The sequence below is a fragment of the Arthrobacter pascens genome, assembly GCF_030816475.1.
Classification (GTDB): domain Bacteria; phylum Actinomycetota; class Actinomycetes; order Actinomycetales; family Micrococcaceae; genus Arthrobacter; species Arthrobacter pascens_B.
Genome location: NZ_JAUSXF010000001.1, coordinates 1140186 through 1196340 on the forward strand (window position 1 = coordinate 1140186; position 56155 = coordinate 1196340).

Below are 56155 nucleotides of genomic sequence, written 5' to 3' on the forward strand. Positions count from 1 at the left end.
TGGGGTTGCAGACCTACCTCACCGCCGGGCCCAAGGAAACACGCGCGTGGACCATCCACCAGGGCGACACCGCTCCGCAGGCCGCCGGTGTCATTCACACGGACTTCCAGCGCGGCTTCATCAAGGCCGAAGTGGTTTCCTTCAAGGACCTGATTGACGCGGGATCCATGGCCGAGGCCAAGTCCCGCGGCAAGGTGCGCATCGAGGGCAAGGAATACGTCATGGCAGACGGCGACGTGGTGGAGTTCCGCTTCAACGTGTAGAAGGGCCCGTTTTCCCTTAGAAACTGGGGGATCGCGCCCCGCCAGTCCGCAGGGAGTCCGCAGGAACCCCGAGAGCTTCCTTCGATCATGGCCTCGGCAGCGGACCTTGGTGCGGTCTTCGGCCGTCGGCCAAAGGTGCGAATAAGTGTTCAGGGTGGTGGTGGCCTTGGCATGGCCCAGTGCCCTTTGCACGGTCACAACATCGCACCCAGCAGCGATCAGGCCCGAGGCGAAAAAGTGACGCAGATCATGGAGCTGCACTTCGGAGAGCCCTGCATCCTGTACTGTCTTTCGCCACCAGTAGCCGGTGGTATTTTGATGCGGCAGCCCCCGGCGTTGCCAATGAAAAGCCACTGCTCCGCGCCGTGTATGTCGGGGGAGATCAGCTTGCCGGTGAATGAACCCGCGGCGAGGACACCGGCAATGACGGCCAGGCGCTCACCCGGAAGAGCCGTCGTGAAGGCGGCTTGGCCCGGGATATCACTGACCCTGTTTTGTCTCGGGGCGGGTAGGCGTTCAAGACCTTTGTGCTGGTTCAGAAGACTCCTGAGTAGCTCTGCACCGGTGCGCATCTCGTGACGGTCGTTCATGAACCCCTGTCGAGCTGGCCCAGAGAACATTCTCCCGGATGATCCCTGCCATGCCAGCCGCATTGGTGTAATGTCAGACGATTCTGTCCGGCCAATTTCCCGGTGAGAGCAAGTCAGGCGAGTCATAGGGATCTGGTTGGAGAGGCAACGGGCTCATGCGCCAAGAATATGCGGGAGGCTTCGCGACGGTCCTCGATACTAGAACAACGCCTTGGCCGCCACGCAATAAAACGGTGGATTCTGTGCGCTGCCCGTCCGCCCAAGCGGTGCGCTACATAAATTTCACCAGCAGGCAGGGCGAGGTGCAGCGAGGCCGGTTTCCCCATATTCTGGCCGGGTGGATACAAGCACCGTGAGCTCCCGCGAACAGGGCGAGAAGGTTGACCGGCAGTCACGCATTCTTGAGGCTGCGGTGGAGCTGTTGTCGCGCCACGGGATCTCGGGAGTGAACATGCGCGCAGTGGCCCGCGAGGCCGGCGTCGCACTTGGGCTGGTCAACTACTACTACGAGGACAAATCGAGCCTGATCCGCGCGGTGCTGCACAGCGTCGACGAACACGACCTCGCGCTGGTTGCCCCGGATCCGGCATTGCCTCCTGACGAGCAGCTCCAGAATGCCCTCCGGCGGGTTGCGCGCCCGGAACTTTTGACCACGCGGTACCTTTCCTTGCGCCTTCACCTGTGGGCGCTGGCAAGGGCTGATGAAGGCTTCGCTCTTATCAACGCGGCCGCGTTCGACCGGTACCTGGACGGACTCGCAGCCCTGATCGGGAATGCCAAACCGGAGCTGTCCGGCAAGGAATGCAAGGAGCGGGCGGCGGACATCGTCGTTGTACAGAACGGGATGTGGTTGACCGCGCTCCTTGGCGTGGACAAGGAGTCCATCCGGCGGAGCATCGTCCGAACCGAAAAGATCGCCTTCGCCGCCTAACGGATGGGATGGAACACCTCTTGCTCCTCCGTGGCCGCACGTGGCCGCATCTCGGAATGCCGCCCTTTGAGACGCCGTTCACTCCACGTCACATTCGTGCAGAAGCACGACATATGGAACGCTTCGATGCTTGTTTTCGCGCTCCACCGCTACCAGGATGTTTCGTCGCGATAAATATTTGAACGTTTGTCCAGTATCCCTATTGAACGCTTGTTCAACCTGCACTACTCTCCTTGGATATGACCTATGCCACACTAGGGGATACCGCGGATTCTCCGGCTAACACGGTCAGCCTTTCGCTTTCGGAAGAACGACGACCCGCCCTGGGCCACTGACCGGCACCGGGTAAAAGGAGAGTTTGCAGCATGACAAAAACCATTTACGACTACGTCATCGTCGGGGGCGGCAGCGCGGGTTCGGTGCTTGCCGACCGGCTGAGCGACGGAGGCAACAGCAGCGTCCTGGTTCTCGAGGCCGGACGTAGCGACTATCCCTGGGACCTGTTTATCCAGATGCCCGCCGCACTGACCTTCCCCAGCGGCAACCCGCTCTACGACTGGCGCTATGAGTCGGACCCGGAGCCTTACATGGGCGGACGGCGCGTGGCACACGCCCGCGGCAAGGTCCTGGGCGGCTCAAGCTCCATCAACGGCATGATCTTCCAGCGTGGTAACCCGCTCGACTACGAGCGCTGGGGCGCCGACGCCGGCATGGAAACCTGGGACTTCGCGCACTGCCTGCCGTACTTCAATCGGATGGAAAACGCGCTGGCCGCCGACCCGGACGATGAGCTCCGCGGGCATGACGGCCCGCTCGTGCTGGAGCGCGGCCCGGCCACCAACCCGCTGTTCCAGGCCTTCTTCTCCGCCGCCCAGGAGGCCGGCTACCCGCTGACGGACGACGTCAACGGCTACCGACAGGAGGGCTTCGCCCCGTTCGACCGCAACGTCCACAAGGGCCAGCGGCTCTCCGCGTCCCGTGCCTACCTGCGGCCCAACCGGGGCCGGAAGAACCTGAGTGTCCTGACCCGGGCCATGGTCACCAAGGTCAACTTCAAGGGCAACGTGGCCACCGGGGTCACCTACCGCCGCAACGGACAGACCCACCAGGTGAACGCGGGCGAAGTCATCCTGGCCGGTGGTTCCATCAACACCCCGCAACTGCTGCAGCTCAGCGGCATCGGCGACGCTGCACACCTGAACTCCCTCGGCATCAATTCGGTCGTGCAGCTGCCCGGCGTCGGCGAGAACCTCCAGGACCACCTCGAGGTCTACATCCAGCACGCCTGCACCCAGCCGGTCTCCATGCAGCCGAATCTGGACCTGTGGCGCTACCCGCTCATCGGCCTGCAATGGCTGCTGGGCCGGAAGGGCCCGGCTGCCACCAACCACTTCGAAGGCGGCGGCTTCGTCCGCTCCAACGAGGACGTTGCATACCCGAACCTGATGTTCCACTTCCTGCCGGTCGCGGTCCGCTACGACGGCCAGAAGGCGGATGCCAAGCACGGCTACCAGGTGCATATCGGCCCCATGTACTCCGATGCCCGCGGTACTCTCAAGATCAAGTCCACCGACCCAACCGTCCACCCGTCCATGGTTTTCAACTACCTCTCTACGGACCAGGACCGCCGGGAATGGGTGGAGGCCATCCACGTGGCCCGCGACATTCTCGGCCAGTCCGCCATGCTTCCCTTCAATGGTGGCGAACTTTCGCCCGGCCGGGCCGTACAGACCGACGCCGAAATCCTCAGCTGGGTCGCGCGCGACGCCGAGACGGCGCTGCACCCGTCCTGCACGGCGAAGATGGGCCCGGACTCAGACCCGATGGCCGTCGTCAACCCTCTGGACATGACCGTGCACGGCACCAGCGGCCTCCGCGTGGTGGACGCCTCCGCGATGCCGTATGTCACCAACGGCAACATCTACGCCCCGGTGATGATGCTCGCCGAAAAGGCCGTCGACCTGATCGCCGGCAAGACGCCGCTCGCGCCGCAGCACACAGAGTTCTACCGGCACGGCCTTAGTCCGCTGGAGCGTAACGGCGCCCCCCTTACGGTTGCAGCGGCCGGGAAGGTCTAGGCATGTTGGATATAAAGGACTCCCTGGACCGCGCACCACACCCCCTAGGAGAAACACTATGACCGCCACCGTGGAGCGGGTTCACCACGCCGGGAAACCGGAGAACACGATCAAGGGCCTCTACATCGACGGCACCTGGCAGCAGGCGTCCGACGGTGGAACCACCGTGGTGCGCTGCCCTGCGGACGGGCGCGAGGTTGCTATCGTCGCCTCGGCCGCGGTGGAGGACGCCGAGCAGGCGATCGCCAGCGCCCGGGCCTCGTTCGACGACGGCCCCTGGCGGCGGCTTTCCGACATTGAGCGGGGCGCGGTCATGCTCCGTGTCGCGGACCTGCTTGAGCGGGACAAGGCCGCCTACGCGCGGGCCGAGGCCCTCGACACCGGCAAACGCCTCGTCGAGGCCGAGTACGACATCGACGACATCGCCGCGTGCTTCCGCTACTACGGCAAGATCGCAGGCCTTGACGCCGGCAGGGTAATCGACACCGGCAGGCCGAACGCCATCAGCCGCGTGGTCTACGAACCCCTCGGCGTTTGCGCCCTCATCGCACCGTGGAACTATCCGCTCCTCCAGGCGGCATGGAAGGTGGCCCCGGCACTCACCGCGGGAAACTCGTTCGTGCTCAAGCCCAGCGAACTCACGCCGTCCACCTCCATCCTGCTTATGGAGACGCTCGCAGAGGCCGGCGTACCCGCCGGCGTCGCAAACCTCGTCACCGGAAGCGGATCGAAGGTGGGCGGAACGCTCAGCTCCGACCCGCGCGTCGACCTCGTCTCCCTGACCGGGAGCCTGGCGACGGGCCAGACTATCATGGCTGCCGCCGCGGAAACCGTGAAGCGCGTCGCCTTCGAGCTCGGCGGAAAGAACCCCAACGTCGTCTTCGCCGACGCCGATTGGGACGCGGCCGTCGACAATGCCCTGACGGCCGTCTTCCTCCACTCCGGTCAGGTCTGCTCGGCTGGCGCACGGCTGGTTGTTGAGGAGACCATCGCTGAACGTTTCGTGGCCGAGGTGGTGGAGCGGGCGCGGAAAATCCGAATGGGCGGACCGTTCGATCCCGGCGCCGAGACGGGACCACTCATCTCAGCCAAACACCGCGACCAGGTCCACGCCTACGTCCAGGCCGGAATCGCGGAGGGCGCGGAGCTGTTGTCCGGCGGCTACATCCCTGACGAAGGACCGCTGGCCGACGGCTTCTTCTACCCGCCCACCGTGCTCGGCAACTGCCGTTCCGGCATGAGCGTGCTTCGGGAGGAGTCGTTCGGTCCGGTGCTTACCGTAGAGACGTTCCGGACCGAGGCCGAGGCCGTGGTGATCGCGAACGACACCGAGTACGGACTGGCCGGAGCAGTCTGGACATCAGACGCGTCGAAAGCGCAAAGGGTTGCGGGCGCACTCCGGCACGGGACAGTCTGGATCAACGACTACCACCCGTACGTCCCGCAGGCGGAGTGGGGCGGCTTCGGTAAGTCCGGCATTGGCCGTGAGCTTGGCCGTGCAGGGCTCAACGAGTACCGCGAGGCAAAACACATCTGGCAGAACATCCAGCCCGCTCCCAGCGGCTGGTTCGGCCCGCTTTCTGAAGAAACAGGGGCAGGCGCAGCCCAGTAGACGAACAGCATTGGGGGAAGGCCGGGCGCCATACGGCGCGGTGCCCGGCCACGCGTTTCACCGCGACCAATGGCGGCCGCGGGTTATCACCGTCATGCTTTATCTGACCTAGGAGTTCAGATGTTGGAACCCAACAACAGTACTGATTCAAGCGGCATGGATGATTTCGGCTATGCCCAGACCCTGGACCGCAGCATTGGCAAGTTTGCCAGCTTCGCGGCCGGCGTCAGCTACATCTCCATCCTCACCGGTGTTTTTCAACTGTTCTACTTTGGTTTCTCAATGGCCGGGCCGGCCTACGCGTGGTCCTGGCCCATCGTCTTCGTCGGCCAGCTTATGGTGGCACTCTGCTTCGCTGAGCTTGCCGGCCGCTATCCCGTGGCCGGTTCCGTGTACAACTGGGCCAAGCGACTCACCTCCGGCACCTTCTCCTGGCTGGCCGGCTGGCTGCTGCTGATCTCCTCGATCATGGCTCTCGGAGCCGTTGCCCTGGCCCTGCAGATCACCCTGCCGCAACTCTCGTCCGGCTTCCAGATCATCGGCGACGGCACCGGCACCTACGATTTCGCCCTCAACGGGGTACTGCTCGCGAGCATCATGATCGGCATCTCCACGCTGATCAACGCCTTCGGCGTGAAGCTCATGACCAGGATCAACAGCATCGGCGTATTCGTCGAGCTGATCGCGGCCGTGCTGCTCATCCTGGCCCTTGGCTGGCATGTGGTCCGCGGACCAGAGGTCCTCTTCGGCACCGCCGGGTTGGGTGCGGAGCACCCGCTCGGCTTCTTCGGAGTGTTCCTGATCGGCGCCATGGCCTCCGGCTACGTGATGTACGGCTTCGACACGGCAAGCTCGCTTGGTGAGGAAACCAAGGACCCCAAGAAGACCGCACCGAAGGCCATCATCCGCGCGGTCACCGCTTCCTTCCTCCTAGGCGGCCTGATCCTGCTCTGCGGCCTCCTGGCGGCGCCGGACCTCACCGATCCGAAGCTAGGCTCTGCCGACGGCGGCCTGCAGTACCTGGTGCTCTCCGTCTTGGGCGGCCCCTTCGGCAAGGCCTTCCTGGTATGCATCGTGGTCGCTGTGGTGGTGTGCACCCTGGCAGTCCACGCCGCAGCCATCCGCATGATGTTTGCCATGGCCCGGGACAACAACCTCCCGTTCAGCAGCCAGCTCAGTAAGGTGGACCCCGTCCGCAGGACGCCCGCCGTTGCTGCTATCGTGATCGGCGTCCTGGCCGTGATCCCGCTGCTGGTGAACGTGATGCAGCCGGCCATCTTCACCATCCTGTCCAGCATCAGCATCGTCCTGATCTATCTGTCCTACCTGCTGGTCACAGTGCCGCTGCTCCGGAAACGGCTGCAGAGGAAGTGGCCGGCACCCGGTGACAACTCCGAAGCAGGATTCAGCATGGGCAAGTGGGGCCTGCCGGTGAACATCCTCGCGGTCCTGTGGGGCGGCGCCATGACCCTGAACCTGATCTGGCCCCGTCCTGAGATCTACAACTCCGTTCCGCCGTTCGAGTGGTACCTGCAGTGGGGCGGCGTCCTGTTCGTCGCTGCGGTCGCGGTCGGCGGGACCCTGCTGTACCGCCTGAAGATCAGGCACCAGACGGGCGTCCTGGCCGAGCACGCCGCGGCCGCAGCGTATCCGGCACCGGGCTCCGCAGGGACAGACGCTTCGACTGCGGGCCAATTCGTGGCGGTGTCTGTCCCGGCCTCCGCCACCCAGACCTCTGTGGACGCGCTGTAGTCAGAGCGAGGCATTGCTGCCCCGCACGGGCACCCCTTCGCCAATCCCGGCGAAGGGATGCCCGTGCGCGGCCTTTTCCTTTATGGCGTCAGGCCGCCTTGACCAGGGGAAGCTCGTCCCAGTGCGTCGTGTACCGGGGGAGCGCGTCCCGCGCTTCATAGTCCAGTCCCAACCGGTTTTGATCCCGCCATGGCCCAGCCCGATGGATCCCGTTCAAAGCGCCGACTTACCTCTTCCAGAAGTGGACCGATGTGGCGTTCTTCATGCCGGTCCTCGAACACCTCCAGTGGCGATTCGTTTCCCCTGGGCCGCAGGTCGGTGAGCATGAGCCCGGCCTTCGCATACTGCAGCCCGTCACGGATGTTCGGCAGCAGCGCGTGCGCCGCCTTGGTCAGCAGGAGCGGATCCGCCGTAGGCATGTTCGTCAAGACCCTGCTGGCCCGGAAGCAGGGACCCAAGGGCTGGCAGTTATCTGTACGCATCCTTCACCGCGACGTCCACGGAATCGGGCGGACCGGGTGCCGGAATGAAGGGCTGAGGCCGGCAACAGGACGCAACTAGGCGCCCTCGAGGTCGTCATGCGCTGACACGTCATCCTCACCGATGGGTCTCGCCCGTGGCTCGGTCGAGCCGGAGGCTAGGCCGCTGCGCTTCCGGAAGGATCACATGCGGCAAATCATCAGCCTCGCCCGCACACGGACGGCTGGCAACGGGAATGCATTCTTTGTCGGAGTTCTTACCGCTTACAGGAACCAACAGAACAAGACGTAAGGCGCGGCAGGAGTTCCGCCAGCTACTTTAAGACGTAGGACATGCCCAAGATTTCCCTCGACTTTGGGCTGGTCGGGCCTCCTGCCCGCAGCGATCAAAACGACCTGTTGCCGTGGGGCGCCTCAGCGTAGAGTTTAAGCGGTTCCGAGCATCCACCTCAGTACCGACTCAGCTCTCTAGATGGGTTCCATCATGCTTAAGACGCTGCTTTGCAAGTTGAACCTGGGGCACCACTGGTTGGCTGAGGCGGACCAGAATGGGACCTTTCGCCGGTACTGCACGAAGTGCGGAAAATTGGATCATCGTACAGCCACGTGGTCTGGACACCTTGCGGACCGGGACCGTCCACCGGAGCATGACAGCAGCAAATATTTCTGACGACGCTGACGCGCCGGGCCGTTGTTCTATCCCTCGGTCCGCGTATTTCAGGAATACGCTTCCGGGGCAAAGCGGGCCCGGGCACGGGCGCGGTGCGCCTGCTGACCGCAGGCCCACGTGCCCCGTAGACCGCCCCATCGAAGACCACCGGCTCATCGAGCCGTAATCAAACCAGGCCTGCTTCCCCGGACGGGCCAAGGACCTGCCTCACTGCGTATCGCCTAGGCCGGCGGTGGCCGGCCGTTAGTGGCCGGCCACCGCGAGCGGTCCGCCGTCGTGGCCGCCCCTTGACGCGGGCCAATAGCCTGAGGAGCATCTGAGTTACGAGGCGGGCCAGGGCCTTATGCACACACGCACGGTGCTTGAGAGGTTTTTCGAGATGCGGAAGAGCGGATTTTGTAGCGTTCGCCGCACCGTTGCGGTTTGCGTCGCCGCCCTCCTCGTGACTGTCACGGGCTGCTCCGCTGGACCTAATCCTGCGCCGTCCCCGTCCTCCTCCATGCACCAGTTGCGGACGGACCTGGAGAAGTTCAGCAACGACAGGATGGCAACCGGAGCCTCAGCAGTCCTCGTCCAGGCAAGACTGAACGGGGAGGTCTGGCTCAACGCCACGGGTGTCCGGGAACTTGAGGCAAGGGTGCCTGCAGAGCCCGGCGACTCATTCCACGTGGCCAGCCTTACTAAGTCCATGGTGGCAACCTCGGTCATGAAGCTGGTCGAACAGGGCAAGATCAAACTGGATAGCCTGATCAGTGATTACCTTCCGGAGGTCGAATCAGTCTTGCACCCGCCGGAACCCGTCACCATACGGATGTTGCTAGAGCACACCTCCGGAATGCCCAGCTTCGAGGAGGCGCTCATCAAGGCGGGCCCCCTGAAACAGGTTTTGACCACACCACTGACTGCCGAGCGACGCCTTGAGCTGGCCGGCACCCTGCCGTGGAACACCGACGATATTGGCGTCTTCAAGTACTCAAGCTCCAATTATGTGGTGCTCGGCCTCCTCATCGAGCGGGTAACAGGCCGCAGCCTTGGGGATGTCATGCGGGCGGACATCGCCGACCCCCTCGGCCTCCGCGGAACACTGCTGACGGGGACCGGCGACGTCCCGAAGAATATGGTCCATGGGTACGTCCTGATCGATGGCGAACGGGTCGACGCTACCTACGCGGGTGTCCAAAGCGGGTCGGCTTCCGGTGGCATGATCTCCACTGTGCAGGACGTCAGCGAGTTCTATGCTGCCTTGATGAATGGCAAGCTGGTGGGACCGGAACTGGTCAAAGAGATGCAAAGCCCCAACGCCTCGCAGTATGGGCTCGGGCTGGCTAAATGGTGGGACAGCTGCACTAGTAACTACTACTACGGACACCTGGGAGGTGCGCCGGGTTATGCGTCCATTGCTATGATCAGCGGCGACGGCGCGAGGCAGCTAACCGTCTTCGTTGCGCACACCGCGGAACCTCTTAGCGCTGATGTACCTCCACCCGACGACGGGCTGGTGGAATTCGCACAGCGGACACTGGACAGCACCTGCCAGAAATAGGAACGAGAGCCCGCGGCACAGTTCAGCCGAGCGAGTGCAGGAACGGTCCGGGCATTCCTACAGCCGCGCCTCCAGGAACATTGCAGTTCCCAAACTCAGCCCGGGGAAGGCATCACCACGAGTTCAGCCAAGCTGAACCCATAGATTTCCTTTGTCCGAGGAAACAGGAGAGCCGGCACACTGTGCCGGCTCTCCGCCCTTTAACGCTTGGGCGGGGAAACTTTCTTGGGACTTAGTTCCGGCCTGACACACAGGTAACGCAGGCGAATGTCTGAATGAGTGCCGGGACCATGGCGTAGCGAACTCGCTGTTGAAATCATGAAGCATCTGGGCGACGACGGGGCATCGCCAGTCGAGGCCCGCCTCGGCACCTGGGCGCTTCCTCGGTTAGGATTCACCAGTGCATCATGGTCAGCAAGCCCGGAAAACCTAAAAGCCAACAATCAAAATGCCGACGGCGCTCCCCATCGCTAGGGCATGATCTTGTACAGATCGATGACGGTCTGCTCGGGTTGGGATGCGAATCCGCCCTCGATACCCTGCTATCCGCGGAAGGAGGATCCCATCACGGAATTTCTCCCAACTCTCCTTCGAGTCATGGACGGCCATGACAGTCCAACCACCCCCGGAAGCGCCTGCCGCGTGGAAGATCTGCCCCTCGGGCAAGAGCCCTTCCCCTGGGTGTACGGCGGCAGTTGATGCCTCGTACTGGTCCTTTGTGCCTCCCGGGAAGAAGTGCACAACTCCGTAACCGCTGGCTTCCATGTCTGCTCCTTGGATGGTGGGGATGTGTTGAACATGCCAACCGATGGACCCCATCACTCGTGAAGTCAAGGCCTGAACACCAATCAGGGAAGCGGAGCTTGGAGGAGCCAGCTCATGGCCTCGTCCCGTGATGTGAAAAACCGTGTGGGACAGGGCAGGGACTGAAGACCAAGGGTAAAGTTTGCAACCACCCGATCGACAGGGCTTGAGCCAAGCAAGGCAATCCGTGAAGCGGCACACGGGACGGAGAAAACGGACCTGGCTTGGCGGGTCACACTCTCGGTGTCCTTCATATCGACCAGCATCGGGTATCGGGAGCCGGCGGCAATTTCATTTACGTTTGCCATCGCCCTTGAGCGTCTTCAACTTCCAGAACGATGCCAGGATTCCATACAACGTTGATAAAGCCGTCGGAACCAAGTTTTATGGTGCCCTTGCCGCCCTCGATCGTCAGTGGTTCCATCTCCAGCTCCCCCGAACAGCTTGTATCCGCCAATCCTAACTGCCCTCCTTGTAACGATGCCGGGTTTCAGCCTTTCCAGATAACAGTTCACGGCTCAAAATGATGGTGTGCTACTCGGGGTATGTGGGAGCACGCGGACGGATGCTCGATCCGGTCGCGGCACGAGGGCCGGGACCTCTTCTGGGGCTACCAATCGGTCGCGGTCAGCAGCGGCGACGGGCGCTACCAGGCCGCAATGACCGTCACCATGCCCCGCTGCCCACCCAGTTAGAGGACGAGTCCAGCCAGAACAAGCGTGAGCTCCTGAACGGCAAGATCGAGTCCACCCTCAACGAGACCCTGGACCGGCTGTGCGAGCCAGCCAACTGAGAAAGCACCTGTCGCCTCCGGTTGGTTAGCACACGGAGGAACGGGAGGGCCTGCACTGTGACCGGCTGGATGTTGGAGCATGTACCGACGTACTTGCAGAGTGGATGGCATCACCTGGCATTAAACAGTCCACTTCGGGACTGTCAGCCAACACTCACTGGTCTTCATTGCGTCGCGGGTGCCACTCCACCCAGAGGACCGGCCACCGAAGCACGGCACGGCCTTTGATGGCGTCAGCCGCTGGAGGGGCTGACAGAGTCCTTATCCGACGGGATGCCCGTGCGAGCAGTGATCCTGCCCCGGCTGGATCTCGTGCCCCTGAATGCAAGTCCTCTCCGGCGCAAGCGGCCGGTCGTGGTAGCTAAGGAAGATGCTGCTGTAGCCACGCTCTATGCCCTCGTCCTCTCGCCTCAGCCACTCCGCCAGATGCAGCCTGTGATGCTCCCCGGGCTTCTCCGGCTTTTTCGATTCATGCGTCCGATGCCTGAAACGTTTGTTCACCACGGCACTCGCGACCTTCAATAACGTCTCTGTTCGAATACAGAGAGGAAACGGTGCAACCATGATAAGAGCCCTACAACGCTACGGCAATCGGCCGCGCATTGACCCATAAGGACGCCCTCAAAGCTTCACGATTCACCAAACGTCATCGTGATTGACGCCCGAAACGTCGCCAACCTTTCGCTTCCAAAGCGGATGCCCACTCATGGCTCGGTCTGAGTCAGGAGGCCTCCTCCCTCACGCAACCCGTGCAGACGACTTCGGACACTCACTGCAGAAAATTCGGAAATTGATTGATCGACTTGTGCACCCGTTCCGCGAAAAGTGAGTCGGAGGAGGCTGCCCAACCAGTGAGACATCTCGTATCCCAAAGGTTACGAGACGTAGGCTAGCGCCAGATCTCTCGGGTTAGTTAGACCCGGGCGGTGAAAAGCTGCCTCAAATCTGGCGTTTCCTCAACACTGCTTCAGGGCGCTCCTGTCATTTCGGCGGATTGCATGAGTCGAAACTGATCTCCATACAACTCTTCATTGTCACGGGTTCTGTGCCGGAGGAGACTTGAGGCGACGGCATCCCGTCTCGGGCCGCCCGCGGGGCCACCCGGCTGCGGGGCCTCACAGTACCCTGTAGCGGCCTGGTGGATCGATGAGCTCCATGACACCCCTCGAAAAGGCCGCTCAGCGGTCGCGCCATCTCTTGCCCTTGGTGGCTATCGCACTGATTGGATGTCTCGGCGGGTGCGAGTATAAGCCCGACGACTTCTCCTTCCCGTCCGCCCGCTTTCCGACTACGGAGGCTGACACGATCGCACCGTTCCCGGAGAGCGGCGACATCGACGCCGGCACCTACCTCGTGACCGGCTACCCGGTGCCCTTCGAGATCACCGTCCCAGACGGCTGGGTGGCGTACGACGGTTCGGGCCTGGGCAAGGACGACCCGGATCTCCCGGATGAAGGGGATATCGCCGTGACTTTTTGGCCCGCCACCCATGTCCCGACGGACGCATGCGCCTGGAGCGGCGCGCTCGTCCAGGTCGATCCGACGGCTGAGGCGTTCGTCGATGCGATGACGGCGCAGGCGTCAACGGTAAGCACCCCTCCCGTCAAGGTCATGGTGGGCGACTACTCCGGCTTCGAGTTCGACCACGCCGTCGAGAGCAACGTCGACATCACCGACTGCGACGGCGGCAAGTTATGCATCAACTCGGATTCGGCGCAGGACTGCGACGGACGCGAGTACCGAAATGTGGGCGAGCGCGAAACCTACCGAGCGGTCGACCTGAACGGCGAACGCGCCGTGATCGTGCTGGGCCAATCCCACGAATCGATCAATCCGGAGCTGACGAGAGAGGCACGCGCCATCTTCGACTCGATCGTGTTCAGGTCCGACAAGTGACCAGCTGATGCGATAGGCGATCCCGCCCGCGGGCGCCGACTCCTTCTCTGCACCCACCTGGGTGTCCCATAGCCTCAGTGTCTCGAAACGCTAGGGTTTCGAGGCGCAGAGGATTCGAGACACCGAACCGGGCCAAGGCCAGATCTCGCTCACTATCGCAGACCTAAAGCGTCAGGACCAGCATCCGAGGGAAAACGATTGCCTCTGGTGCCAGATGAGGACGTAGATTCTTCCGGATCCAACTGCGCCACACCAGCCCCCACCTTGTTGCCTGGCGTTACTATGGCACTCCAAGGGGTTTATGCAGTCTCTTGTTGTGGAGGCTTCTTATCAGTTTCCCTCTGCCGCTTGGGAGTAGGCGAGCTGGAGAGTGGCCCCCTTGCAGCCGTCCTGGTTCAGTGTTGTGTCGAGCATAGCGATTTTGGGCCAGAGCGCTGGTGGGATTTCCAATGATTGGAGCGAGTTGTGTCCCGCTGGGATGGTCAGGGGATGGGGACCTGTGTAGTTGCTGATCGCGTAATCCGCGCGTGTGCAGGGCAGTTCCGCCGCTACCGCTGCCTCTGTCCTGCTGATGTCTGTGATGCTGACCGACAGTCCGTTTAGCGACAGGGTCTCATTGTTGGGGTTGTAGATGGAGAGGTTCAGCGGGACGGAGGAGCCGGGGGAGAGCGGCGCGCCCAGGTCCCCGGAAAAGGTCAAGGTCCGTCCGGAAGACTGGACATCGAGCTGAACCGCGACGCCGGCCGCTTGGTTGGTGCCCGCGGCCGTGGCAATCGTGAGTTCGGCTTTACCCTCCGGCGGGGAGTCCGCGGTGACCACCGTCAGCAGAACCGTTGCCGTTTTTCCCGGAGCAACCACCACTGAGGCCGGTGCAAAGGCTGCCGTTGTGTTGGCCGGAAGGCCCGAAACGGTTGGCGTTACAGTGTCACTGAAACCCTTGTTGGAGGTCAGGGACACCGGATAGCTGACCGAGTTGTTTTGGCCGGTCGTCCTTCTGGAGTGATTCACCTGGATGGTAACGTCCGTTGTTTTGTTGCTCAGGGTGCCTGCGAAGGTGGCGCCGGCTGAAACGGCCAGGACCAGGAGACCTGCGAGTATGGCGCCGGTCCGGTTTGAGGGCGTCCATGCTTTGTAAATCCCCGGTTTACGAAGCTGAAAGTAATCCACTTCAGCAGGCTCGTCTGGAGCATACTAGGGCGAAAAAAGATGAAACCATATCGGGATGCATTAAGGGCTCTACCGGCCTGATATGGACTCGGGGTCGATGTGTTCGAGAAGTCGTCCGGGCAATATGCCGGTGTCCCCGGTCCGGTCGAACTGGACGCAGTACACAGGCCGCGCCGTGTCCCCTGGAATGTTGGTGACTGTGCCGGTATCGCCTGCGATCGCCGCGACGTAGTCGGCCAGAGCCATTACTCGGTCCCCGGTGGTGTAAGCATTCATGTTTTTGACCTTCTCGGAAGCAGGGACGACTGACCGGAACGGACCAGATCGTCGGGGGTCTCGGCTATGTCCTTTCCTGTCTGAGGTCGACTCCTGTTCTGGCGCGTATGAAGGAGGTCCAGTCGGTATGCCTGATCCAGTTTTTGGTATCCATGAAATGCAGCGTCCAGGCCAGTACCCGGGGAAGAGTCGCTATGTCCTCGACGACGATGCTGTAGCTCATGCTGGCGGTGTCAGGATCACAGGCGCTGTGGTGGACCCGCCATTGAACTTTTTGCGGCTGCCCTGTTGTCTCCGGTGTGAGCCCGAGTCCGCCCATTGCAGGTGTGCCGGGATGGATCTCCCGCTCCTGCCGGGCCCGCTCAGCCAGATTAACGGCCGGCATGTCAACGGAAAGATAACCTTCCGAGCCGGCAATATCCTCGCCGCACTTGTCGCACTGCCATTGCACGATCTGACCATTTGTCATAGCAATTCCCCCTGAACAGCTGTGCATCACAGACTACCTTCAGAGACGAACAACGTCGACGGCCACGCCTGTGCCGCCAGTCTGATGGTGGCCATTGGGGTTATGGCTCGATGTCGATCAAATCGGTGGAGCGCTCCGCGGGTACCTGGTCGGTTCCGGCGCGGTAGCGGTAGGTGATGTTTTCGTCCTGGACGATGAAAGTTTCCACGCCGCTACGGTTCCAGTGCAGGACGAGCAGCCCGTAGCGCTCGGCCAGCTTGGCCAGCGTCGGGAATGTAGTGACGTCAATGAGGGGCCGGCCCTGGGCTGCGGGCATCGGGTGGACCCGTACGAGCAGTGCCGCGTAGCGGCGGCGGATGGCCGCTGCCTCGTCGGCAGGCACGTTGCGGCGGGCGAACATCACGATGATGACGCCGATGGCCAAGGCGGCCAGAAGCAGCACGGCCGATATGACGCGGGCTGTGACGGCACCGATGCCCACTCCGTTCCACGCGATCATCCGGGCAACCATGGTTGCCTGCTGCGTGGTCGTCGTGTTCGTAACGGTCAGGGTATCCGGCGCGCCGGTGAGGGCGAGTTGGAGTGGGGTGAGGTTGAGCTTGAGCGCGGGATCGAATTCGGTTCCGGTTGCTGATGTGACCTGTGGTGCCAAGGCGATGGTGAGCGGTCCGGCCGGAAGGCCGGTGACGGCCGATGCGGCCTGTGCCTTGGCTTCCAGCGTGGTCAGGTCCAGCCGCACGGTTCCCTCATAGTCGTCGGCCGTGAAGGTGACGGGTCCGGCAAGCGGGACGGTTGAGTGCCAGCCTCCGGGTGTGGACAGGTCCGCCCCCACCGTCACCGTCCCGGGCTCGCCGTGATAGGTGAAGTGAACATCGACGATGTTGGTGAGTTTGCGAAAGACCGGGTCCGGGGAATGTGCGGTGGTTCCGTCGTACGCCGGGGTTTGTCCAACAGCCGCGCTGTAGGAGAAGTCCATCCGGGTGCCGCTCTTGACCGGGGAGGTCGAGGGTACCTCGGTCGGCCCGGACCAGGCCAGTACACCGAGGGCCAGCCCCATCAATGCCAGGACGGCGCCGAGGGCGGCGGAAACCCGCAGTGAGGACGGAAGGACCTCCAGGACCTGGTGCCGGGAGGGGGATGTGCTGATGTGGCGGGACACTGCTGCTCTCCTTCGTTTGCGCCGGCGGCGCGTGTTTGCGGCGGCGCTGCCGCCAGCCAGCAGGGCGAACGCGACCATGGCGAGCCCGGCGGGGCTGCCCAGCCGTTGGAGCCAGGTGCCTCCCTCAGGGATCCTGGTGGCGAGCCGGCCTAGGAAGTCGTTGGTGGTGGGGTGGTCGACATCGGTGAAATTGTTGTTGTCGCCCTTGAAGCTGTAGCGGTCACCGTCAACGGCAATGATTCGGTGCATGACCACGGTGTTCATCTGCTCGCTGCGGTAGGCGACCACGTCACCGACGCGGTACTCCTCGTCCCGGTGCACTATGGCCAGATCACCTGCGTGGAAGCCTGGCTCCATGCTGATGCCATGGGTAATGACATACGAGGCACCGCCGCCCACGGAGGCAGGCAGCAGCCACGCGACGGCCGCGAGGACAACAACGGCCAGCAGAATCGGTACTACCCGCATGGTCCCCCCACCGTATGGTGCGGGGCCGGCACCCCAACAGGTGCCGGCCCTACTCGTCAGTTAGTACTAGCTGGCGACGATGCTGAGCGTGCGGACATCGGTGACACCCGTGAAGGTGCAGGACAGGTCCGTGCCCCCGCCGACGTTCGGTGTCGGGTCGCAGGTGGCGGTCTGGGAAGTTGTGCCGTTGCCAATAGTCGCCTTCACTGTTGCCGGGGTGGCTGCAAGGTCCTGGGTCACGTGGAAGGCGACACCCGTGGTCGTATCGCCAGTGCCAACCGTGTACTCCACGGAGGACACGTTGACGCCGGAGATTCCCTGGCTCACGGCGCCGACGATCTTGTTGTTTTGGTCGATGCCGCTCGCGGCGGTGAAGGCTGATCCGGCGATACCGATGAGACCGGCGACCGAGAGGGCAGTGATGAGCTTTGCAGACTTGCGCATGAGTTTTTCTCTTTCGGTTAAAGGAGCCCGGCAGCCCCTGAGCGGGCCCCGCGGCGGTTGCAACCCCAGCTACAACTGGATGCCGCCATCCACGCCGATACAGGACCATATTCGTGCCCTGTTCTTCGTCGACATCTCGAATCTAACAGCCAAAATCAAGGTTTAATCAAGTCTATGGATTAACCTCACGGAACGCTCACGAAGCTAGGGGAAAATGAGCTCAATACTGCGGTTACCCTTGCGGAAGCGCCACTTAGCTGAAAGTTGGCATCCCGCTCTTTGGATGGCTTCGCTGGTCAAGTCAGGACATTGCAACGGGCCGGCCCGATCAAGGAAGGCATAAGGTTTCCGCAAGATCAGGCGATGTCCGGCCCGGCCGTGAAAAGTGCACGTAGCCTTAATCGATGGCCAATTCAGCAGCACACTCCGGTGACCCCGGCACGCACACCTCGGATGCAGCGGCACGTTCGGCGGCCCCCGGGGGTGGCGCCCTGCCTCGTGGTGGTCAGGAGTTGCCGTTGGTGGATGCTGTGGTGCTTCAGGACCTGGAAGATGAGCTTGGGCGGCGTCAGATGGCATGGGATTTTGCCAAAGACTATGCCGCGATGTGGGGGTTACGGCAGCGGTGCCTCCTGGATTCAATCCAGCGTGAGGATCGCGTGGCAGCCCTTGATGCGGTGATCAGCCTGAAGGTGTCCTCGGCCATGGTCGGGGGGCTGCGGCTGGAGCGGCTTGCTGAGACGCTGGAGAGCACCATCCGCAAAGGCGACCTGCGTGATGGTGCGGCGCTGCTGGCCCTGATTTCGCTCCACGGGCAGGCGACCGTGAAGGAACTTCAGCTGCGCTACCTTCAGCCGGCCAGATAGCCGGGGCGGCACCCTCCCAGGCTCCCACGTCAGGCCGGACTGCTCCTTCATTGGGGCTTGGCTAACCGGTAGCCCACTCCTCGGACCGTAAGCAGCCAGCGTGGCGAGTCCGGATCATCGCCGAGCTTACGGCGAATATTTGCGATATGCACCTCCATAGCGCGTACATCTGAGTCACCAATCAACGCGTCCTGGTCGTAGTATCTGCCGCGGACGGCGCGGACGAGCTCGGCTTTCGTCAGGACAGCTCCTGCCCCCCGAAGCAGTTCCTGCATCAGGTCGAACTCGCTTCGCGTCAGTTCCAGGGCCTTTCCGCGGACAGAGGCTGTGCGGGTTCTGCAGTCCAGCGCCAGGCCATTGTGCCGCAGAACCGACTCGGTGCCCTCCTCCTGCGGCGGGAGGGGCTCCGATTGTGGTGCTGAAGGGGCCCCCGCGGGTGTCTGGGGCCGTTCCCGGCGCATCATCGCGGCGATTCTGGCCCGCATTTCCCGGGGACGGAATGGTTTGGTGATGTAGTCATCGGCTCCGCCGTGAAGGGCCGTCAACAGATCGGTCTCCTCCGTTCTGCCGGTGAGCATCACGACGTAGGCGTTGCTGTACCCGCGGATACGTCTTAGAACCTCGAACCCGTCAATGTCGGGCAGGCCAACATCCAAGGTCACCACAGTGGGTCTGACGTCCCGCACCAGATCGACGCCGTTGCGCCCGTCGGACGCGGTATGAACTTCAAACCCCGACTGAAGGAGGATTCCTTCCAGCAGGTTGCGCATGTCCGCGTCGTCTTCGATTACAACAGCCACGCCTAAGTCGTTCATGGCCCCCCCATGTTCGCCTGAAACAGAATCAACCCAGCGCTGAGACGATAGTCACAGCACGCCTTACTAACCTACAAGGAACAGCACAGGTTTCGAGGAAGCCATCCAATGAATCCGGGCCTTCGGACCCGCCGGCAACCAAGCTTCAGGCAGCACCCTCTTGGCACGTGCTCTGATCAACTGGAGATCCTGGCCGCCCAGGCCCTGACATCCTTTTCGATGAACCGCACTCCCGGCAGAACAGAGTGGAGCCGTTCGGTCAGTTTTGCTTCGACCGAGAAAAGCGGCCAGCCGGTCGTCACTGCCTGGGTTTCGCTGATGACCTTTTCCGTGCGTTCCAGCAGAACATTCAGCATTCTGTCTGCGTCCCGGGCATCCCGTGATTGGTCGCGGACACTGTGATTCGTGGCCTCCCCGGCCCTGGACAGCCTCTGCAGGTTCATCGTCTGACCGGACGTTATGCCCAGCCAGGTCATGGCGTCGGAGAAAGAGGTGAAGAACTTCGTGGGGCAGACCGGAGCATGCCTGGCCACGTAGAAATCGACGATGACCCGATCCACGGGTGAAGCCCCTACCACTGCCACGCGGGTCAGCGGCCAGGCGCCGGCGAACACGGTCCGGGCCTTGTGCTCCAGCACTCCCATCCGGGAGATGTCCACAACCATGGGGCGGGGACGGCTCGAACAGAGGGCGCTGACCTTTGCCATCACGGCACGGGCGTCCTCTTCCGTCACGACCGCTCCACTGGCCCATCGCTGGTACAGGACGTTGCCGCAAAGTTCCACCGTGTATTTATTGCCAACCGGCGTTTGTTCCCTCATAAAGGTCCCCCCCAAAAACCGACTCTGACCGTGGCGGCTGGCCGCCACACTTCCTCCGCTGGGTGTAAAGCCCAAGAAATGATTCGACAATAACGCCCTCTTGCACCAAATGATGTGAAGCGCGCTGTTGCTCGATGCTTCTGCAAGCCTTAGTGCCCCGGCGGCATCCTCGCCTGGAGGCCCGGCAAGGGAAGTGCGTGAGAGCATTGGAGATCGGTCCCAGGAAAAGTCTGTTGGGCCCGCCGTTCCGCCGGCCGGGTCTTGAATCGCATTCGGGAGGTCGCGTTCGGTGGATGGTGAAGCGGAGATTTGGCGTACTGATCCTGTCACGCTGCGCGATGTGCTCCTGGATCGGGCAGCCGTGGAGAGCAGACTCGAAGGATGTCCGCCACTTGAGCGGGTCTGGATCCTTTCGCTGCTCGGCCGCGATGAGGAAGCCGTGGCCGAAGGACTCCGCCTTCTGGAGGACTCGCATGACAGGTTCCGGCCCCTGCTCGTCCTTGCCCAGGCCTATCAGCGACGGTACAAGTGGCACGAAGCGGCCAAATTGCACGAGGAAGCTCTCCGCCTGGCAAACACCCGCGCGCGCGAAGCGCTGGTACGGCACCAGATCGGCCGGCGTCTCTTTGATGAGGCGCTGTACCGGGACGCCGCAGCCGAATTTGAGTGGGCCTACGACTTGTACAGAACCACCGGCCGGGACAGGCTCGCGAAGATCTCCAGGCAGGCCATGATGCGTGCCCGCCAGATCTCGGCACAGTCCTGACACAGCAGGTCAGCGAAACGTCGGAGGCCACTGGCCGTCCTTGGGCCCATTTTCTCCCCATGGGTATACACCGGATCCCCGGCACCGGCGAGGCCACCAGCTGTGCAGAACTGCGACAAACGCGCAGCTCAAGGCATTATTGAGCAAATCTTGACCTTTCTTACGGGTCATCTTGAGCTTGACTGTGTAGGCGGCTCGTTTGCAGTTAGGATCGGCGGGTTGGCCTACTGAAAGGCGCCTCTTGATGGATTTCCTCCGCTATGTCACCGGTCTCGCGGTCTTCCTTAGCCTCTCGTTTGCACTGTCGTTTTCCGCCCACCTGCTCCTGATGCGACATACGAAGCGGAAGCACGCTGCACTGTCAAGCCAAGAGCAATAGCAGCCGACCGTGCCGTATATCGACATCAATCCGCACCGGCAGCGACCGAAATGGCTCGGCTACCTCGTGCTGGCCGTTCTCACGGCCCTCACCGTCATTGTTGTCATTGCTGCTCTTGTTGGCACATAAGCCCGCTCCCGAGCGGACGCCGCGGGGCCGAATCTGCGGTCTCGGGACTTCTGACCCTGGAGGCTGTCCTGGTACCCGTGGTGGATCTTTGCCGGGCGCGGCACGAGGGTAGCGTTCTTTCTCCGTCCGGGCACGGCTAAGCGCCGCATCGGATCCGGACTGTCCCCCCAGACAGCGGAACTGGCGGCGGCTGCCGCCCACGGAAAGGCCAGGACAGCACATGACCGCTGGATTTGAGGTATTCCTGGACACGCAGCTGCGGTTCAGATTCCGGCTGCGTGACGCAGACGGTGCCGTGCTGGCCGTGTCGTGCCCGTTTCTCAGCAAGCGGGAAGCTGCGGCGGGGATTGCTGCCCTGCGCGAATGCGCAGGCACGGGCCTTATCGCCGACCTCACGGGTCACCGGCACGGTCCGGACACCATGCCGGTGACCGGGTGCCGATGCAGCCCTATCCGCCGGAGGTCCTGTAGGTCGCCGCGTCCTGATCAACAGCTCTAATCCCGGCGCCGCCTACAACGCCGGTCTCCGGCCAGCGACGTGGCCGCTTCGAGCCAAGGTGGCCGGGCGGGTACTTCCGCGCTATGCGCCACAGCTGAATTAGACGAAGGCTCACTGACCGGAATACGGTGTTCAAGGCGTCTCCGCATCCCCCGATTAGCGGAGCCGTTGCCCGAGGGAGGCCTCCGCGCTTGAGCCCGTCCTGAGTCTGGAGGCTTTTCCTCATGATGCAGCTGGCCCCATGGCCTTGGGACCGCCCGTCGTCCTCGACCACTGCCCAGCCCGCCGCTGGCAACGCTGCACGATAGTGCCGCAACACATCGACGTCTCCCGAGAGCACAAACCTGCGTTCACAGCCGCCTACACCACTCACGCCGCCACCGCTGAAATCGCCGATGTGACTGATGGAATCGAACGCCCGCTGGGACTCACGAAATGCCTGCAGTGATTATCCGGCGGAACATTTGTTTCCCTGTCCGACTCCCACCCCAAGCTCAAAATAGTCTTCGGCGTTCTTTCACGTCAACACGCTTTAAAACCCTCTCGACCCGGAATCTGGAACCGTGGACGCCTTCACATCCCCATCTCCCCGTGGATCACGCGATGCTCTCTCCGTCCTGCTCTACGTGGCGGTCATCGCGTCGATCTTCTTCGCGTACATCCAGTTGTTAGTTGAAGCACACAGAAAAGGTGCCGCACCCCGGATCAGGGGCGTGCGGCACCTTTTTGGATTCCATCACCAGAAGTGGGCCACGTCCACGATCAGCCGGGAACCGGACCCTGGCCCATCCAAGGTGAAGACCCGGAAGGGCAACCGGGCACGGACGCCTAAGCCGATGCTGGTGTAACCCTCGAAGCTTCCGGCATAAACCACTTGCCGGAAGGTCTGGTAGCCGGCCACGTTGGACAGCTCAGCCTTCGCGGCGGGGTTGTAGGTGACGTTGCCGTTGCTGTCATAGGAGGGTGCGTTCACTGTGACCTGCAGGCGTGCATTGCCCTGCACAGGGATCGTGAAGCCGGTGCCGTCCTGGACGATCTCCGGGACGTACTGGACGGTGTAGCCGTTCACGGGGCTGTTGAGGTCGACCACCATCCTGTCGAAGCAGGATTGCTGCCCGGTCCGGACGTTGGTGACGGATGCGGTGCTCATGTCGAGCGCGGTTTTAGCCGAAGATCCCCATTCAAGACTGCAATACGATGTGGCTGCCGAGGCGGGCCCCGGTGCCAGGATTCCCAGCCCGACGGCCGCGAGGAGTGCCGTGAGCCAGAGGAGGAGCTTTTTCATTTAGGTGCCATCCAGAGAAAGTGGTGGGGTTGGATAGCTCAAGCGTAGGAGTGTCAGGTGCGTGAAACGAGGGTTGTGGCCGTTTCGGCGTGCAACCGTGAGAAACGCAGAATTTGCATCACGCGTTTGTAAATCCGGGCCTCAATTACTGCCGTCCTTTACCGTTCCGGTGCCGTTTCCGGACCCGGATGTTATCCGGATAACGACGCCGGAAAGACGCAAGCCCATTGGGAGTGCCTGGCGACAGACGCATGACTGCCGTAATGAGCTGGCACGGGGGGCAGATAGGCTGGGGCCCTGACGTTGGGGGACGCGGCGGAGCCGCTTGTGCACATCAAAGAATTTCGAATGGATTTAGGGGACTAAAGCCTTCGATGTCCACGCCTTCCTCCCTGGGGCCTTCCCGTCCCTTATCACAAACCATCGTTCCGTGATAGCTGTCACGGAACCCCTGACAGCCTTGGCCACACACCTAACCAGGGTTATCAGAACTCGGCTCCATAACCGGACGCTTCAATCTTCTGGACCTCTGGCCCAGGAAAATCAACTGAATACCAGTGCTCCCGGCTGGCGTTCAGGTCGGACCAGGGGCAGGAAGCACCGCCCGGTACCTGCGCAGCGGGAAGACTGATCGCAGGCGCTGCTCTTATGTTCCGGGAGCAGTTCGGCGCTCAGTCACCGCACGAGCCTGGCGACGGGAGGGGCACCAGCCCGCAGATGACTGGAGGGTACTTTTAGAAAAGGGATGGCGAAGCGATCGATGAATCAGGCTCCGATTCCAGCGCTTCAGTGTCGGCTTCTTTCACGGCATCCTCTGCGACACTCACAGGAGCTCCGGGCTGGCAGGGCTTTCACTGCGGCGACCAGCTCGTCGTAGTCGCCGAATTCGCCCTTGATTCAGCATGGTATTGCCTGAAGATATCGCTACCACCTCGAGGTTGGCAAAGGACACGTTCTACGCCTGATCGTTGACAAGAGCAGGCCCCGGACGGCACGTTCGAGTCCTTTCTTGTTTTACCGTCAAAGTTTCCGAGCAAAGTGATGCATGTTACGATGCCTTCAATTTCCAGTTGCGAAAACGGTCTAGAAATATGGGCCTGGTGAGGGGCTGTTGTGCCGTTTCGAAAGGCCTTGGTTACGGTCCGGTATCTGGCGCCCTCACGTCGGAACTACACATCCTCCCAGAGGCTCTCGGGCCGCACGGCGCTGTCGAACCGAGAGCTGAGAATTCTCGAGGGATTTCAACTCGAGCCCTACGCCGTGCCTGGTAATAATGACACCCATGTGAGCCTGAAGAGCTTTATTTTGCCGATTACAGAGGTTCGGCGTCTGATGGCTGCACTGTCAAAAGCTACTTTGCTGACCTCAGCCCAACTGCGCAAGGATCCGTCCGACCGAACGCCGGTCGAGATCGAAGTGAAGGGTCGCTTCTCCGGAAAGGCCCGGATGCTCCTCGAAGACGCTCTGTCTTTACTGGAGGCTGATGAATTCTTCCTCCAAGATTGCCTAGGGGCCCTTGAAAAGAACAAAAAAACACCCCCTGTACCAGCCAGCCATGTTCTTGCGCGGCAGGAGGCGGCCCGGCGGATTGGACCCTACTTCAGTCCATTATCCCTGCGGGCCTACCTCGGCATTGAAAGGGTTGAAGATTTCACTCGCTGGGTGGATACCAGCGACGTCCTACGGGTGTTCAGTGAAGAGGATCTCGTTGCTTATCCTGCCTTCCAGTTTCGAGACGGCAAGCTTGACCCAAGATACGCTCGAGTCCTCCATGAGTTCCGTGACGAGACGATGTCTGGATGGGCAATCGCGGACTGGTTCACGGTCCCGCAATCCGGCCTGAAGAGTTGTGCGCCGAGAGACTGGCTGGACAAAGGCAATCCTGCCGAACCGGTTGTCCTAGTTGCACGGGAGTACGTCATGCATTGGGGCAGGCCATGAATGAACCGGACCTCCAAGAATACGAGCAGTTCCAGAAACCGGAGCGCGAAGAAGTCATCCAACGTTTACCTTCGAAACCGGATGATTATTCTGCTTTTCCGTCCATGAGTTTCCCAGCAGGTTCGAAGTGGTACCGGAACCACGGTCCCCTTGGTGCTTGGTATTTCGACGGGTCTCTTGGAGGGCGGTTCAATTTATTGTCGCCAAACGGCACGCTCTATCTAGCAAATACCGAAGAAGGAGCGTTCCGCGAATGGGTCGGGCCAGGGGTTGATCCGGCGGCACATCGGCGCGGAATCCACGACTCACTACTTCGGGACAGGTGGGTGTCCTTTTTGACCCTTCCGGTGGCTGTCAATGCGGCGGACATCAGTGCATCGGACTCACTTTGGTGGGGCATACTCCCTAGGCTCTGGTGTTCTCCGCCGTATGACACTCCACAGGCATTTGCCAAAGAATTCCTTGAGGCTGAATTTGGGGGCATATACACCCCGCTTCAGTACACGCCCGGGCAGAGGGGTATTGCCGTCTTCGGGGAAGAAGGACCGCGGGAATGGGCAGCCGGCGCGGAAAAGGTTTCAATGACCGCAGTCGCCCAAAAGCTTGGCGTTCCGGTCTGGAGGGCGCCGAAGATGAGGGAAATGAAAATGATTTAGACAGGGTCATAGGAAGCAATGTGCGGGCACGTTTGAGAGTTGGCGAAGCATTTGCACATGATTACAGAATCGAGTCGGGGACAAGTGACCGAGGCACAGCTGGCTGAGCGGGGCAGGATCGTGATTGTGGGCGGCCAGGCAGTTCAAGACCCTCCGCTACCAGCTAGCCCAGCTGACAACGCAGGGCAAGATCGTGATAGGCACGGCGGTCACCGATCCTTCGTTTCTGTGAAGCGTCTTCAGCACACTCAGGGCGCCACGATTCAAGAAACCTTTGCGGTCAACGGCATCCCACGTGACCTCTTCAGTGCACAAGCCCTGTTCGACCGATCACCGTTCGACTTTGAGCGATGGGCAGTATCGATGATCAACGCGGAGCCTAATCAGAAACAGGTTGGCGACAAGGGAATTGATGGTGTGGCGCGCTTCCCAATTGATGGCGCAGGCAAGATCGGTAAAGTCCTTGTCTCCGTGAAGGGCGGTAAGAACTTGAACCCCGGCATGGTCAGGGATTTGAAGGGGACCGTAGAAACCCAGAAGGCGCAAATGGGGGTTCTAGTCACCTTTGGTGAGGCAACTCGGGGCGTAAAGGATGCGATTGATCACGGCGGTCTTTCTGTCCACCCTGCGAACAGTCAGCAGTTCCCGCTGTTACAGCACATCACGATTGCTGAGCTCCTAGCAGGCAAACGCCCTGAAATGCCGCCTACCATCCTGCCGTATATCGAAGCTAAGAAGCAGAGCTTGCCGAAGTTGACTCCCACCCTGTTCTAGTTCGTTCCAGGCATCCGATAGACTGCGGCAGCTACAAGGGCCGGAGAAAACGGGGGCGACATGGACGCGAAAACGAACCACCCTATGCTGCCGCTGGCACTTCAGGGTTTCGGGGATGCGCATAGTCGACACAGGGACCTTCGACTAACTTCCGACCCTGCGAGCCTCTTCGTTTCCGCTGCTGAATGTGTCTACTGGGCGGCAACCATTCATGAGCAGCTTCGCTGGTGGCCGGAGTACGCGGAGTTCACAGCGGATCACGTGCTGGGATCGTTGCTGCCGGGCGTGCGCTATGTACGCAACCTAAAAACACACAGTCTGCCTATGACTATGCAGAGTGTGGAGGGCCTGATGTTCCCGATTGTGTTCCCCAAGGTGTTCTCTGAAGTTGTGTGGCTGCCGCTTGACCGCTTGCCCGAACCAAATCGGACCACCAAGTTCACGCAAATGCAGGCAGAGTCTTACGCTCAACAAATGGCCGGTGTCCCCACGCGTCACACGTTCCAACGACTCGCGGATGGGTTTACTGAACTAAGGGGGCTGGAAGGTTCGCCGCTGGGCGTGGCTTCCTCCCGCACGGTGTAGGCACCCAACCGCTAGACCTCTGAGTCCGCAGAAAGTCCGCAAGAGGTCCGCAAACCTACACAAACCGGCAACCGCAGCCCACACTGAAACCGCTAGAAATCAACGGATACAGTGCCTGCCAACAACGCACATTTATGTAAGGGAAGTTCCGCTTCAACGTGTAGGTTGGCTCTTTTTCCCAATGCTGGGATCAGTTGCTGGCACTCCGCACAAGGTCCGCAAGAAAGCCGAGAGCATCGTCCATCATGGCTTCGGCAGCGGATCTGGTGCGATCCTCCGCGGTTGGCAGAGCGTGAACTCAATTTCGTTCATCTCCTCAAGCTGAGCCGAAATTCGCATACTCGAGAGCGGTTCGTCAGTCAGCGGGTCATACTGTCTGCGGCTCAGGGCCGATACTGATTAGTCGCGCTGTCGGCGGCGGCGGGCGCTGAGGACCTCAGCAACCCCAACCAGGGCCAACGGGAACGTCACGACGGCTGCAAGGTGGCGCTTCAGATCATAGGGGTCCTGAAGTGCCGCCCAGCTCACCAGAATTCCTGGCAGCCCTACGCAGACGGATACCCAGACGGGGTTGCCCCGGACATGGGACCCGATACTGGACGCTAATGACAGCGCGCATCCGGCGTAGATGTAGCGGCTACCGATCCAGACCTCTTCCTGTTCGGCCGGACCTGGCAACCAGATATGCCAGTTGGCGCGCGCGATCCCGTAGCCGATCAGGGTCATCGAGGCGAGGACGAGCAGGACCCAGACGATGGTTGTAGCCCACCGGCGCCTTGCTTCAAGCGTCGCCTTCACCTGTCGGCTTCTTCCGGGACAACGATACTTACAAACCTTACAGAAACTTCGCGTGGCATTCGACGTTCCGCAGGATAAGCCCTTCCATCGATCTGCAACCGACGCAACTCACCAGACTTCAACAACTGACGGACAGTCGGGACACGAACGGCCAGCTCCTCACCTACCTGGCTGATCGCCAAGAAACCTCGGGTGCTTCGGCGTCACAGGAGCAACACTCGCCCTGGAACTACTCGGCACCCTTAGCGATATGGGAGTCAGGCGACAACGGTAACTCCATGAACTCATACACTTCCCGCCACGCGTTATCCAAACGCATCTCAGCCAAAACCGTCTCCTCCTTGCCAGCGTTCGCACCGCGCTTCCGCAACTCAGAGAGCTCGTTGTACAGCGCCTCGACCTGCTCCAGACGCTTCCTAAATTCCAAGTCAGCCATTGCCAAAGACTAACTGACCGGAAGGTGACCAGATAGGTGGGGACATCCCATTCCGCGCATCTACTAGCACCACCGTCGGTAAGCACTCTCGCACTCCAAGAACCTGAAATGTTCCAACCAAAGACAGGTCAACATGCCAAGAGCATGAAGGGATGCGCCAACCCAATGCCCAACACCCACAGCCAAGACCTGCTGCACGCACACGCGTGAAGCGAACAAAGCGCGAGGCACATCAACCGGCAGCGTGGGTACGGGACAACCCAGATCAACGCACGCAAAGCCTTGGAACCACGGGTAGCCACAGGCACAGTCCGACACGCACGCTGCGGCGAGTACATTCACATCATCATCCCCGTCAGCCCAGCAGGATGCAGAATCAAGGGCTGTGGTTTCCGTTGGATCGGTTGCTACCATCCCCAAGTCGTCGGATGACGAAAGAGCCTGCAACGGTAAGCAACGCGAAAACAACGCCTGCCAGGCCACCGATCCAAGATCCAACGATCAAGCCCACTCCTCGCAAGTCCAGTCCTCGACCTTCTGACAAGCCGGGGACGTATGGCGGCCGGAAAAGCTTGGCAGCCAGCACACCGGCAAACACCATGTAGACAAGGCAGCCAAGGATGCCGAGGATCAGGTATCGAGGAACCCAGGCTCTGGACAAGCTGTTGTGGGCGACAATGCCCGTAATGATCAGGAGGACGCTCGGGGCGCACGACAGGACCCAAAACGCGACGAGCTCGAAGTCGTTGTAGTCCATAGCCCTTCTTTGTCCGGCCCTTCCCCGGAGTGGCTGCGACCCTCGCGGGAGCCGGCAGCGCCTAGGAAGCCCCGACGCGGCGATAGCGGATGTGGGTGGTCAGCGGCGAGTGGAGCACCTCGGCGGGTTCGAAGCCGAAGGATTCAACCCCGCCGAAGATGCGTTCCCCCGAACCGAGCAGGACCGGTGCGATGTCGAGGGTGAGCTCGTCGATCACACCGGCGATCAGTGCCTGGCGGACGGTCGAGGCCCCACCGGCGATATCCACACCGTTGTCCCCGGCGGCCTGGCACGCTGCCGAGTACGCAGCGTCGAAGCCGTCGGTGACGAAGTGGAAGGTCGTTCCGCCCTCCATCTGGATAGGGTCATGTTCGTGATGGGTCAGCACGAACACCGGCGCGTGGTACGGCGGTTCGGCTCCCCACCACCCGGTCCATTCCTCATCCCAGTCCCCGCGGATCGGGCCGAACATGTTCCGACCCATTACATAGGCGCCCCGCGGACGCATCAGCCACTCGTTCGCAAGGCTGTCAGCTTCGTTGGCACGCGGGTCGCCGATGTGCCAGCCGTGCAGCTCCAGCCCCCGTTTGCCCAGGGGGTTCTCGCGGCTCTGGTCCGGTCCGGCAACGAACCCATCCAGCGAGATTGACATGTGACAGGTCGTGTCGGGCATCGCGAACCTCCTGAGGGATTGCGACCTTGCATTGAGGCGCATGAGAATTCTGGCGATCCTAGCACCTCCTTAGGTTGCTTGGGTCAGCCCTGCCCGGAAAAACCGGCCGGACTGGCAACAGGGGAGATATAGAGTCATTGATTCGACGATCACGCCGATCTTGACAACGAATGTCGGCAGGGACAACATCCGCAATTACGATGAATGCCGTGTTGGGATGACCTTGGATTCGGGGCACCGAAATGACGAACGGTATGTCGCGAGAGAACGGCAAGAAAATCGGAATCTCTACATCCGATATGAAGCCCGAACCGGGCGACCTGGGCGGGCATTCACAACAGTCTGGTTCCTGGTCACGGCCGTAGCCGTGGTCCTGTGCGCATTCTTGTTCCACTTCCCCGGCGCCTCGGACCCCGTCCGTATAGGGCATCTCGAGGCCATCTTCATGGCCTCCTTTGGTTGGCCACAGCGCCGAGCGGGGTTCGACGCTGATTCCGCAGCGCTCATGGGGGTGGCCCCACTGGATTTCCAAAAGATCACCTGCCCTACGCTCATCATGCACGGCACTGCGGATAGAGCCGTGCCGCCGGAAACGTACGGCACGCTCACGCCCGCATCCCGCTTTGAGTTGTACTGGATGCGGGGTTCGCATGTGTCCTTCTTCCGTGAAGAGGGAGACACAGCCCAGCCTTACGCCCTTGAATGGCTGCAGCGCCAAGTCCGGAACGGGCTTGGCCCGTAGACGCAGCCCCCGGCAAGCCCTGCCGAGAGGGTGTGATCCCGGCCGGGCATACGCCGTATCCTTACTGAAGGACATCGGACTGATCCTGGCGACTCCAGGGGGACCCCTCATATGAGGGAACATAAAAGGAGACGGCATGCCTCTCAAGCGCCTGATTCACATCGTTTCCGGGGCTGTGGCTGCGGCTTTGGTTCTTTCCGGCTGCTCGGATGGCGGAGGAATCGGCGGAACAGTGCCGGCGGTGGTCGGCGAAGCCAAGCGCGGCGGCAGCGTGACCGTCGCCGAAGTCAACGCGCTCTCCTCGTTCAACCCGTACAGCACCGCCGGAAACACAGACATCAACTCCAAAGTCGGCTACATCACGCACTCGGGGTTCTTCTATGTGGATGACTCCGCGAGGGTGGTCCGGAACGACAAGTTCGGCCACTACGAAAAGGTCTCCGACCAGCCGTTGAAGGTGAAGTACACGGTGAACGACGGGGTCAAATGGTCCGATGGTGAACCGATCGGTGCAGGCGACCTGCTGCTGGCATGGGCTGCCGGTTCCGGCTATTTTGACGACGCCGACGCCAAGGCGGGGACCGGGACCAAATACTTCTCGGTCGCGTCCGACACCAGCGGCCTCGCCAAGACGACCTTTCCCGAGATCGGGGGAGACGGGCGTTCCATCACCCTGCAGTATGCAGAACCGTATGCTGACTGGGAAGTGGCGTTCGACGTCGGACTTCCAGCGCATGTGGTAGCCACGAAAAGCGGCCTGAACGATGAGGGGGACCTCATCGACCTGCTCAAGGACTCGCCGCGCGGGGACAGCGAAAAGCCTGCTGCTAATCCCGCTTTGAAGAGGGTTAGCGACTTCTGGAACTTCGGCTTCGATTCCAAATCGCTGCCTCCCGATCCTGCCATCTATCTCTCAAGCGGCCCCTACATCGTCAGGGACGTCGTCCCCGGTGCCTCTGTGAGGCTGGTCAGGAACAAGGACTACGTGTGGGGACCGGAGCCGCACCTGGACGACATCACCATCCGCTTCACACGGGGTGCTCAGGCTGCTGTCGACGCGCTGCGGAACGGACAGGCGGATGTCATCTCACCGCAGCCCTCAGCCGGCACCGAGGACCTCTTCAGCGGTCTCGCGAACCAGGGAGCCACCGTCCAGCGGTTCAGCCAGTCAGGCTACGACCACCTCGACCTGAACTTCAGCGGCCCCTTCGCCGAGGAGGACGTCCGCAAAGCGTTCCTCAAGACCATCCCGCGCCAGGAGATTGTGGACGCGGTCGTCGGCGGACTGATACCCGAGGCAAAGCCCCTGGATTCCCAGGTCTTCCTTCCGGCCCACCCAAAGTACGCAGACACCGTTAAGAACAACGGGTCATCCGAGTATTCCAAGGTGGACATCGACGGAGCCAAGTCACTGTTGCGGGGCGCCACCCCGACGGTCCGCATCCTGTACAACAGGGATAACCCCAACCGGGCGCGGGCCTTTTCACTGGTCCGCGAATCCGCCGGGCTTGCGGGCTTCCAGGTGGTGGATGCCGGGCTCGGCAACGCCGACTGGGCGACGGCGCTTGGCGGCGGCGGGTACAACGCCGCCCTCCTGGGCTGGATCAGCACGGGAGTCGGAGTCAGCCGCATCCCACAGATCTTCCGGACAGGGGCCGGCAGTAATTTCAACGGATTTTCCGACGGCGACGCCGACAAGGCGATGGAGCAGCTCGCCACCACCACCGACCTGGCCAAGCAGGACGAGCTCATGGCCGGGATCGACAAGCGCGTGTGGGCCAGCGCCTATGGATTGCCGCTGTACCAGACCACCGGGACCACCGCTTTCAGCAGCCGGATCGCCGGTGTGAAGTCAAGTCCCGGGCCGCTGGGCGTGTGGTGGAACGTGTGGGACTGGCACATCACCTGACCTTCCGCCACCGCGCCCTGATGGGATGGCACCCGCCTGTCGGCCCCGGTTTAGCCCGATTCGCCGACTTTCATACCAGCGAGTAACATGTGACATGCACTACGACTTCCTGCTACGCGCCCCTACTTTGTTTGCCGATCACGGTTTGGCAACGGAGTACCAGTATTTGGACATTGTGCGGCTAGGCTGATCGTATATGTATGCCACGTCACAGATAAATCTGCGGCTGGCCCCCGGGGAAGCAAAAGATTTCCCTGGAATATCTCCCACAACTCATAGGAGGCGGAATGCGTTTTAGGCGCAATTCCAAAGCACTGGGCATCGTGGCTATCGCCGCCCTCGCCCTGTCCGGCTGCGGCGGTGGCGGCGGCACTGGCGGCGCCAGCCAGTCCGGCGGCGATCCCAACAAGATCATCACGGCGTACAACAATGAGCCCCAGCACCCCCTGCTGCCGGCCAACACCAACGAGGCGTATGGCAGCCACGTCGTCGAACTACTTTTCGAAGGCCTCCGTACCTACGATCCCAATGGCAAGCCGGTCAATGCCCTTGCTGATTCCATTGACTCAAGTGATGGCCAAAACTGGACCATCAAGGTCAAGAAGGGTTCGAAGTTCACCAACGGCGAAGAAGTCACGGCAAAAACATTCGTTGATTCCTGGAACTTCGCGGCGAATTCCAAAAACCTCCAAACCAATGGTTTCTTCTTCGAATCCATCGCCGGGTACGACGATGTTTCGGCGGTCACTACCGAGAAGTCGGCCGATGGCAAGGTGACCACTACGCCTGCTCCCAAGGCCGACACCATGTCAGGCCTGACGGCTACTGACGATTCGACGATCTCTGTCAAGCTGTCGCAGCCCGAGGCTGACTGGTCCCTGCGCCTGGGCTACGCGGCCTACTTCCCGCTTCCGTCGGCCGCGCTTGCTGATCCCAAGACCTATGGGGAAAACCCTGTCGGCAACGGCCCGTACAAGTTCGCCAAGACCGGTGCCTGGGTTCACGATCAGTCCATCTCGCTCGTGAAGAACCCGGACTACAGCGGTCCCCGCGAGGCAAAGAACGGTGGCGTGACCTTCAAGTTCTACACCGATCCAGGTCCCGCCTACACCGACCTGCAGTCCGACAACCTGGACGTCACGGATGTCCTGCCGTCCAACGCGTTGAAGACCTACGTCACGGATTTCCCGGACCGCAACGCTGCCAAGCCTGTTGCCACGGACGCCACGCTGAACATTCCCCCATACAACCCGAACTTCCAGGGTGAGGCCGGCAAGCTTCGGCGCCAGGCCCTCTCCTACGCCATCAACCGCGAAGAAATCACCAAGGTTGTTTTCAACGGCACACGCAAGCCTGCGAAGGCTTTCGCGCCGCCAGTCATCGAGGGCTTCAACGACAACATTCCGGGCAGCGAAGTCCTGAAGTTTGATCCCGCCAAGGCCAAAGACCTCTGGGCCCAGGCCGAGAAGATCAAGCCGTACGACGGTTCCAAGCCGCTCCAGATTGCTTCCAACACTGATGGTGGCCACAAGGAGTGGATCGACGCCGTCGCCAACGGCTTCAAGAACAACCTGGGGATCCAGGCTGAAATCCAGCCCTTCGCCAAGTTCGCGGAAGTTCTGAACCTGCGTAAGTCGCAGTCCCTTCCCGGGCTGACCCGGGCCGGATGGCAGGCAGACTACCCGTCGCTGTACAACTTCCTCGGCCCTGTCTGGGCGACCGGCGCATCCTCGAACTATGAGAAGTACTCCAACCCTGAGTTCGACAAGCTCCTCAAGGAAGGGCTGGCGGCCAAGTCCACCGCGGACGCGAACGACAAGTTCAATAAGGCACAGGAGATCCTTTTCAAGGACCTTCCGGGCCTGCCGCTCTGGGACTACACAGTGCCGATTGTGTGGAGCAACAACGTGGTGAAGGCCGAAACCGGCTGGAACGGCGCCATTCTCTACTACAACATCACGGCTAAGTAATCCCCGGGATCTAACTTACCGTCAGGATGGGGGTCCGGTTTCTTGCCCGGGCCCCCATTCGCTTGTACGGTCGGAAGGCACATATGAAACCCCTCTCTTCCTGCCCTGAAGGCCGGTGATCCGGTGGTCCGCTATATCCTGCGTCGACTTCTCCAGGTGATCCCCGTCTTCCTCGGCACCACACTTTTGGTCTACTACATGGTGTTCGCCCTTCCGGGTGACCCCATTGCGGCTCTCTTCGGGGACCGCCAGCCGCCACAGTCGGTAATCGACACACTGCGCAGCCAGTACCACCTGGATCAGCCCTTCTGGGTCCAGTACGGGATTTTCCTGCAGAACCTCTTCACCTTCAATCTGGGCAACGACTTCACTGGCCAGCCTATTGCGGCGACCTTGGCGCGGGTCTTTCCGGTGACCGCGATGCTCGCCGTGGAGGCCCTCATTATCCAGGCTGTCTTCGGGGTGGCCTTCGGCGTCTTTGCCGGGCTCCGCCGCGGCAGCTGGTTTGACTCCACCGTCCTGGTTGCGTCCCTAGTGGTCATTGCGGTGCCCACGTTTGTTCTTGGCTTCGTTTTCCAGCTGGTGTTCGGGGTCCAGCTGGGATGGGCGAAGCCGACTGTGGGGGCGAATGCAGACTGGGGCAACTTGCTCCTGCCGGCAGTCGTCCTGGGCCTGGTGTCCTTCGCATATGTGCTCCGCCTGACGCGTGCATCAGTGAGCGAGAGCATGAATGCCGACTACGTTCGCACTGCAACGGCGAAGGGTCTTTCGCGGCCCCGCGTCGTGCTGGCCCACATCCTGCGCAACTCCCTGATCCCGGTCGTGACGTACCTGGGGGCAAACCTCGGCGGTCTCATGGGCGGAGCCATTGTCACCGAAGGCATCTTCAATGTTCCGGGCGTAGGAAACAAGCTGTACCAAGCTGTCCTGCGAAGTGAGGGCCCCACGATCGTTTCGATCGTCAGTGTCCTGGTGCTGGTGTTTGTGGTGGCCAACCTTCTTGTCGATCTCCTGTACGCGTGGCTGGACCCGAGGATTCGTTATGACCAGTAATAACAGCCATTTCGTGGCTCCCATTGAAGAAACCCCGCTGCTTGCGACGGACACGCTGAAGACCGACCAAGCACCCCTGAGCCTGTGGGCAGATGCCTGGCGGAAGCTACGCAGGCGTCCCCTGTTCATCATTTCGGCGCTGCTGATTCTGGCGCTGACTGTTGTGGCGTTGTTTCCGGACTTGCTGTCCACGGTGCCGCCGAACGAGGGCTGCGAACTTGCCAATTCGGAGGGCGGCCCCTCGGCCGGTCATCCTTTCGGGTTCACTTTCCAGGGCTGCGATATCTATTCGAGGGTCATACACGGGACCCGGGCTTCACTTTCCGTAGGCGTCCTGGCTGTTCTCTGCGTCCTGATCGTCGGCGTGACGTTCGGCGCCCTCGCAGGCTTCTACGGCGGCTGGCTGGACATTGTCCTTGCCCGGCTAGGTGACATCTTCTTCGCCTTGCCCCTGATCCTGGGCGCGCTTGTTATCACGCAGTTGCCGGTCTTCCGTCAGAACAAGAGCGTGTGGACTGTCGTATTCGTCATCGCGGTGCTGGCGTGGCCGCAGATGGCGCGCATCACCAGGGGTGCAGTGATAGAAGTGCGCAACGCGGACTTCGTCACCGCTGCCCGTGCCTTGGGCGTCTCACGGTTCCGGGCCCTGGTCCGGCATGTCCTGCCCAACGCCCTGGCACCAGTCATCGTGCTCGCAACGCTGGAACTGGGTGTCTTTATCGTGGCCGAAGCCACACTGTCCTTCCTCGGCATTGGCCTACCTGAAGGCATCATGTCGTGGGGCCACGACATCGCCGCGGCGCAGTCATCAATCCGCACCAAGCCGGAGATTCTTCTCTATCCGGCGGCGGCGTTGTCCATCACTGTCCTCAGTTTCATCATGCTGGGCGATGCAGTGCGTGATGCCCTCGATCCGAAGAGCCGTCAGCGATGAAAGAAAAAGCAATGACAACCCGAGAAATCCGGATCGATGAGGCCGGGACTGCCGGCGTAAGGCCGCTGCTGGAAATCCGCGACCTCGCCATCACGTTCAAGACGGGCTCCGGCGAGGTCCAGGCGGTCCGCAACGCCCATCTCACCATCATGCCCGGCGAAACCGTAGCGATCGTTGGAGAGTCCGGGTCAGGTAAGTCAACCACTGCCTTGGCGGCCATTGGACTCCTGCCCAACAACGGCAAAGTGTCCGGCGGCCAGATTTTCCTTGACGGGGAGGACATCGCGCACGCATCCGAACGCCGCATGATTGAACTCCGCGGCAACACGATCGGCATGGTTCCCCAGGACCCCATGTCCAACCTGAACCCTGTCTGGAAAATCGGCTACCAGGTCCGCGAGACGCTGCGGGCCAATGGGAAGCCAAGCGGCCCGGCCGACGTCGCCAAAGTGCTGTCAGAGGCTGGGCTGCCCGATGCCCACCGTCGCGCCAACCAATATCCGCACGAGTTTTCCGGCGGGATGCGCCAGCGTGCCCTTATTGCCATCGGTCTGTCCTGTCAGCCCCGGTTGCTGATTGCGGACGAACCGACGTCGGCGCTGGACGTCACGGTGCAGCGCCAGATCCTGGATCATCTGGAGACGATGACCTCGGATCTGGGGACGTCCGTGCTGCTGATTACCCATGATTTAGGTCTCGCGGCAGAGCGTGCTGACAAGGTAGTTGTCATGTACCGCGGACAGGTCGTGGAAGCCGGGCCCTCGCTCGAGCTGCTGCAGGACCCCCAGCACCCATACACCAGGCGTCTCGTCGAATCTGCGCCTTCGTTGGCCAGCAGGCGGATCCAGGCCGCGAAGGAACAGGGAGTGGAGGCCGCTGACCTGCTGGCCCCGGCCGCGGAAGCTCCGGCGAGTGATCACATCCTGCAAATCCGCGACCTGCGCAAGGTCTACAAACTGCGGCAGGGCCTGGGCAAATCCACTGACTTCGCTGCAGTGGACGGGGTGAGTTTCAGTGTCAAGAGGGGAACCACGACGGCGATTGTGGGAGAGTCCGGTTCGGGCAAATCCACCGTAGCGAAAATGGTGCTGCAGCTGGAAAAGCCAACGGACGGACAGATCCTGTTCGACGGCGTTGATACGTCCCTGCTGAACGGTGCGGAGCTGTTCAAGTTCCGCCGGAGGGTGCAGCCGATCTTCCAGGACCCCTACGGTTCCCTTGATCCGATGTACAACATCTACCGGACCATTGAGGAGCCTCTGCGGGTTCATAAGATCGGCAACACAGCCAGTCGTGAGAAGAAGGTCCGCGAACTCCTGGACCAGGTGGCGCTGCCGCAGTCCACCATGCAGAGATATCCGAACGAGCTCTCCGGCGGGCAGCGGCAACGTATCGCCATTGCGCGCGCGCTGGCCCTCGACCCGGAAGTGATCATCTGCGACGAGGCTGTCTCCGCCCTGGATGTCCTGGTGCAGGCGCAGGTGCTTAATCTCCTGGCTGACCTGCAGTCCAACCTGGGTCTCACCTACCTCTTCATCACCCACGACCTCGCAGTGGTCCGGCAGATAGCCGACCATGTGTGCGTGATGGAAAAGGGCCAGCTGGTGGAGACAGGCTCCACCGATGATGTCTTCGATACTCCGCAGCAGGAATACACGAAGGCACTGCTGAACGCGATCCCGGGAGCCCGACTGATGCTTCCACCGGAAGTCGCCTGACAGCTGGACCAGCACCACACACAGCAGATGGATCCGGTGCCCGGAAAGGGCCCCGGATCCATCCTGCTTAATCGGCCTGTTTCCTGGTTAAGGAGCGGCTTCGGCTTCCAGGTGCAATGCCCTCAGCCTGCCTTCGAGCAACACCCCGAGGGACTTACGGCCGGCAGCATTCATATGCACGGCGTCGGCCAGGTTCTTGGCGAGATCGTACTTGGTCAGCCAGTCGCCGACCCCTATGAAAGGCAATCCATGCCTTGCTGCGACCGTCCCGAGAAGCGCGTCCACCTGGCTGCGGCGGCCACCTCCGTAGTTGGTTCCCCGGGCCAGGGTGCCGATCATTGCCATCGGGGTGTCCGGGTAGCGCTGCCGGAGGGCGGCGATCAGGCGATCGGCATTGGCAACGATTTGTGCGTCGGTGGCACCTTGGCCCGCATCGTTGCCGCCGCCCTGGATGACGATCAGCGGGGGAGTTCCATACGGAAGCTTCCAGTCACCCCGCAGCAGGGCCTCGATGTAGTTCCCGGTCTTGCCGTTGCCCGCCACGAAGCCTGTCCCGCCAAGGCCGCAAAAGTGGACCTTGTAACCGACTGCCTCCAGGCCAAGGCGCGGCCAGCCGTCGTACGGTTCGGACTGGGAGTCACCAATTAGCAGTGCTGTGTGCCCGATGTCCGGCACTACCACCTCGTCCCGGCCGTTTTCCAGGTTGCGCACGTAGGAGCCGGCCGGAAGTGTGGCCGGGTCGGCACCGCCCGCCTCGGACTGCCCGGGTTCCTGCTCCGCAGCCTGGGCAGGGGAGGCAGCAGGGCGTTCTGGGGACTGACCGCAGCCGCTCAGGAGGACGCCGACGGCGATTCCACATGCAACAAAGCGCGTCAGAGCCGAGGCTTTTCGCATCAGTGGTTCTCCGGGCTTGCTTGGGTTATCACAGCCATGATGAGCTATCAAGTCAAGAAAATCCAGTGATCCTTCTCACGGTGTCAACGCGGCCGTCCGGACGCCCTGGTCATGGGGTTCCTGGCTGGTCAATGAATTTTAGGCCAATAAATGGCTCAGCGGCTAGAATAGGGGAGGTGCCCTGTGCAAAGGGACTAATCCGTCGTGCGTTCCAGTTGGAAATGTCGCGATACAACAGCTGACTTCACCACTGAATCGAGCCATTACGCATGTCTGAAACCACCACCAACACCGCGGTAGCCACTGCATCGCGCAGTGACCTGCGCAACGTCGCGATCGTGGCCCACGTTGACCACGGCAAGACCACCCTGGTCGACGCCATGCTCAAGCAGACCAACTCCTTTGCCGAGCACAACCACCTTGAGGACCGGGTGATGGACTCGGGTGATCTGGAGCGCGAAAAGGGCATCACCATCCTGGCCAAGAACACCACCGTGGCCTACAACGGACCGTCCTCCAAGGGCGAGACGATCACCATCAACGTCATCGACACCCCCGGCCACGCCGACTTCGGTGGCGAGGTGGAGCGCGGTCTGTCCATGGTGGACGGCGTTGTGCTGCTGGTTGATGCTTCCGAAGGCCCGCTGCCCCAGACGCGCTTCGTGCTGCGCAAGGCCCTGGCCGCGCACCTGCCCGTCATCCTGCTGGTCAACAAGACCGACCGCCCCGACGCCCGCATCGAGGAAGTCGTCCACGAGTCGATGGACCTCCTCCTGGGCCTCGCCTCGGACCTCGCGGACGAGGTCCCGGACCTGGACCTGGACAAGATCCTCAACGTCCCGGTTGTTTACGCAGCCGCCAAGGTTGGCCGCGCCTCCCTCGAGCAGCCGGCCGACGGAACCGCGCCGGAGAACGAGGACCTGGAGCCACTGTTCCAGACCATCATCGAGCACATCCCCGCTCCCACGTACAACCCGAACGGTGTCCTCCAGGCCCACGTCACCAACCTGGACGCCTCCCCGTTCCTGGGCCGCCTCGCGCTGCTGCGCATCTACAACGGCACCTTGCGCAAGGGCCAGACGGTCGCTTGGGCACGTGCGAACGGTGAACTCAAGAACGTCAAGATCACAGAACTCCTGGCCACCAAGGCACTGGACCGCGTTCCGGCCGAGTCTGCCGGCCCGGGCGAGATTGTCGCCGTCGCCGGCATCGAGGAAATCACCATTGGTGAGACCCTGACCGACGCCGACAACCCGCAGCCGCTGCCGCTTATCACCGTGGACGATCCTGCGATCTCCATGACCATCGGTATCAACACCTCGCCGCTGGCCGGCAAGGTCAAGGGCGCCAAGGTCACGGCCCGCCAGGTGAAAGACCGCCTGGACAAGGAACTGATCGGTAACGTCTCCATCAAGGTCCTGCCCACCGAGCGTCCCGACGCCTGGGAAGTACAGGGCCGTGGCGAGCTGGCGCTGGCCATCCTTGTTGAGCAGATGCGCCGTGAAGGCTTCGAGCTGACCGTGGGCAAGCCGCAGGTTGTTACCAGGACCATTGACGGCAAGATCCACGAGCCGATGGAGCACATGACCATCGACGTGCCGGAAGAGTACCTCGGCGCTGTCACGCAGCTGATGGCCGCCCGCAAGGGCCGCATGACGAACATGGCAAACCACGGTACCGGCTGGTGCCGCATGGAGTTCATCGTTCCGGCCCGTGGCCTGATCGGTTTCCGCACGAAGTTCCTGACCGACACCCGCGGCGCCGGCATCGCAGCCTCCATCTCCGAAGGCTACGAGCCTTGGGCCGGTCCGATCGAGTACCGCACCAACGGTTCCATGATCGCTGACCGCGCCGGTGTTGTGACGCCGTTCGCCATGATCAACCTGCAGGAGCGCGGTTCCTTCTTCGTGAAGCCCACCTCCGAGGTTTACGAGGGCATGATCGTCGGCGAGAACTCCCGCGCTGATGACATGGACGTCAACATCACCAAGGAAAAGAAGCTCACCAACATGCGTGCAGCCTCCTCGGACACCTTCGAGAACCTGACGCCGCCGCGCGACCTCACCCTCGAAGAATCCCTCGAATTCGCCCGTGAGGACGAGTGCGTTGAGGTGACCCCTGAGTCGATCCGTATCCGCAAGCTCATCCTGGACACCAACGAACGTGCCAAGGCCAACCGCGCACGCGCCAAGGTCTAGTTTTCAGCAGGAAAGCCGGGACGGCTGGCGGGAATCCCCGCCGTCGTTCCGGCTTTTTCGTTCCCCAAGGGCGGGGCTGCGCCTTCACCCTCGTCATGGATGCGCAGAGACGGTCCGTGCGCGCTGAGCCCCGCCGTCAGCGCGCGCGCGGACACTTTTCCACATGGCTTCTGTTGGCCGGTGCGCCCGGAATCCGGGGAAAGGCACCATCGAGTCATGCGAAAAGTTACCGACGTGCTGACCGATCTGGGTGGCGTTGCCGGCACCAGTTCCCTCAGGCAGGCGGGTGTATCCCGACGGTTGATTGAAGCTGGTCTATCGGACGCCTCCATTCACAGAGTGGCCCGGGGCGTTTATGCGCTGCCCGATGCCGAGCCCTTGGCTGTCCACGCCGGCCGCCATTACGCCGTGCCTGGTTGTGTCACGGCGGCCTTCGCGGCGGGGCTTTGGGTGGTGAAAAGGCCGGACCAGCCGCATCTTGCCGCCAGTCATGGCAGGCCAATCACGGGTTGTGTGGTGCATCGAAGCCACCTACCGCTGACCCATCTGGACATCGTGTGCCAATCGCTGCGCTGCCTGCCGCGGCTCGAGGGCCTGACCATTGCAGAATCCGCAGTCAAACAGGGCCTGGTTCAACTTTCGGATCTGCGTGGCCGCTTTCCAGCTGCAAGGGAAAAGGCATTGCTGGTGCTGGTGGCAAGGATCCGGCCACAATCCGGTTCCATCATTGAGACCATGGCCCGATACTTGCTGGAAGAGGCCGGACTAACGGTCGAGCTGCAGGTCAGCGTTCCAGGAATGGGACACCTGGACCTCCTCGTTGACGGCTTGCTTGGCATTGAGACGGACGGCTACGCCCACCACAGCAGCCGGCAAGCGTACAGGGAGGACAGGCGGCGGTGGAACATCACGGTCGTCCGTGGTCTTCCCACGCTCCGCGTGACTTTCGAAATGCTCCTCAACGAGCCCATGGAGTTTGTGAAGATGGTGCACCTGGCCCTTGGCACGTACCGGACTGCACATTGAAGTCCAGTCTCGATCCGCATGGGCAGCCCCTGCGCGGTGACGACGGCGCTCAGCGCGCGGGCCGGCGACGTTCAGGCGCAGGCGGCACTTCCTTCGCGGCAACTACCAGCTCCAGGGGAATGACGACGTCGGCCTGCCACGTTCGGACCGTGCAGCCGCCGTCGTCGCTGTACAGCAGGTAGCCCAGGGCGTCAGTGAGCCCGCCCTCGATCCTGTACCGAACCACGACCCTGGTTCCGGGTGCGGCGGCTGCCAGGAAACTGCGGGGCGTAGGCTGGGCGGGACTCACCAGTTCATACTATGGGGCCGGCTAGGTTCGCAGTGACGGGCTGGGAGATAATAGGCTCAGAATTCAACAGTCCGGAGGAAGTGCCGGATGCAATCGCCGGCGGGCCGCCGGCACCAACGTGGAGAGGCAAGGGACGTGACGTACGTAATCGCGCAGCCGTGTGTGGATGTCAAGGACAAGGCATGTATTGAGGAGTGCCCCGTCGACTGCATCTACGAGGGTGAGCGTTCTCTGTACATCCATCCGGACGAGTGCGTCGACTGCGGTGCCTGCGAACCTGTATGCCCGGTCGAGGCCATCTACTACGAGGATGACACCCCTGACGAGTGGGCCGACTACTACAAGGCGAACGTCGAATTCTTCGACGATCTCGGTTCCCCCGGCGGTGCCGCGAAAATCGGCAACACGGGTAAGGACCACCCGATGATTGCCGCCCTGCCGCCGCAGAACCAAGACCACTGAACCCGGCGTGACCGCAGCCGTGAACAGCTTTGGCCTTAGCCTGCCTGACTACCCGTGGGAGGCCATGGCACCGTATGTGGCCAGGGCTTCGGAACATCCGGGCGGGGCTGTGAATCTGTCCATCGGCACGCCCGTGGACCCTACCCCCGGCTTGATCCAGGACGCGCTGCGGACAGCCGCCAACGCTCCGGGATACCCCACTGTCCATGGCACCGTCCCGCTGCGTGAAGCCATAGCGGGCTGGTTCGAGCGCCGGCGCGGTGTTCCGGGCCTGGATCCGAAGAACGTCATGCCCACCGTGGGTTCGAAGGAACTGGTGGCCTGGCTTCCCCTGCTGCTGGGGCTTAAGCCCGGAGACGTCGTCGTCCGTCCCAAAGTCGCCTACCCCACCTATGACATCGGCGCCACCTTCGCTGGCGTGACGTCTGTTGCCACCGACCACCTCGACGAACTCGACGAAGCCACCCGCTCGCGGGTCCGCCTGGTCTGGGTGAACTCGCCCGGGAACCCCACGGGCAGCGTCCGGGACGCCGAGTCCCTGCGGGCACTTGTGGCGCAGGCACGCGAACTGGGCGCCGTGGTCGCATCCGATGAGTGCTACGCCGAGCTCGGCTGGGGCGCGTGGGATGTCCAGCGCGGCGGCGAGCCTGTCCCCAGCATCCTCGATCCCCGTGTCGCCGGCGGCTCCCATGAGGGCCTTTTGGCCGTGTATTCGCTGAGCAAGCAGTCCAACCTGGCGGGCTACCGGGCAGCTTTCGTTGCCGGCGATCCGGTCATCATGGCCAACCTGGTCAACAGCCGCAAGCACGCGGGCATGATCGTGCCGTTCCCGGTGCAGGAGGCAATGCGCGTCGCCCTCGGCGACGACGTCCATGTGCAGGCGCAGAAGGACCTGTACCGGGGCCGCAGGGAACGTCTTGTGCCGGCCCTGAACCGCTTCGGACTGGAAATCAAGGAGTCCGACGCCGGGCTCTACCTCTGGTCCACCGCGGGCGAGGGTACCTGGGAGACTGTGGGACGGCTGGCCGACCACGGCATAGTGGTGGGACCGGGAGTCTTCTATGGCGAGGCAGGCAACGGATTCGTTCGGGTGGCGTTGACGGGCACTGACGAACGGATTGACGCCGCAGTCTCGCGGCTGACCGCCGCCTCGTAACAGCCGGGCCGTAACAATGGTGTGACTCGCGCCACAAAGGGAGCATTTTAGGCCACTTTCGAACGTCCCCGATTAGTGGCACCCGCTCAGGGGCGGTACTTTTTAAGTGACTATCAATGGTGGCTTTCTACAAGAAGGCAGCCCGGGTGTTGGAACCCTGTGCCGAACAGGGTCAGTGCGCGGCTCACCGGATGTTGGATCAAGCTTTCGACAGAGGCCCAGACGCCTCATGAAGGGGACTCCATGACTGAGACCAACAGCGCAACCCTGCTTCACGCAGGAGGGGAGCTCAAGCTCCCGCGCATCCAGGTTGTTGAAGGGAACGAAGGCTACGACGTTTCCAAGCTGCTGAAGCAGACGGGCGCAGTCACGTTTGACCCCGGCTTCATGAACACCGCAGCAACCACCTCGGCGATCACCTACATCGACGGCGATGCGGGCATCCTGCGTTACCGCGGATACCCCATCGAGCAGCTGGCTCAGCACTCCAGCTTCCTGGAGGTTTCGTACCTGCTGATCTACGGCAACCTGCCCAGCGCTACGGAGCTGGAAGAGTTCGACCAGAAGATCCGTCACCACACCCTCCTGCACGAAGAGCTCAAGGGTTTCTTCGGCGGCTTCCCGCGCGACGCCCACCCGATGCCTGTCCTGTCGTCGGCCGTGTCCGCGCTGTCCACGTTCTACCAGGACTCGCTGGACCCGTTCAACGCAGAGCAGGTGGAAGTCTCCACTATCCGCCTGATGGCTAAGCTGCCCGTCATCGCTGCCTATGCGCACAAGAAGTCCATCGGCCAGCCCATGCTGTACCCGGACAACTCGCATAACCTGGTGGAGAACTTCCTCCGGCTCAGCTTCGGCCTCCCGGCGGAGCAGTTCGAGATGGACCCGGTGGTCGCCAAGGCCCTGGACCTTCTGCTCATCCTGCACGCGGACCACGAACAGAACTGCTCCACTTCCACGGTGCGCTTGGTCGGCTCCTCAAATGCCAACCTGTTCGCATCGGTTTCCGCAGGCATCAACGCGCTCTTCGGTCCCGCGCACGGCGGTGCCAACGAGGCCGTACTCAAGATGCTCCGCCAGATCCAGGCAGACGGCACCAAGCCGGAAGACTACATGGAGAAGGTCAAGAACAAGGAAGACGGCGTGCGCCTTATGGGCTTTGGGCACCGCGTCTACAAGAACTACGATCCTCGGGCCAAGATCGTCAAGGCGACGGCGCACGAGATCCTCACCAAGCTCGGCGGCAACGACGAGCTCCTGGACATCGCCCTGCGCCTCGAAGAGAAGGCCCTGAATGACGACTACTTCATCCAGCGCAAGCTCTACCCGAATGTGGACTTCTACACGGGCCTGATCTACAAGGCCATGGGTTTCCCGGAAAAGATGTTCACCGTGCTGTTCGCGATCGGCCGGCTGCCCGGCTGGATCGCGCAGTGGCGTGAAATGATCTCCGACCCCAACACCAAGATCGGCCGTCCGCGCCAGCTCTACATCGGTGAGCCGGAGCGCAACTACCCCGCCCGCTAGTCCCCACCGGCTCCCATTCCTACGACCTCGGCCGCCCACCTTCACGAGGTGGGCGGCCGACGTCGTTAATTACAGGGCGAAGCAAACGCGGGGTCACTTAACGCCCATCCATGCCGCGGAAACGGGCCTTAAGTGACCCTCCCCGCCCGCACCCTGGCCTCGCAAGCTCGGCGAGGGAACCCTGCGGGCGTGGGCCCACATTGCGTCAGGAGTTGTAACCCAGCGGGTTGTTCTTCTGCCAGCGCCAGTGGTCCTCGCACATCTGGTCCACGGTTTTGGTGGTGGACCAGCTCAGGTCCGCAAGGGCGGACGTAGCGTCGGCCCAGAATGCCGGCAGATCGCCCGGGCGCCGGTTCGTAATCTCATAGGGGATAGGCTTGCCCACCGCCTTCTCGAACGAGTGCAGTACCTCCAGAACGGAGGAGCCCTTGCCTGAGCCCAGGTTCCAGCGGAAAACACCGGTCCGGTCCGCTACATGGTTCAGCGCCGCCACGTGGCCTTCGGCAAGGTCCACCACGTGGATGTAGTCCCGCAGGCAGGTACCGTCCGGGGTGTCATAGTCTCCGCCGAAGACCATCAGCTTCTCGCGCCTGCCCACGGCAACCTGGGCGATGAACGGCACCAGGTTGTTCGGGATGCCCTGGGGGTCCTCGCCGATCCGTCCGGACGGGTGTGCGCCCACCGGGTTGAAGTACCGGAGCAGCGCAATGTGCCATCGGTTGTCAGCGGCGCCCAGGTCAGAGAGGATGTCCTCGATCTGTTCCTTGGTGCGGCCGTAGGGGTTGTTGGCGCCGATTTCCATCTTTTCGACGTACGGGATGGGGTTGTGTTCCCCGTACACCGTGGCGGATGAGCTGAATACCAGTGACCGGACGTCGTGGCGGTCCATGACCCGGATCAGGTTCAGGGTTCCTACAAGGTTGTTGTAGTAGTACTTGAGGGGTTCCCGAACTGACTCTCCCACCGCCTTCAGGCCGGCGAAGTGGATGACGGCATCGATGCCGCCTCCGTCAAACACGCTCTCCACCGCGGCCTCGTCCACGAGATCCACGTGATGGAACTCTGCGGCTTTCCCGCTGAGCTCAGCAACCCGCCGCAATGACTCCTCGCTGGAGTTCACCAGGTTGTCGATCACCACCACCTCATGGCCGGCTTCCTGCAGGGACAAAACAGTGTGGGAGCCAATGTACCCGGTGCCACCTGTGACCAGAATTTTCATGCCCCAACGCTATCCCAATTACCGGGTAGAGCGCCGCGGCATTCCGGATGCCGGTCAAGGAAGCCGGGCAATACGACGACTCCGCAATCCGGCTTTGAAGCACGTATGTGCTAAAAAGAGGAGATGCCCAAAATCGTAGATCCGGAAGCACGCCGCGCCGACGTTGTCGAAGCTGTATTCCGGATCATTGCCGTGGACGGGCTTGAGCGGGCTTCATTACGCGAGGTCGCGGATGAGGCAGGACTCGCGGTGGGATCCGTCAGGCATTATTTTGCCGGCAGTGAGGAACTCCTGACCTATTCATTTGCCGCCGTGGTGGACAGGGTAGTCCTCCGCCTGACGGAAGCGCTGGCACGGACGCGGGAGATGGCCCCGGGCACGCGGGAGCACCATGACGCGGTTTTAACCCTGTTGGGCGAACTCCTGCCATTGGACGAGCGGCGCGCCCTGGAAGCATGCGTCTGGATGGCGTTCAAGAACGCCGCCAGGATCCGCCCGTTCCTTGCCGCCGAAGCAGACCGGAGCCACCGGCAGGTGGCGGCTGTCATCGGCCAGGTGATCACCGCCCTGCTGACAGACGACGGCGATGCGCAGGAGATTCTGGTGGTTGAGGCCGAGAGACTCCTGGCAACCCTGGACGGCTTGTGCATGCATGCGCTTCTCCAGCCCGATTGGATGACGGCAGGGATGTGCCGCGACGTTCTGGAACGGCACCTTGCAGACCTCGCAGCTGCTCCTGGCCGTTAACGTCGGGACACTTGGGGAATAGACTGGGAGCCGGGGGAGCGGATCCGGATAATCAACCGGGCACAGGCACGCCACGGGAGGAATTGGGATGCATAACACAGGCGGTTCCGGCTGGCAGATCACCATGGACACATCCGGGCCGATGATGATCGCGCTGTATGTGCGTGATGCCGCCGGACTGGACGGTGCCGGCCATCCGGCGCTGTCACACGCCGCTCCGAAGATACGCCACGCGGACCACACCCATCTCACAGCCGAGGTAGGCGGCCTCAATGCGCTGAAGACAGAGTGGGAGGCATGGTGGGAGCAGTTGCTGAAGGCTTACCCTCACATGTCACCGGAGCTGTCGCCGCCCGATTTTGAGGCGTTCGGGAATTCCCCGGCCCTGCAGCGGGTCCTCCAAGCGCACTTCGGAGCCGCACTCACGTGGGTGCGGGAACGCCGCAGCGAATATGCCGAACTGGAAGCGGAGCGCGTGGCCAGTGGCTCCGACCAGCTGCTGGACGACATGGTGGATGACCGGTTGATGGAGGTCGGACGGAGCTCCCGGGATTTCAAGCTGACCATCATCGAACTGCCGTTGAATGAGCAGCGGGCGTGGTACCTGGAGCCGGACAAGATCATCATGAGCCACGAGCTGATGTCGCAGCCGGAGCTGTTCCGCAGCTACGTCCAGCCTGTGGTGGAGATGCTCGTCTGACCGTCTGTTCGAACAGTCTCCGCGTGGCTTAGGCGACCGGCAACCCGGAGAGGGTGATCCTCACCTGGCCGCTGCCGGCATCCGAATCCTGCCAGCCGTCGCGGGCCAGGCGGTTCCAGCTCCGGCCCCCGACGTCTACCTGGGTGACTTCAAAAGCCTTGGCGTTGGCCACGGCCCACTGCGCCACCGACCAGGCCTCGCTGCCGCTGGCGTCCACCACCAGCGTCTGCCCTTCCGTGGAGGTGGCCAGCGTCCCGTAGGCCTGCACGAGCTCCGCGGCAACGGCGGTTGGATCGCCGCGTCCTCCGGGTGTGCGGAGCGTGCATTGCACGGCCGCCGGGGTCTGGCCGGAGAGGCCGGACGCGAAGGAGCGGCCCATGTCCTCATGCTCGGCATAGGCCCGCGGATAGGCGGACCGTTGTACTCGCTGTGCTGCGTCAGTGATCTCCAGCGACTCGTAGCCCGGGATCCGGATCAGTGCGTCGTAGAAGGCATTGGCGGCATAGTAGGGGTCCATCAGCTGGGCCTCCGTTCCCCATCCCTGTGAGGGCCGCTGCTGGAACAGCCCGCGGGAATCGGGGCCGGCCTGGTCGCCGTGGCCGATGTTGCGGAGCTTCGATTCCTGCATGGCGGTGGCCAGGGCGATGCTCGCGGCGCGCGCCGGAAGTCCCCGCTGGACCGCGACGGCGGTGATCAGCGATGCGTTGACAGCCTGGTCTGTGGCGAGCTCGGCAGTCTGGGAGCCCACTGCCGCTGTGCAGCGCTCCGAGACCAGGGTGTCGGAGCGCTGCACAAAGGAAACGGCTGTGTACACACCGCCGCCTGCCAGCGTCAGCGTGAGCAGTAACACGCCCGCCCGCAGCAGGCGACGATTGCGTGTCACAGAAGCGTCAGTTCGAGTGCAGGGCGTCGTTAAGCTCCACAGTCTGGCCCTTGCGCGGAAGGACTTCCACGGCGCCGCTGGTGGAGTTTCGCCGGAACAGGAGGTTGGGGACGCCGGACAGCTCTACCGCCTTGACGATCTTCGTAGTGTCCTCGCCGGAGGCGTTCTTGGGGCCGATCACGCGGACCCGGGTTCCGGCCGTCACATACAGCCCGGCCTCCACGACGGAGTCATCACCGATGCTGATGCCAACCCCGGAGTTGGCGCCCAGCAGAACGCGCTCGCCAATGGCGACTTTTTCCTTGCCGCCACCGGAGAGGGTGCCCATGATGGAGGCCCCGCCGCCCACGTCGCTGCCGTCGCCGGCCACAACTCCTGCTGAAATGCGGCCCTCCACCATGGAAGTCCCCAGCGTGCCGGCGTTGAAGTTCACGAACCCTTCATGCATGACGGTGGTGCCTTCGGCGAGGTGCGCGCCGAGGCGGACGCGGTCGGCGTCGGCAATCCTCACACCTGCAGGCACCACGTAGTCCACCATCCGTGGGAACTTGTCGATGCCGTATACAGTGACGGCGCCGCGGCGGCGGAGCCTGGCGCGGGTAAGCTCGAAGCCCTCCACCGCGGCGGGGCCGAAGTTGGTCCAGACAACGTTGGGCAGTTTGCCGAAGATGCCGTCCAGGTTGATGGTGTTGGGGCGGACCAGACGGTGCGAGAGCAGGTGGAGCCGGAGGTAGGCGTCAGCAGTGTCTGCAGGGGCCTCGTCAAGGTTGATCTGGACGAAGACCACTTTCTGCTCAGTGCCGCGGTCCTCATCGGTGCCGTTCTCGGCGATTTCAGTCAGGACCTCGTCAGCGTTTTCCACGGCACGCAGGTTCTCGGCCGCAACACCGAGGGACGGTGCGGGGAACCAGACATCCAGTACGGTAGCCTGGTCACTTTCCTTGCCTGTGCCGGTCGCGATGGTGGCGATCCCGAAGCCGTAGGCGGAACGGGCATCAGCGGTAGCGTTCTGGTTTTCGGGCGCAGCGGAGGTAGCGGTCTCAGTCATGGCCCCAGTCTATCGAGAGCCGGGCCGTGGCTTCGAACTAGACTGGCAACGTGACTGCTGAAACCGCCCCCGAATCCTCCACCGTTGCCACGACCCTTGGCTCGAAGACCCTGCCTTTGGACCTCCGCCAGGACGTTGCCCTGTTGACCTCAGCACTGATGGACATCAACAGTGTGTCCGGCAACGAGACAGAACTGGCCGACGCCGTGGAAGCCGCGCTGCGTGGAATCCCTCAGCTTCGCCTGGTCCGCGACGGCGATTCGTTGATCGCCCGCACGGAACTGGGGAGGGGGGAGCGCGTCATCCTCGCGGGGCATCTGGACACGGTCCCGCTGCCCGTGACGGACGGGGCACGGGGCACAGTGCCGTCCAGCTGGGACTCCGGCGTTCCGGGCGTGGGGGTCGTCTACGGGCGTGGAGCCACGGATATGAAGGGCGGCGTCGCGGTGCAGCTGGCACTGGCAGCCACCATGTTCGACGGCGGGGCTGCACCAGGGCGGGACGTCACCTTTGTGTTTTACGACCACGAAGAGGTGGAGGCGGTGAAGAGCGGACTGGGACGCCTGCTCCGCAATCATGCAGGCCTCCTCGACGGAGACTTCGCCATCCTCCTGGAACCCACGGACGGGACAGTTGAAGGCGGCTGCAACGGAACCATGCGCCTCGAAGCGACGACCCTTGGCGAGGCGGCCCATTCGGCGAGGGCGTGGATGGGCAGCAATGCGATCCACGCTGCGGCGCCGATCCTTGCCAGGCTGGCCGCCTACGAACCGCAAACTATCAATGTCGATGGCCTCGACTACCGCGAAAGCCTCAACGCCGTCAGGATCCATGGCGGCACTGCGGGCAATGTCATACCGGACCGCTGTGTGGTGGAAATCAACTACCGCTTCGCGCCGGATAAGTCTCCGGACCAGGCCGAAGCCCACGTGCGGGAACTGCTCGCGGGGTTCGACGTTGTCCGTACGGACAGCGCCGCCGGCGCGCGTCCCGGACTGAACCATCCCGCGGCCGCGTCCTTCGTGGCGGCTGTCGGTGCTGAGCCGAAACCGAAATACGGCTGGACCGACGTCGCACGTTTTAGTGAACTGGGAATCCCGGCTGTGAACTTCGGGCCCGGCGATGCGCTGCTGGCGCACAAGGACAACGAACATGTGGATGCGGACGCTATCCGTGAGTGCCTGCGGGCGCTGCGGAGCTGGCTTGCCGGGTAAATCCTGAACCAGGGATGGCTCACCAAATAAGAAGGGCCCGGATCCGCTTGGATCCGGGCCCTTCCCAACATATTGGCTAAGGTACTGCAGCCTCTATTGGCTCGGGTTCAGCCTTCGCGACCCCTCCAGCTGCCTTCGTGGAGCCGCGGCGTTCGATCCAGACTGCGATGCGGGAAACGCAGAGGTTGATCGCGATGTAGATGGCGGCGGCGACGAAGAAGATCGGGAACAGGAACTGTGTTCCCAGGAAGTCGGCCATGACCTGCACTGCCCGGAGCAACTCTCCGTAGGCCACGATGTAACCCAGTGAGGTGTCCTTCAGGAGCACAACGAGCTGGGCCACGAGGGACGGCATCATGCGCCGGACGGCCTGCGGCAGTTCGATGATCATGCGGGATTGGAAGCTGGTCAGGCCCACCGTGAGGCCGGCCTCACGCTGGCCTTTGGGAAGCGACTGGATACCGGCGCGGATGATCTCGGCGAACACCGCGGCGTTGTAAAGGACCAGGCCGGCCACTACCGCAATGAACTGGTTGGTTCCGAAGACCAGGAGAATAAAGAGCATCATCAGGACGACAGGCATGCCCCGAAGGAATTCCAGCACGATGCGGGTGGGAATCCGGATGGCGGGGAGGTCCGATATCCGCAGCAGGCAGAGGAGCAGCCCCAAAGGAAAGGCGATGACTGCAGCGACGGCGGCCGCGCTGAGCGTAGCCCCGATGCCGTTGCCGAGGAGCATCCAGACGTCCGCACGGGTAAAGATGGCCCAGCGCCGTCCTTCAAGGATCCCTTGCTGGGCGAAGGTCATGACGATCCAGGCCAGCAGGCCGAGGATCAGCACGGTGCCAACGATCGATCCGATCAGTGAAACCCTGCGGGCCTTGGGGCCGGGCACGTCATAGAGAACTGAGCTCATCGGGCGATCGCCACCTTTCGTTCGACGGTGCTCGCCAGGATTCCGAGTGGAATCGTGATCAGCAGATAGAAGAAGGCCACACCGAGCAGGACGGCCATCACCTGGTCGCCGTTGGCGTTGGCCAGTTGCCTGCCGTAGCCGAACAGCTCAAGCACGAAGAACGCACCGGCAACTGAGGAGTTCTTCACGAGGGCAATCAGGATGTTGATCAAGGGCGGAATAACGGTCCGGAGGGCCTGGGGGAGGATGATCAGGGACAGCACCTGGCCGAACTTCATCCCAATGCTGCGGGCGGCTTCGGCCTGGCCCACGGGAACGCTGTTGACACCGGAGCGGACAGCTTCGGCGATGAAGGCTGCGGTGTATGCGCTCAAGGCGATGATGGCTGCCACCTCGAACTGCTCGAACTTGACGCCGAGCCGGGGAAGTACGATTGCGGCAAAGAAAAAGGCAATGGTAAGAGGAGTGTTACGCAGGACTTCCACGTAGGTCATGCTGAAGCCGCGGAGGGCGGCAACCGGTGAGACCCTGGCGGCGGCCAGCAATGTCCCCAGTACCAGGGCAATCACTCCGGACGTGACGGAAAGGAATAGGGTTCGGAGAAAGCCGTTCCAGTAAAGGGGCAGGCTTTCGATGACGGCGTCCATAGGATCCTTCGGCTGGGTGTCGTGGACTGGAGCGGAGATGGATCGGCAGTTGCCGGGACAGGCTCATAAGCCTCCCCGGCAACTGCCGGTGTTCCTTAGTAGCGGTTGAGGGCAGGGAGTTCAGGGGCAGTCTTGATGACTGAACCTGCAGTGGCTTCCCAGGCCTTCTTGTAGGACCCGTCCTTGCTGAATGCGTCCAGCTGGTCGTTGATCCAGTTACGGAACTCCGTGTCGCCCTTCTTCAGGCCGATGCCGTAAGGCTCCTTGGTGAACGTCTCGTCCGAGGCCAGCTTGAAAGCGTCCGGCTCCTTGTCCACGAACCCGGCCAGGATCACGTTGTCCGTGGTGATTGCTTCAACCTGCTTGTTGCGCAGCGGCTCGAGGCAGGCCGAGTATGTGGCGGCAGGAACCAGCTCAGCACCGTATTTGTCAACGATGGTGGCGGCGGGGGTGGAACCGGTGACCGAGCAGACTTTCTTGCCCTTGACGTCTTCCGGCTTCTTGATGGAGTTGTTGTCCTTATTGACCATCAGAGCCTGGCCGGCCTCGTAGTACGGACCGGCGAAGTCGACTACCTGCTTGCGCTTGTCGTTGATGGTGTAGGTGGCGATGACCAGGTCAACCTTGCCCTGTTCGATGAACGGCTCGCGGTTGGCGGACACGGTCTCGGACCATTCAATCTTGTCAGCGGAGATCCCGAGCTTCGCGGCAATGAGCTTGCCAATCTCGACGTCGAATCCGACAGGCTTTCCGTCCAGGCCCACCTGGCCGAACAGCGGCTGGTCGTACTTGGTGCCGATCTTGATGGTTCCGGCGGAGGAGAGTTTTGCCATGGTGCTGTTTGCAGCGAAGGACGGCTTCTCGGCAACGCTGGGGTTGGTGGTGCCTGGGGTGCTGCCGCCACAAGCGCTCAGGGACAGGGCGAGGGCAGCGGTAGCCGCCACGAGGAACGACTTCCGCCGGGTCATAAATGCCTTCATGACATTCCTTTCATTGATGGCCGCGGGTCACGGCCTGGGTGCGAGCTGGAGTGTGTGCGTGCGTTCGTAGGGTGTCAGTGAGTCAGAAGCTTGGACAGGAAGTCCTTGGCCCGGTTGCTCTGGGGATTGGTGAAGAACTCTTCGGGGGTGGCATCCTCAACGATCTGGCCGTCGGCCATGAACACGACGCGGTCCGCTGCCTTGCGGGCGAAGCCCATCTCGTGGGTGACCACGATCATGGTCATGCCCTCCTTGGCCAGCTGGATCATGACATCGAGGACCTCGTTAATCATTTCCGGGTCAAGCGCGGAGGTTGGCTCATCGAAAAGCATGACCTTGGGCTTCATGGCCAGCGCCCGCGCGATGGCAACACGCTGCTGCTGGCCGCCGGAAAGCTGGGCGGGAAGCTTGGGGGCCTGGTGGCCGACTCCAACGCGCTCAAGCAGCGCCATGGCTTCCTTGTCTGCCTGCGCCTTGGGAACGCCCTTGACCTTGATGGGCCCAAGGGTAACGTTTTCAAGGATTGTCTTGTGGGCAAACAGGTTGAACGACTGGAACACCATGCCGACGTCGGCCCGCAGGCGGGCGAGCTCCTTGCCTTCCTCCGGCAGGACCTTTCCGTCAATGCTGATCGTGCCGCCTTCAATCGTTTCGAGGCGGTTGATGGCGCGGCACAAAGTGGACTTGCCCGAGCCGGACGGACCGATGACAACAACCACTTCGCCCTTGCGGACCTGGATGTTGATGTCCTTCAACACGTGAAGCTGACCGTAATGCTTATTCACACCATTCAGGGAGACGAGCGCATCGCCGGGCACATGAGTAGTCATAAGAAGAATCTAGCGAACAAAGGGTGTTTATGACGTGAATCACCCCAAGTTCCCGTGGATCGTGATTCAAGAGATACCTGCCGCAGCATGCGCGCCTTGGCGCTAGCCTTGGGGGATGAGCATCAACGCAGATCCGGCCAAGACTTCCCAGCCGCGCCGTAAGGGGCCCCTTGAACTCCGTCGCAAGCAGGCGGCCGTGGAAATGTCTGATCAGCATTTGCTCGATTCCAAAGGCCCGGGGCAGTTCGTCCACACCGACCCTTGGCGGGTCCTGCGGATCCAGAGCGAGTTCGTTGAAGGATTCGGGGCGCTTGCGGACCTCGGGCCGGCGGTCAGCGTGTTCGGTTCGGCCAGGACCAAGCCCGGCAGCCCCTACTACGAAATGGGCGTCGAGGTGGGCAGGAAACTGGCCGCGGCCGGTGTTGCCGTCATCACGGGAGGCGGCCCGGGCTCCATGGAAGCCGCCAACAGGGGCACAGTGGAAGGCAACGGGGTGTCAGTCGGCCTGGGCATCGAGTTGCCCTTTGAGCAGGGGCTCAACCAGTGGGTGGACCTTGGCATCAACTTCCGGTACTTCTTTGCCCGCAAGACCATGTTCGTCAAGTACGCCCAGGGGTTCATTGTCCTCCCCGGCGGGCTGGGCACGCTGGATGAGCTCTTTGAGGCGATGGTGCTGGTCCAGACGCGGAAGGTCACGTCGTTCCCGATTGTGCTCCTTGGCATTTCTTTCTGGGGGCCGATGATCGAGTGGATCAGGGGCACCCTGGTTGCCGAAGGTATGGTTTCGGAAAAGGACCTCGATCTGATCCAGCTCGTTGACGATCCTGCCCAAGCGGTGGAGCTGGTGCTCCACGGCACGGTCCGGCCACCTTCCAGCAACGGCGAGCAGCGGCCCGAATAGCGGCTGCGTCCTCATCTGGCACGATGGGTGGTGTGAGCTTTTTTCTGGTTTTCCTTGCCATCGTGCTGATCGGCGCCACCGTGTGGGCCGGTGCCGGCGGCCGGTACGGCGTTTTCCGGCGCGGCCGCTCTGCCGACGGCGCCAACATCGGCGCCAACAGCGGACGCCTCGGGGCGGGCGGCCTTTTGGACAGCGGATTCGAACAGCCCGTGGCGAACCTGCCGCCGGTTCTGCTGCCCGCGGAGGCAGCCCCCGACGACATCGACAGGATCCGTTTCTCCCTTGGCCTGCGTGGATACCGGATGGACCAGGTGGACCAGGTCCTGGACGAACTCCGGGACCAGCTGGCGGCCAAGCAAGAGGAAGTGGAGCGGCTGCATGCACGGCTGCTGCTTGAAGCCGAAGGCTCAGAACCAGGCGCGGCGCCAGTAGTCCCGATTCTTGAAGCCGGGCCGGAGGAAAGCAGCGCTAAGACCGAGCCGGGCGCAACGGAGGATGTGCCGTGAGCACCGCTACCGGTAACCGGTCCGGTCTGACCGTGTGGCTGAGCGGTGTGGCCGCGCGCGCGGGCGATGCTGTCCGCCGATGGCCGTGGTGGCTCCAGGTAGGGGCCATCTA

56 protein-coding genes and 2 pseudogenes (2 of these 58 only partly in view) are annotated in these 56155 nt (G+C 62.2%); 33 read left to right on the forward strand and 25 right to left on the reverse strand.

The window, feature by feature from the left end:
- Positions 1-263, forward strand: the 3' portion of a protein-coding gene (gene ychF, locus QFZ40_RS05320) for a redox-regulated ATPase YchF (protein WP_306903245.1). Its footprint begins 823 nt before the window's first position; the window shows 263 of its 1086 coding nt (coding positions 824-1086); its start codon lies off the left edge, out of view; the stop codon is at positions 261-263.
- A gap of 192 nt (positions 264-455) precedes the next feature.
- Here ychF and QFZ40_RS05325 read toward each other — a convergent pair.
- Positions 456-617: pseudogene (locus QFZ40_RS05325) on the reverse strand (site-specific integrase); the annotation flags it as partial.
- Between the two features lie 573 nt (positions 618-1190).
- On the opposite strand from QFZ40_RS05325, the gene QFZ40_RS05330 reads away from it, so the two are divergent.
- The 4 genes from QFZ40_RS05330 (at position 1191) to QFZ40_RS05345 (ending at position 7226) form a co-directional block, all read left to right on the forward strand.
- Complete coding sequence (locus QFZ40_RS05330) at positions 1191-1784, forward strand: TetR/AcrR family transcriptional regulator (protein ID WP_306903246.1); 594 nt, start codon at positions 1191-1193, stop codon at positions 1782-1784.
- A 365-nt stretch (positions 1785-2149) separates the two neighbouring features.
- Complete coding sequence (betA, locus tag QFZ40_RS05335; protein ID WP_306903248.1) at positions 2150-3862, forward strand: choline dehydrogenase; 1713 nt, start codon at positions 2150-2152, stop codon at positions 3860-3862.
- 58 nt (positions 3863-3920) lie between these two features.
- Complete coding sequence (locus QFZ40_RS05340; protein ID WP_306903249.1) at positions 3921-5474, forward strand: aldehyde dehydrogenase family protein; 1554 nt, start codon at positions 3921-3923, stop codon at positions 5472-5474.
- Positions 5475-5594: 120 nt separating this feature from the next.
- Positions 5595-7226 (forward strand): APC family permease, encoded by a 1632-nt coding sequence (locus tag QFZ40_RS05345; RefSeq protein WP_306903250.1) that lies wholly within the window; start codon positions 5595-5597, stop codon positions 7224-7226.
- Between the two features lie 88 nt (positions 7227-7314).
- Here the strand turns inward: QFZ40_RS05345 and QFZ40_RS05350 are convergent.
- Positions 7315-7651 (reverse strand): annotated as a pseudogene (locus QFZ40_RS05350) (DUF4113 domain-containing protein); the annotation flags it as partial.
- Between the two features lie 1223 nt (positions 7652-8874).
- Between QFZ40_RS05350 and QFZ40_RS05355 the strand changes: the two are divergent.
- On the forward strand, positions 8875-9918 hold the full coding sequence (locus QFZ40_RS05355) for a serine hydrolase domain-containing protein (protein ID WP_306903252.1): 1044 nt from the start codon (positions 8875-8877) through the stop codon (positions 9916-9918).
- A gap of 848 nt (positions 9919-10766) precedes the next feature.
- Here QFZ40_RS05355 and QFZ40_RS21735 read toward each other — a convergent pair.
- Entirely contained in the window at positions 10767-11030 is a 264-nt protein-coding gene (locus QFZ40_RS21735; protein ID WP_444861234.1) for a DUF7793 family protein, read from the reverse strand.
- Entirely contained in the window at positions 11018-11146 is a 129-nt protein-coding gene (locus QFZ40_RS05360; RefSeq protein WP_306903253.1) for a hypothetical protein, read from the reverse strand. The genes QFZ40_RS21735 and QFZ40_RS05360 overlap by 13 nt, the downstream gene beginning before the upstream one ends.
- Positions 11147-11245: 99 nt before the next feature.
- Between QFZ40_RS05360 and QFZ40_RS05365 the strand changes: the two genes are divergently transcribed.
- Together QFZ40_RS05365 and QFZ40_RS05370 are read left to right on the forward strand one after the other, a co-directional pair.
- A complete protein-coding gene (locus QFZ40_RS05365; RefSeq protein WP_306903255.1) occupies positions 11246-11515 on the forward strand; it encodes a hypothetical protein in 270 nt (89 codons plus the stop codon).
- A 1146-nt stretch (positions 11516-12661) separates the two neighbouring features.
- The gene (locus tag QFZ40_RS05370) at positions 12662-13411 is read left to right on the forward strand and encodes a hypothetical protein (RefSeq protein WP_306903257.1); all 750 of its coding nucleotides are present in this window, start codon (positions 12662-12664) and stop codon (positions 13409-13411) included.
- A gap of 330 nt (positions 13412-13741) precedes the next feature.
- Here the strand turns inward: QFZ40_RS05370 and QFZ40_RS05375 are convergent, their stop codons facing one another.
- The 5 genes from QFZ40_RS05375 to QFZ40_RS05395 form a co-directional block, all read right to left on the reverse strand.
- Positions 13742-14578 carry a COG1470 family protein gene (locus QFZ40_RS05375; protein ID WP_306903258.1) on the reverse strand — a complete coding sequence of 279 codons (837 nt, stop codon included), beginning with the start codon at positions 14576-14578 and terminating at the stop codon, positions 13742-13744.
- Between the two features lie 69 nt (positions 14579-14647).
- Positions 14648-14854 (reverse strand): hypothetical protein, encoded by a 207-nt coding sequence (locus tag QFZ40_RS05380; RefSeq protein WP_306903259.1) that lies wholly within the window; start codon positions 14852-14854, stop codon positions 14648-14650.
- A gap of 64 nt (positions 14855-14918) precedes the next feature.
- Complete coding sequence (locus QFZ40_RS05385) at positions 14919-15350, reverse strand: hypothetical protein (RefSeq protein WP_306903260.1); 432 nt, start codon at positions 15348-15350, stop codon at positions 14919-14921.
- Positions 15351-15423: 73 nt separating this feature from the next.
- A complete protein-coding gene (locus QFZ40_RS05390; protein WP_306903262.1) occupies positions 15424-16950 on the reverse strand; it encodes a signal peptidase I in 1527 nt (508 codons plus the stop codon).
- Between the two features lie 66 nt (positions 16951-17016).
- Entirely contained in the window at positions 17017-17394 is a 378-nt protein-coding gene (locus tag QFZ40_RS05395; protein ID WP_306903263.1) for a hypothetical protein, read from the reverse strand.
- A gap of 404 nt (positions 17395-17798) precedes the next feature.
- On the opposite strand from QFZ40_RS05395, the gene QFZ40_RS05400 reads away from it, so the two are divergent.
- Positions 17799-18260 carry an Hpt domain-containing protein gene (locus QFZ40_RS05400; protein WP_306903264.1) on the forward strand — a complete coding sequence of 154 codons (462 nt, stop codon included), beginning with the start codon at positions 17799-17801 and terminating at the stop codon, positions 18258-18260.
- A 47-nt stretch (positions 18261-18307) separates the two neighbouring features.
- Here QFZ40_RS05400 and QFZ40_RS05405 read toward each other — a convergent pair whose 3' ends face one another.
- Both QFZ40_RS05405 and QFZ40_RS05410 read right to left on the reverse strand, forming a co-directional pair.
- Positions 18308-19075, reverse strand: a complete 768-nt coding sequence (locus QFZ40_RS05405) for a response regulator transcription factor (RefSeq protein WP_306903265.1) — start codon at positions 19073-19075, stop codon at positions 18308-18310.
- 176 nt (positions 19076-19251) lie between these two features.
- The gene (locus QFZ40_RS05410) at positions 19252-20103 is read right to left on the reverse strand and encodes an STAS/SEC14 domain-containing protein (RefSeq protein ID WP_444861235.1); all 852 of its coding nucleotides are present in this window, start codon (positions 20101-20103) and stop codon (positions 19252-19254) included.
- Positions 20104-20185: 82 nt separating this feature from the next.
- Between QFZ40_RS05410 and QFZ40_RS05415 the strand changes: the two genes are divergently transcribed.
- The 3 genes from QFZ40_RS05415 to QFZ40_RS05425 all read left to right on the forward strand — a co-directional run bounded on the left by QFZ40_RS05415 (position 20186) and on the right by QFZ40_RS05425 (position 22117).
- Positions 20186-20662 (forward strand): hypothetical protein, encoded by a 477-nt coding sequence (locus QFZ40_RS05415; RefSeq protein WP_306903267.1) that lies wholly within the window; start codon positions 20186-20188, stop codon positions 20660-20662.
- A 728-nt stretch (positions 20663-21390) separates the two neighbouring features.
- Positions 21391-21669, forward strand: a complete 279-nt coding sequence (locus tag QFZ40_RS05420) for a YegP family protein (protein ID WP_306903268.1) — start codon at positions 21391-21393, stop codon at positions 21667-21669.
- A gap of 241 nt (positions 21670-21910) precedes the next feature.
- Positions 21911-22117, forward strand: coding sequence for a hypothetical protein (locus tag QFZ40_RS05425; protein WP_306903269.1), 207 nt, complete (start codon positions 21911-21913; stop codon positions 22115-22117).
- A 288-nt stretch (positions 22118-22405) separates the two neighbouring features.
- On the opposite strand, the gene QFZ40_RS05430 is transcribed toward QFZ40_RS05425, so the two are convergent.
- Positions 22406-22954: an AMIN-like domain-containing (lipo)protein gene (locus tag QFZ40_RS05430; RefSeq protein ID WP_306903270.1), complete on the reverse strand. Its 549-nt coding sequence runs from the start codon at positions 22952-22954 to the stop codon at positions 22406-22408.
- Positions 22955-24238: 1284 nt separating this feature from the next.
- Here QFZ40_RS05430 and QFZ40_RS05435 point away from each other — a divergent pair.
- From QFZ40_RS05435 to QFZ40_RS05450, 4 genes are read left to right on the forward strand one after another with little or no spacing between them, the layout of a single operon-like run.
- Positions 24239-24895, forward strand: a complete 657-nt coding sequence (locus tag QFZ40_RS05435) for a hypothetical protein (RefSeq protein ID WP_306903271.1) — start codon at positions 24239-24241, stop codon at positions 24893-24895.
- Positions 24892-25551 (forward strand): RES family NAD+ phosphorylase, encoded by a 660-nt coding sequence (locus QFZ40_RS05440; RefSeq protein ID WP_306903272.1) that lies wholly within the window; start codon positions 24892-24894, stop codon positions 25549-25551. Before QFZ40_RS05435 ends, QFZ40_RS05440 begins: the two co-directional genes overlap by 4 nt.
- 57 nt (positions 25552-25608) lie before the next feature.
- Positions 25609-26325: a restriction endonuclease gene (locus QFZ40_RS05445; RefSeq protein WP_306903273.1), complete on the forward strand. Its 717-nt coding sequence runs from the start codon at positions 25609-25611 to the stop codon at positions 26323-26325.
- A 60-nt stretch (positions 26326-26385) separates the two neighbouring features.
- Positions 26386-26910 carry a hypothetical protein gene (locus QFZ40_RS05450; RefSeq protein WP_306903274.1) on the forward strand — a complete coding sequence of 175 codons (525 nt, stop codon included), beginning with the start codon at positions 26386-26388 and terminating at the stop codon, positions 26908-26910.
- Positions 26911-27309: 399 nt separating this feature from the next.
- Here QFZ40_RS05450 and QFZ40_RS05455 read toward each other — a convergent pair whose 3' ends face one another.
- The 4 genes from QFZ40_RS05455 to QFZ40_RS05470 form a co-directional block, all read right to left on the reverse strand.
- Positions 27310-27708 (reverse strand): hypothetical protein, encoded by a 399-nt coding sequence (locus tag QFZ40_RS05455; RefSeq protein WP_306903275.1) that lies wholly within the window; start codon positions 27706-27708, stop codon positions 27310-27312.
- A gap of 229 nt (positions 27709-27937) precedes the next feature.
- Complete coding sequence (locus QFZ40_RS05460) at positions 27938-28144, reverse strand: hypothetical protein (RefSeq protein ID WP_306903276.1); 207 nt, start codon at positions 28142-28144, stop codon at positions 27938-27940.
- A 376-nt stretch (positions 28145-28520) separates the two neighbouring features.
- Positions 28521-28901 (reverse strand): hypothetical protein, encoded by a 381-nt coding sequence (locus tag QFZ40_RS05465; protein ID WP_306903277.1) that lies wholly within the window; start codon positions 28899-28901, stop codon positions 28521-28523.
- Between the two features lie 61 nt (positions 28902-28962).
- On the reverse strand, positions 28963-29574 hold the full coding sequence (locus tag QFZ40_RS05470; RefSeq protein ID WP_306903278.1) for a dihydrofolate reductase family protein: 612 nt from the start codon (positions 29572-29574) through the stop codon (positions 28963-28965).
- A 445-nt stretch (positions 29575-30019) separates the two neighbouring features.
- Between QFZ40_RS05470 and QFZ40_RS05475 the strand changes: the two genes are divergently transcribed.
- From QFZ40_RS05475 to QFZ40_RS05500, 6 genes are all read left to right on the forward strand, one after another.
- Entirely contained in the window at positions 30020-30316 is a 297-nt protein-coding gene (locus tag QFZ40_RS05475) for an alpha/beta fold hydrolase (RefSeq protein ID WP_306903279.1), read from the forward strand.
- Positions 30317-30452: 136 nt separating this feature from the next.
- Positions 30453-32225, forward strand: a complete 1773-nt coding sequence (locus QFZ40_RS05480) for an ABC transporter family substrate-binding protein (RefSeq protein ID WP_306903280.1) — start codon at positions 30453-30455, stop codon at positions 32223-32225.
- A 287-nt stretch (positions 32226-32512) separates the two neighbouring features.
- Positions 32513-34195: a peptide ABC transporter substrate-binding protein gene (locus QFZ40_RS05485; RefSeq protein ID WP_306903281.1), complete on the forward strand. Its 1683-nt coding sequence runs from the start codon at positions 32513-32515 to the stop codon at positions 34193-34195.
- Between the two features lie 123 nt (positions 34196-34318).
- Positions 34319-35248 carry an ABC transporter permease gene (locus tag QFZ40_RS05490; protein ID WP_306903282.1) on the forward strand — a complete coding sequence of 310 codons (930 nt, stop codon included), beginning with the start codon at positions 34319-34321 and terminating at the stop codon, positions 35246-35248.
- Positions 35238-36182 (forward strand): ABC transporter permease, encoded by a 945-nt coding sequence (locus QFZ40_RS05495; protein WP_306903283.1) that lies wholly within the window; start codon positions 35238-35240, stop codon positions 36180-36182. Before QFZ40_RS05490 ends, QFZ40_RS05495 begins: the two co-directional genes overlap by 11 nt.
- An 11-nt stretch (positions 36183-36193) precedes the next feature.
- Positions 36194-37900, forward strand: a complete 1707-nt coding sequence (locus QFZ40_RS05500) for a dipeptide ABC transporter ATP-binding protein (protein ID WP_306903284.1) — start codon at positions 36194-36196, stop codon at positions 37898-37900.
- Positions 37901-37987: 87 nt separating this feature from the next.
- On the opposite strand, the gene QFZ40_RS05505 is transcribed toward QFZ40_RS05500, so the two are convergent.
- Positions 37988-38794, reverse strand: coding sequence for a GDSL-type esterase/lipase family protein (locus QFZ40_RS05505; RefSeq protein ID WP_306903285.1), 807 nt, complete (start codon positions 38792-38794; stop codon positions 37988-37990).
- Between the two features lie 269 nt (positions 38795-39063).
- Between QFZ40_RS05505 and typA the strand changes: the two genes are divergently transcribed.
- Both typA and QFZ40_RS05515 read left to right on the forward strand, forming a co-directional pair.
- The gene (gene typA / locus QFZ40_RS05510) at positions 39064-40992 is read left to right on the forward strand and encodes a translational GTPase TypA (protein ID WP_306903286.1); all 1929 of its coding nucleotides are present in this window, start codon (positions 39064-39066) and stop codon (positions 40990-40992) included.
- Positions 40993-41208: 216 nt separating this feature from the next.
- Positions 41209-42018: a hypothetical protein gene (locus QFZ40_RS05515; RefSeq protein ID WP_306903288.1), complete on the forward strand. Its 810-nt coding sequence runs from the start codon at positions 41209-41211 to the stop codon at positions 42016-42018.
- A gap of 49 nt (positions 42019-42067) precedes the next feature.
- On the opposite strand, the gene QFZ40_RS05520 is transcribed toward QFZ40_RS05515, so the two are convergent.
- Positions 42068-42307, reverse strand: a complete 240-nt coding sequence (locus tag QFZ40_RS05520; protein ID WP_306903289.1) for a putative acetyltransferase — start codon at positions 42305-42307, stop codon at positions 42068-42070.
- Positions 42308-42442: 135 nt separating this feature from the next.
- Between QFZ40_RS05520 and fdxA the strand changes: the two genes are divergently transcribed.
- The 3 genes from fdxA to QFZ40_RS05535 all read left to right on the forward strand — a co-directional run bounded on the left by fdxA (position 42443) and on the right by QFZ40_RS05535 (position 45452).
- A complete protein-coding gene (gene fdxA / locus QFZ40_RS05525; protein ID WP_009356972.1) occupies positions 42443-42769 on the forward strand; it encodes a ferredoxin in 327 nt (108 codons plus the stop codon).
- Positions 42770-42776: 7 nt separating this feature from the next.
- Positions 42777-43925 carry a succinyldiaminopimelate transaminase gene (gene dapC, locus QFZ40_RS05530; protein WP_306903290.1) on the forward strand — a complete coding sequence of 383 codons (1149 nt, stop codon included), beginning with the start codon at positions 42777-42779 and terminating at the stop codon, positions 43923-43925.
- A 243-nt stretch (positions 43926-44168) separates the two neighbouring features.
- On the forward strand, positions 44169-45452 hold the full coding sequence (locus QFZ40_RS05535; protein ID WP_306903291.1) for a citrate synthase: 1284 nt from the start codon (positions 44169-44171) through the stop codon (positions 45450-45452).
- Between the two features lie 205 nt (positions 45453-45657).
- Here the strand turns inward: QFZ40_RS05535 and galE are convergent, their stop codons facing one another.
- Complete coding sequence (galE, locus tag QFZ40_RS05540; protein ID WP_306903292.1) at positions 45658-46671, reverse strand: UDP-glucose 4-epimerase GalE; 1014 nt, start codon at positions 46669-46671, stop codon at positions 45658-45660.
- Between the two features lie 123 nt (positions 46672-46794).
- Between galE and QFZ40_RS05545 the strand changes: the two genes are divergently transcribed.
- Positions 46795-47418, forward strand: coding sequence for a TetR/AcrR family transcriptional regulator (locus QFZ40_RS05545; RefSeq protein ID WP_306903293.1), 624 nt, complete (start codon positions 46795-46797; stop codon positions 47416-47418).
- Between the two features lie 88 nt (positions 47419-47506).
- Entirely contained in the window at positions 47507-48118 is a 612-nt protein-coding gene (locus QFZ40_RS05550) for a hypothetical protein (RefSeq protein ID WP_306903294.1), read from the forward strand.
- A 28-nt stretch (positions 48119-48146) separates the two neighbouring features.
- On the opposite strand, the gene QFZ40_RS05555 is transcribed toward QFZ40_RS05550, so the two are convergent.
- Complete coding sequence (locus QFZ40_RS05555) at positions 48147-49001, reverse strand: hypothetical protein (RefSeq protein ID WP_306903295.1); 855 nt, start codon at positions 48999-49001, stop codon at positions 48147-48149.
- Between the two features lie 7 nt (positions 49002-49008).
- On the reverse strand, positions 49009-50049 hold the full coding sequence (gene dapD, locus QFZ40_RS05560; protein WP_306903296.1) for a 2,3,4,5-tetrahydropyridine-2,6-dicarboxylate N-succinyltransferase: 1041 nt from the start codon (positions 50047-50049) through the stop codon (positions 49009-49011).
- 50 nt (positions 50050-50099) lie between these two features.
- On the opposite strand from dapD, the gene dapE reads away from it, so the two are divergent.
- Complete coding sequence (dapE, locus tag QFZ40_RS05565) at positions 50100-51263, forward strand: succinyl-diaminopimelate desuccinylase (protein ID WP_373427394.1); 1164 nt, start codon at positions 50100-50102, stop codon at positions 51261-51263.
- Positions 51264-51339: 76 nt separating this feature from the next.
- On the opposite strand, the gene QFZ40_RS05570 is transcribed toward dapE, so the two are convergent.
- The 4 genes from QFZ40_RS05570 to QFZ40_RS05585 form a co-directional block, all read right to left on the reverse strand.
- Positions 51340-52179: an amino acid ABC transporter permease gene (locus QFZ40_RS05570; RefSeq protein ID WP_306903297.1), complete on the reverse strand. Its 840-nt coding sequence runs from the start codon at positions 52177-52179 to the stop codon at positions 51340-51342.
- A complete protein-coding gene (locus QFZ40_RS05575; RefSeq protein ID WP_306903299.1) occupies positions 52176-52826 on the reverse strand; it encodes an amino acid ABC transporter permease in 651 nt (216 codons plus the stop codon). The genes QFZ40_RS05570 and QFZ40_RS05575 overlap by 4 nt, the downstream gene beginning before the upstream one ends.
- 95 nt (positions 52827-52921) lie before the next feature.
- Positions 52922-53806: a glutamate ABC transporter substrate-binding protein gene (locus tag QFZ40_RS05580; RefSeq protein WP_306903301.1), complete on the reverse strand. Its 885-nt coding sequence runs from the start codon at positions 53804-53806 to the stop codon at positions 52922-52924.
- Between the two features lie 74 nt (positions 53807-53880).
- Positions 53881-54636, reverse strand: coding sequence for an amino acid ABC transporter ATP-binding protein (locus QFZ40_RS05585; protein WP_306903302.1), 756 nt, complete (start codon positions 54634-54636; stop codon positions 53881-53883).
- A 115-nt stretch (positions 54637-54751) separates the two neighbouring features.
- On the opposite strand from QFZ40_RS05585, the gene QFZ40_RS05590 reads away from it, so the two are divergent.
- The 3 genes in view from QFZ40_RS05590 to QFZ40_RS05600 are tightly spaced (at most 32 nt apart) and all read left to right on the forward strand, a layout consistent with a single transcriptional unit that may run on beyond the window.
- Positions 54752-55537 carry an LOG family protein gene (locus tag QFZ40_RS05590; RefSeq protein WP_306903304.1) on the forward strand — a complete coding sequence of 262 codons (786 nt, stop codon included), beginning with the start codon at positions 54752-54754 and terminating at the stop codon, positions 55535-55537.
- Positions 55538-55569: 32 nt separating this feature from the next.
- A complete protein-coding gene (locus QFZ40_RS05595) occupies positions 55570-56043 on the forward strand; it encodes a DivIVA domain-containing protein (protein WP_373427395.1) in 474 nt (157 codons plus the stop codon).
- Positions 56040-56155 carry the 5' portion of a hypothetical protein gene (locus QFZ40_RS05600; protein ID WP_306903307.1) on the forward strand. Its footprint extends 1132 nt past the window's final position, so only the first 116 of its 1248 coding nucleotides appear in the window; its start codon is at positions 56040-56042; its stop codon lies off the right edge, out of view. Before QFZ40_RS05595 ends, QFZ40_RS05600 begins: the two co-directional genes overlap by 4 nt.

Bases quoted from the DNA above. Each gene is read 5' to 3' on its own strand.
- betA (WP_306903248.1), top strand. From the start codon at position 2,150: ATGACAAAAACCATTTACGACTACGTCATCGTCGGGGGCGGCAGCGCG.
- QFZ40_RS05340 (WP_306903249.1), top strand. From the start codon at position 3,921: ATGACCGCCACCGTGGAGCGGGTTCACCACGCCGGGAAACCGGAGAAC.
- QFZ40_RS05345 (WP_306903250.1), top strand. From the start codon at position 5,595: ATGTTGGAACCCAACAACAGTACTGATTCAAGCGGCATGGATGATTTC.
- QFZ40_RS05355 (WP_306903252.1), top strand. From the start codon at position 8,875: ATGCACCAGTTGCGGACGGACCTGGAGAAGTTCAGCAACGACAGGATG.
- QFZ40_RS21735 (WP_444861234.1), bottom strand. From the start codon at position 11,030: ATGGCAAACGTAAATGAAATTGCCGCCGGCTCCCGATACCCGATGCTG.
- QFZ40_RS05360 (WP_306903253.1), bottom strand. From the start codon at position 11,146: ATGGAACCACTGACGATCGAGGGCGGCAAGGGCACCATAAAACTTGGT.
- QFZ40_RS05365 (WP_306903255.1), top strand. From the start codon at position 11,246: ATGATGGTGTGCTACTCGGGGTATGTGGGAGCACGCGGACGGATGCTC.
- QFZ40_RS05370 (WP_306903257.1), top strand. From the start codon at position 12,662: ATGAGCTCCATGACACCCCTCGAAAAGGCCGCTCAGCGGTCGCGCCAT.
- QFZ40_RS05380 (WP_306903259.1), bottom strand. From the start codon at position 14,854: ATGAATGCTTACACCACCGGGGACCGAGTAATGGCTCTGGCCGACTAC.
- QFZ40_RS05385 (WP_306903260.1), bottom strand. From the start codon at position 15,350: ATGCACAGCTGTTCAGGGGGAATTGCTATGACAAATGGTCAGATCGTG.
- QFZ40_RS05390 (WP_306903262.1), bottom strand. From the start codon at position 16,950: ATGCGGGTAGTACCGATTCTGCTGGCCGTTGTTGTCCTCGCGGCCGTC.
- QFZ40_RS05395 (WP_306903263.1), bottom strand. From the start codon at position 17,394: ATGCGCAAGTCTGCAAAGCTCATCACTGCCCTCTCGGTCGCCGGTCTC.
- QFZ40_RS05400 (WP_306903264.1), top strand. From the start codon at position 17,799: ATGGCCAATTCAGCAGCACACTCCGGTGACCCCGGCACGCACACCTCG.
- QFZ40_RS05405 (WP_306903265.1), bottom strand. From the start codon at position 19,075: ATGAACGACTTAGGCGTGGCTGTTGTAATCGAAGACGACGCGGACATG.
- QFZ40_RS05410 (WP_444861235.1), bottom strand. From the start codon at position 20,103: ATGCTCTCACGCACTTCCCTTGCCGGGCCTCCAGGCGAGGATGCCGCC.
- QFZ40_RS05420 (WP_306903268.1), top strand. From the start codon at position 21,391: ATGACCGCTGGATTTGAGGTATTCCTGGACACGCAGCTGCGGTTCAGA.
- QFZ40_RS05425 (WP_306903269.1), top strand. From the start codon at position 21,911: ATGGCCTTGGGACCGCCCGTCGTCCTCGACCACTGCCCAGCCCGCCGC.
- QFZ40_RS05430 (WP_306903270.1), bottom strand. From the start codon at position 22,954: ATGAAAAAGCTCCTCCTCTGGCTCACGGCACTCCTCGCGGCCGTCGGG.
- QFZ40_RS05440 (WP_306903272.1), top strand. From the start codon at position 24,892: ATGAATGAACCGGACCTCCAAGAATACGAGCAGTTCCAGAAACCGGAG.
- QFZ40_RS05445 (WP_306903273.1), top strand. From the start codon at position 25,609: ATGATTACAGAATCGAGTCGGGGACAAGTGACCGAGGCACAGCTGGCT.
- QFZ40_RS05450 (WP_306903274.1), top strand. From the start codon at position 26,386: ATGGACGCGAAAACGAACCACCCTATGCTGCCGCTGGCACTTCAGGGT.
- QFZ40_RS05460 (WP_306903276.1), bottom strand. From the start codon at position 28,144: ATGGCTGACTTGGAATTTAGGAAGCGTCTGGAGCAGGTCGAGGCGCTG.
- QFZ40_RS05465 (WP_306903277.1), bottom strand. From the start codon at position 28,901: ATGGACTACAACGACTTCGAGCTCGTCGCGTTTTGGGTCCTGTCGTGC.
- QFZ40_RS05470 (WP_306903278.1), bottom strand. From the start codon at position 29,574: ATGCCCGACACGACCTGTCACATGTCAATCTCGCTGGATGGGTTCGTT.
- QFZ40_RS05475 (WP_306903279.1), top strand. From the start codon at position 30,020: ATGGCCTCCTTTGGTTGGCCACAGCGCCGAGCGGGGTTCGACGCTGAT.
- QFZ40_RS05480 (WP_306903280.1), top strand. From the start codon at position 30,453: ATGCCTCTCAAGCGCCTGATTCACATCGTTTCCGGGGCTGTGGCTGCG.
- QFZ40_RS05485 (WP_306903281.1), top strand. From the start codon at position 32,513: ATGCGTTTTAGGCGCAATTCCAAAGCACTGGGCATCGTGGCTATCGCC.
- QFZ40_RS05495 (WP_306903283.1), top strand. From the start codon at position 35,238: ATGACCAGTAATAACAGCCATTTCGTGGCTCCCATTGAAGAAACCCCG.
- QFZ40_RS05500 (WP_306903284.1), top strand. From the start codon at position 36,194: ATGACAACCCGAGAAATCCGGATCGATGAGGCCGGGACTGCCGGCGTA.
- QFZ40_RS05505 (WP_306903285.1), bottom strand. From the start codon at position 38,794: ATGCGAAAAGCCTCGGCTCTGACGCGCTTTGTTGCATGTGGAATCGCC.
- typA (WP_306903286.1), top strand. From the start codon at position 39,064: ATGTCTGAAACCACCACCAACACCGCGGTAGCCACTGCATCGCGCAGT.
- QFZ40_RS05515 (WP_306903288.1), top strand. From the start codon at position 41,209: ATGCGAAAAGTTACCGACGTGCTGACCGATCTGGGTGGCGTTGCCGGC.
- QFZ40_RS05535 (WP_306903291.1), top strand. From the start codon at position 44,169: ATGACTGAGACCAACAGCGCAACCCTGCTTCACGCAGGAGGGGAGCTC.
- galE (WP_306903292.1), bottom strand. From the start codon at position 46,671: ATGAAAATTCTGGTCACAGGTGGCACCGGGTACATTGGCTCCCACACT.
- QFZ40_RS05545 (WP_306903293.1), top strand. From the start codon at position 46,795: ATGCCCAAAATCGTAGATCCGGAAGCACGCCGCGCCGACGTTGTCGAA.
- QFZ40_RS05550 (WP_306903294.1), top strand. From the start codon at position 47,507: ATGCATAACACAGGCGGTTCCGGCTGGCAGATCACCATGGACACATCC.
- dapD (WP_306903296.1), bottom strand. From the start codon at position 50,049: ATGACTGAGACCGCTACCTCCGCTGCGCCCGAAAACCAGAACGCTACC.
- QFZ40_RS05570 (WP_306903297.1), bottom strand. From the start codon at position 52,179: ATGAGCTCAGTTCTCTATGACGTGCCCGGCCCCAAGGCCCGCAGGGTT.
- QFZ40_RS05575 (WP_306903299.1), bottom strand. From the start codon at position 52,826: ATGGACGCCGTCATCGAAAGCCTGCCCCTTTACTGGAACGGCTTTCTC.
- QFZ40_RS05580 (WP_306903301.1), bottom strand. From the start codon at position 53,806: ATGAAGGCATTTATGACCCGGCGGAAGTCGTTCCTCGTGGCGGCTACC.
- QFZ40_RS05585 (WP_306903302.1), bottom strand. From the start codon at position 54,636: ATGACTACTCATGTGCCCGGCGATGCGCTCGTCTCCCTGAATGGTGTG.
- QFZ40_RS05590 (WP_306903304.1), top strand. From the start codon at position 54,752: ATGAGCATCAACGCAGATCCGGCCAAGACTTCCCAGCCGCGCCGTAAG.